This is a genomic window from Roseovarius arcticus, from assembly GCF_006125015.1.
Lineage (GTDB): Bacteria > Pseudomonadota > Alphaproteobacteria > Rhodobacterales > Rhodobacteraceae > Roseovarius > Roseovarius arcticus.
In genome coordinates, this window is record NZ_SZZN01000001.1 from 3,866,391 (window position 1) to 3,924,061 (window position 57,671).

Here is a 57,671-nt window from a genome sequence, read left to right on the forward strand (position 1 = left end):
ATGTGAAAAATATGGAGTAAAAACAATGGATTTTGAATTCAGCCCCAAGGTGAAGGATCTCTGTGAACGTTTGAATGCTTTCATGGAGGAACACATCTACCCCAACCAAGACGTCTACCAGCAGCAGCTGCAAGAGATGGGCTACGGTATCGAGCATTGGCAAAACTGGGGCGCAGTTCCGATCATCGAAGAACTTAAGCCGAAGGCGCGGGAAGCCGGTTTGTGGAATCTTTTCCTGCCCGAGAGCAAACGCGGCGGCGGTCTGACCAACCTGGAATATGCCACCCTGTGCGAGATTATGGGACGCGCTCTGTGGTCGGCCGAAGTCTTTAATTGTTCGGCCCCGGATACTGGCAACATCGAAACGCTGGAACGTTTCGGAACTGACGAACAGAAAAAACTGTGGTTAGAACCGCTTCTGGCTGGTGAAATCCGTTCATGTTTCGCGATGACGGAACCGGCCGTTGCCTCTTCGGATGCGCGCAACATCGGCTCTACCATCATCCGCGATGGCGACGACTACGTGATCAACGGGCGCAAATGGTGGTCCTCAGGGTCGGGCGACTCGCGCTGCAAATTGTTCATCTTCATGGGCAAGACCGACCCCGACGGCGAAGATGCCTATCGCCAGCAATCCATGATCCTGCTGCCGCGCGAAACCCCAGGTATCACGATCAAGCGGATGCTACCTGTCTTCGGGTTTTCCGACGCGCCGCACGGGCATGGGGAAATCCTCTTTGACAACGTGCGTGTACCGGTCAGCAGCATCCTTTTGGGCGAAGGCCGCGGCTTCGAAATTGCGCAAGCCCGTCTTGGGCCCGGGCGCATCCATCATTGCATGCGCCTGATCGGTCAGGCCGAGGTTGCGTTGGAGAAGATGTGCCGCAGGTCGATGGAGCGCGAACCGTTTGGCAAACCTTTGTCCGAACAGGGTGTGACACGCGAACGCATCGCTGAATCGCGCATCCTGATTGATCAAACGCGGCTGCTGGTTCTGAACGCTGCTGACAAGATGGACAAGGTTGGCAATCGCGAAGCACGTAAGGAAATCGGGATGATCAAGGTCGCAGCGCCCAATATGGCCTGCAAGGTCATCGACTGGGCAATTCAGGCGCATGGCGGCGGCGGCGTCTCAAATGATTTCGGCCTGTCCTACGCCTACTCCCGCGCGCGGGCGATCCGCTTGGCTGATGGCCCTGACGAAGTACACCGCGATCAGATCGCGCGGCTAGAACTGCGCAAATATCGCAACTCGTAAACCCGAATTTTTTGAAGGAAACTCGACATGTTGAAACTTCCCACCGTGATCGGATTCGTCGGTCTGGGCCAGATGGGCGAGCCTATGGCAGCCTTCATCGCCAAGGGTGACACCCCATTAGTCTGTTTTGACCGCGAACCGGGCCGTGCGCCCAAAGGATCCACCGAGGCGCGCGACCTTGCCCAAGTCGTCGACCGTTCCGACACTATCTTTCTGTCGCTTCCCGACGGCAAGATCGTAAATGCTGTGGCCGCCGAGATTGCGGCGATGGACAACGTGGCCGGCAAGGTCGTCATTGACATGTCGACCATCGGCCCTGACGCTGCAAAAGAGGCCGCAGCTACCTTAACCGGGGCAGGCATGATCTTTGTTGACGCGCCAGTTAGCGGCGGGCGGCAAGGCGCGCTGAAGGCCTCCATCACGATCATCTGGGCCGGCCCGAAGGCCCAGATGAAGCGGCACCAGCACATCATCGATCTATTCTGCGCAAACAGCTTTCACGTAGGTGATCAGCCGGGGCAAGGGCAGGCGGTGAAGCTCCTGAACAACTTCCTATCGGCCACCGCGATGGCGGCCACGTCCGAGGCGGTGTTGTTCGGCATGTCCCACGGGGTCGAGATGAAGACGATCCTTGACGTGGTTAAGGTCTCTACCGGTAACAACACCGCCGTCGCCGACAAGTTTCCCAACCGCATCCTGACAGGCAGCTATGACGCGGGCTTTTTTGCGGAACTGCTGAACAAGGATGTCCGGCTTTATAGTCAGTTCGTCGAAGACGCCGGAACCTCAAACCTAATGGGCACACGCGTGGCCGAGATCTGGCAGGACGTCGAAGAAAAGCTGCCGCCACAATCGGACTTTACCCGCGTCTTTGAAGTCTTGGAAAAGAGGAGCCGGTCGTGAGTTTCGAGAGACCATACGAGGGACTGAAGGTCGTTGACCTGTCCCAAGGGTTGGCCGGTCCCTACTGCGGGATGCTGATGGCCCAACAAGGCGCCGATGTTATCAAAATTGAGCCGCAGGGCGGCGACTGGGCCCGGCTGATCGGGGGGGTCTACGGCGACCACTCAGCCTATTCAATCGTGGCCAATATGGGCAAACGTGCCATGGCGGTTAACCTCAAACGTGATCCCAGCCGCGAGATTGTGGACAAGCTTATCGCGCAGGCAGATGTCTTTATTGAAGGGTATCGCCCCGGCGTGGCCGAAAGGCTGGGATATGGCTATGAACGGCTGAGCGAAATTAATCCGGGCCTAATCTACGTTTCGGTGTCCGGTTTCGGTCAGTGCGGGCCGATGCGCGACCGTCCAGCTATGGACCCGATGCTGCAGGCGTTCAGCGGGTTCGTGTCTGAAAATACTGGCACGGACGGGACACCGCATCACACCCCTGTCAGCTATTTCGACATGTCCACCGGGCTCTATGCCCAACAGGCCTTGGCGGCGGCGCTATATGCGCGGCGCGATCATGAAAAGGGCCGCAAGATCGAAGTTAGCCTGCTGGAAGCGGCGGCGAGCATCCAGGCCGTCCGGCTTCTTAGTGGCTTCAAGAGTGGCCCCCGCCGATCCTCAACTGCACCCTCGGGCACGTTCAAAACCAGCGACGGTTTCATCCAGATCAACATCGTGCGCGACCCCGAATTTGCAACCCTCTGCAAGCTGCTGGAACTGGATGAGCTGTGGCAGAATGAGGAATACCGCACCATCGGCGGTCGACTGCGAAATATCGAATACCTAAACGACTATCTGCGCAAGATCACTGAGGGCTGGATCGCTGCCGATCTGTCGCTCTTGCTCAGTCAGGCGGGGCTACAGAACGAAGTGGTGCAATCCTATAGCGAGCTGGTGAGCCACCCGCAGTCCGAGGCTGTCGGCGTGTTCGCATGGCTACAGCAGGCCGGCGGCGATGATCCATGGCCGGTGCCGAATATCCCCGGCATGCCGGCCTTCACAGCGGGCGACGTTCTGGCTCAGTCTCCGACGGTCGGCCAACACACCAACCAGATCATGACCGAACTTGGCTATCCAAAAGAACATATTGCCGAGCTCTATGAGCAGGGCGTCATTGCGTAATCGACCTGCGGGTCACACAAAACGGAGAAAAAAACATGGACGAAAATCTGTTCGAACTGGGCCTCAAGCAACGCAAAGCCGTCGTCGGCGCCGAGTATGTCGAAAAGAATCTGGCAGCTGCCGATGACTTCACGCTCCCTTTTCAGGAAGCGATGACCGCGTGGTGCTGGGGATTTGGCTGGGGCGACGAGACGATCGACCTAAAGACCCGGTCGATGTTGAACCTCGTGATGCTGGCGGCATTGGGCAAGATGCACGAATGGGAAATCCACTGCAACGGCGCCATCAACAACGGCGTCACCAAAGAGGAAATCCGGTCGATTATCCACATCGTCGGCATCTATTGCGGCGTGCCGCAATCGTTGGAGTGTTTCCGATCCGCTCGCAAGGTTCTTGAGGAACGCGGCCTTCTTTGAGGGGCGCGATGCGGTAGCGATAGGCAAAGGGCCAGAGCATGAAAACTCTCGACAAATTTTACATTGATGGCGCGTGGACCGCATCGCAGGGGGGGCGTGAATTCCCGATCATGAATCCCGCGACTGAGGGACAGATCGGCACAGTAATGCTGGGCACGGCCGATGATGTAAACCGCGCCGTGGTCGCCGCATCAAAGGCCTTTGTCAGCTATTCCAAAACCACCAAGGCAGAGCGGCTGGCCCTTTTGCGCGCTCTGCAACAGGTGTTGATAGCGCGCAATGACGAAATGGGCGATGCGATCAGTCAAGAGATGGGCGCGCCAATCACCTTGGCCCGTAGCGCGCAGGCTGGCTGCGGGCACCGCCACGCCGCAGCCTTCATCACGGCGCTGGAGGCGCTGGAGGAACAACAGTCACTGCCCAATGGCGATATCGTTCAAATGGATCCCATTGGGGTTTGCGGGCTGATCACGCCATGGAACTGGCCGATCAATCAGATCGCGCAAAAGGTCATGCCTGCACTGGCGGTTGGGGCGACTTGCGTGCTGAAGCCGTCCGAGCACACCCCGTTATCAGCGGCCCTCTTTTCTGAATGCGTGCATGAGGCCGGCTATCCCGCAGGCGTGTTCAATCTGGTGTTCGGAGATGGCCCGACGGTCGGGAGTGCTATGTCCCGCCACCCGGATATTGCGATGATGTCCTTTACAGGTTCGACCCGCGCAGGTGCTTTTGTGTCTTGTGACAGCTCTGAGACGGTCAAACGCGTCGCGCTGGAGCTCGGCGGAAAATCTGCAAATCTCGTCTTTGCAGACTGCGACCTTGAAGCCTGCGTTACAGCATCGGTCAGCCGGTGTTTCCTGAACACGGGACAGGGGTGTAACGCGCCAACCCGGATGCTGGTGGAACGCTCGTGCTACGACGCGGTTCTTGATCTGGCACGGTCCACGGCAGAGAGTCAGGCCATTGGCGACCCGGCCAAAGAAGGTGGTCATATCGGGCCCCTCTTTGATGAGATGCAGTACGACCGCGTGCAGAAAATGATCCAAGTCGGCATCGACGAGGGCGCACGCCTTTTGGCGGGCGGGCTGGGCAGACCGGATGGTCTGGAAACCGGCTGGTTCGTGAAACCGACCGTGTTCGCCGATGTCCACAACGACATGCGGATTGCGCGTGAGGAAATCTTTGGTCCAGTGCTGTCGATAATCCCCTTCGATACCGAAGATGAGGCCGTTCAGATCGCCAACGACTCTGTCTACGGGTTGGCCTCGTATCTGCAGACCGGCAGTGCCACCAGGGCGCGGCGCGTGGCGGCGCAGTTGCAGGCCGGTAATGTGGCGATCAATGGTCAGGGCACCAGCTATGGCTCGCCCTTTGGTGGCTACAAACAGTCCGGCAATGGCCGGGAGGGCGGTGCCTTTGGTCTGGAAGAATATCTTGAGATCAAGGTGATGCCCTCAATCGACGCGATGGAAGAATCAGGCAGGTTCACGCACCCCTGAACCGCGGCTGATAGCGAAACGCAGAAGGAAAAGTACATGCTCGATGCCTATATCTACGACGGAATTCGCAGTCCCTTTGGCCGCCACGGTGGCGTTTTGGCTGGGATTCGTCCGGACGATCTGATGGCACAGGTCATCCAGGTGCTGATGGCGCGCACGTCGTTGTCACCGGAAATGATCGAAGACGTCGTTCTGGGAAATGTCTGCCAATCGGGCGAAGATAGCCGAAACCTTGCCCGGTTTGCGGCCCTCCTAAGTGGTTTGCCGGAAACAGTGGGCGCGCAGACGGTCAACCGGCTCTGCGGGTCAAGCATGGCAGCTGCTCTTGACGTGGCGCGCGCCGTGACCGTGGGTGAGGGCGCCCTGTTCGTTGCCGGCGGCGTCGAAAGCATGACCCGCGCCCCTTTCGTGATGGGTAAATCTGACAAGGCGTGGTCCCGGAAGGCAGAAATTCACGACGCAACCGCCGGCAAACCGTTTCCCAACCCGCGTTTCACGGCGGCCTTCGGCGGCGATACCATGCCGCAGACAGCGGACAATCTGGCGGCCGATTTCAACATCTCGCGCGAAGATTGCGACATCTACGCCGCTGACAGCCAGCGCAAATACGAAGCCGCCCGTGCCGGAGGTTTCTTTCAGGGTGAGATAACGCCAATCACCATAGTGGGCCGCAAGGGCGCCGTAGACACCGCAGACTGCGACGAACATCCCCGTCCAGACAGTACCCTTGAGAAAATTGCAGGATTGCGTGCGCTTGATCCCGCAGGTGTCGTTACTGCGGCCAACGCATCGGGGGTGAATGACGGCGCAGGCGCGTTGCTAATCGGACGCGACGGGTTAGGGCCTGCGCCGCGCGGGCGCATTCTGGCGGGCGCCGTCGCAGGGGTCGCGCCACGCATCATGGGGATCGGACCTGTTTATGCGATCCCCAAGGCGCTGGAACGGGCCGGGATGACCTTAGGCCAAATGGACGTCATCGAGATTAACGAGGCGTTTGCCAGCCAAGTATTGGCCTGCTGTTCGGCGCTGGGGATTGCACACAACGACCCACGCCTGAACCCGAACGGAGGCGCCATCGCGGTTGGCCATCCTCTGGGCGCTTCTGGCGCACGGCTCATTCTGACGGCGCTGCGGCAATTGGAGGCCAGCGGCGGGCGCTATGGCTGTGTGTCGATGTGTATTGGATTTGGGCAGGGCATCGCCCTCATCATCGAACGGCTTGGATAATGCGAGAGGACGCGAAAATGAAAGATGACAATACGGACATAGTGCGCGTCGAAACTGAGGGCGAGATCGGTCTGATTTGCCTAAGCAAGCCACCGGTCAACGCTATCGGTGTCGCCCTGCGCAAAGCCGTACATGATGCCCATACGCGTTTGTTGAGCGATCCTGCGATCAACGCAATCGTGCTTTACGGGGAGGGGCGCTTTTTCTCCGCCGGGGCCGACATACGGGATTTCGGTAAGGCAGCGGTCCAGCCGACCTTGCCCGAAGTTCTTAAGGCTCTGAACGATAGCGCGAAACCTGTGATAACCGTCTTGCATGGTGTCGCGTTCGGCGGCGCGTTGGAGCTGGCCTTAGCCACGCAAGCGCGGGTCGGGATACGAGGGCTGAAAGTTGCTCTGCCCGAGGTCAAGCTGGGCCTGCTGCCGGGGGCGGGGGGATCACAACGGTTGCCGCGATTGGTCGGTCTGGCCGCTGCCATCGACATTATTTGTACCGGGCGCGAAGTCGACGATACAGAGGCGGCCGCTACTGGGATCGTCGATCGCTTGGTCGAGGGTGCGCCGCGCGAGGCCGGAATGGAGGCGGCGCGCGACGTGCTTGCAGGAGTGCTGCACGCGCGCCAAACTGATGCGCAGATGATCACGCCCGACCCGCCCGCGGTCGATGCGGCGCGAGCCAAACTATTGGCAAAGCGCCCATTGCTTGCCGCGCCTCTCAAGGCGTTAGACGCTGTCTGCGCATCGACCCTGCCCGTTGATCAGGGGCTAGCCTATGAACGAACGCTATTTATGGACCTGATGGACAGCCCGGAACGCGCCGGTTTGGTGCATGCATTCTTTGCCGAACGGGCCACTGCCAAGATCCCCGAAAGGGCCAGCGAAGCACGCGAAATTCGCTCGGTCGCCGTGATCGGTGGTGGCACCATGGGGATCGGCATAGCCACTGCTTTCCTTTTGGGGGGATTCCCCGTTCAACTGGTCGAGGGACAAAGCGACCGCGTCGCGCAGGCGCGCGCCGGCGTTGAACAAAACCTTGAAGGCGCGTTGAGACGTGGCAAGTTATCCGGGGCAACCCATGCCGCCGCGTTGAAAAACCTCACATGCACCGACGCGCTGGAAGAGGTGGCGTCGGCTGATCTGATCGTCGAGGCGATTTTTGAGGACATGAACGCCAAGACCGATCTGTTCAAGAAACTAGACGCGATCTGCAAACCCGGTGCGATGCTGGCGACGAATACATCCTATCTGGACGTGAACGCGATTGCTGCGGCTACATCGCGCGCTAATGATGTGATCGGGCTGCACTTCTTTTCGCCTGCGCATATTATGCGCCTGGTCGAGGTGGTTGTCGCCGACAGCACCGCGCCGGAATGGGTTACGACGGCCTTTGCCCTTGCGCGCAAAATCGGCAAGGTTCCGGTGCGCGCGGGGGTCTGTGACGGGTTCATCGGCAATCGCATTCTGACGCAATACCGCAAGGCGAGCGAATATCTGCTGCTGGACGGTGCGGATTTTGACCAGATTGACGCGGCGCTTGAAAGCTTTGGCTTTGCTATGGGCCCGTTTTCCGTGTCCGATCTGGCCGGGCTGGACATCGCCCGGATGACCCGGCAGCGCAAGGCGGCGACGCGGCCACCCGAAGAACGCTACTCCCGCATCTCCGATTTGATCTGCGATCAAGGCTGGTTTGGGCGCAAGACGGGCAAGGGGTACTACCTTTATGATGGGTCCAACGCACCATCCGTTAATCCGGGCGCTACGGAAATTGCCGAGGCTGAGCGGCGCGTCCTCGGGAAAGACCCGGAGCAATTTAGCGACGAAGAGATCGTCGCGCGCTGCTTGACCGCTATGATCGCAGAAGGAGCCCGAGCGCTGCAAGAAGGCATTGCCCTGCGCCCGGCCGATATCGATGCGGTCGAATTATTCGGGTACGGATTTCCCCGTCACCGTGGCGGCCCGATGCATATGGCCGACCAGATCGGCATCGACACGCTGATATGCCGGATCGAAACCTATGCCGCAGAAGACGCCCATTTCTGGCAGGTTCCACAGCTCTTGCGGGACATGCAGAAAAACGGCCAAAGCTTTGCGGATATGAATGCGTAGAGCGCCTAAAAACCCACGAAAGGTATTGAACCAATGACCGAAAACGCAGGCCCAGCCCTGATTGACGTCAGCGCGGCTCTCAGCTTTGACGAAGCGACGTTGCAGACTTATCTTGCCTCTCATCTGTCCGGCTTCTCGGGCGATTTGCGTGTACAACAGTTCAACGCAGGCCAAAGCAACCCGACCTATCAACTGATCGCAGGGGGGCGAAAATACGTGCTGCGCAAGAAGCCACCGGGAACATTACTGCCGTCGGCCCACGCGGTGGATCGCGAATTTCGCGTTATGGATGCGCTGCGTGACACGCCGGTTCCGGTGCCACTGATGCTCCATCTGTGCATGGATCGATCTGTCATCGGCACAGAATTCTATGTTATGGAAATGGTTGAGGGCCGTGTGTTTCATGATCCCAGCCTGCCCGGGATGTCGCCGGACGAACGGCGTGCGTTCTATGACAACCTGATCCGTGCGTTGGCAGCTTTGCATGCCGTCGATCCAGATGCCGCAGGCTTGGGCGATTTTGGCCGTCCAAAGGGGTATCTCAGCCGCCAGATTGCCCGCTGGAGCAAACAATACGCCGCCACTGAAACCGAAACGATCACGGCAATGGACAACCTGATGGAGTGGCTCCCTGAAAACCTGCCGGATGACGATTCCTGCGCCATTGTTCACGGAGATTTCCGGCCCGGCAATGCCATCGTAAGCAACCAGTCACCCGATGTTGTCGCGCTGCTGGACTGGGAGCTTTGCACCCTTGGACACCCATTGGCGGACCTGGGATATGTCTGCGCAAACTACCACGCAGACAGCCTGCCCACCGGCCAGTTCAAAGGGCTGGATTTCAAGGCGCTTGGAATTCCTACTGAGCAGGAGTTTCTTGATCTTTATTGCAAGTACTCTGGCCGTGACAGCATCGACAACCATCTATTCTTTGTCGCGTTCTCGTTTTTCCGCAGCGCCGCCATCATCCAAGGCGTTTACAAGCGCGGCCTTGACGGAAATGCGTCGTCGCAAAAGGCGCTGAAACTTGGTCATATGGCCCGGATCCGTGCCGAGTCCGCGTGGCGGATTGTCGAAGAAAATTTCTAATTAGGCGATGGCCGCACAGTGATCTTCGCAGACTATCTCTGCCAAGAAATTGTGATGGTCATAACTCACCCTCTATTCAAGATTATGCTTAAGAAGCATCATCGGTTGGCCAAGGGCATCCAAACGCAGCCAAAAACATATTCCAGATATCAAAATCTATGCGGTCTTCAAAAGATCATTTCTGGTCGACTATACGGCATTGCCAAGATGTTTACGTCAAATTGTGAAGGTCTTGCAAAGGCGGTCTCATGCCGCCATTTCGGCGATGTAGTCAGCCCCGAGGTTGAAAGCATCGGTGCGGGCGTGGCGGTATAAAACATCGTAAGTCGATACCAGCGCGGCCGGAAGATCAAATTGATCTGGTCATGCGCAGATAGAACCCTCTGAGCCTGCCGGTGGGATTTAAATCGCCCAAATATCTTCTCCCGTTTACGGGTCGGCCGATGCGATACTTCGATCGCGATGTTGAGGCCTTTGTGCGCGCGGTGGCCAGCGTCCCGGGCCAGTGTCTTGGTCGGCTTGATATAGCTGCGGAGCTTGTCTGTGATTGCTACGCGCGGGTCGCCAAATTGGGATATAAGCTGCTGTAGGAAACGTCGCGCGGCTTTCGCGTTTCGCTGTAGCTGAACGAGAATGTCAAAAAAGCCGCCATTTGCGTCGACCGCGCGCCACAACCAATGTGTCACGCCACGACTCGTAATCAGTCGGCAGTGGACGATCTCGCTGGATGCAATCTGCGAACTGCTGTCCAAAGCAATTGACCCAAAGCCGGATCGCTTCCCGGCTGACAATTATGCCCCGCGCAGCCAACAGGTCTTCAACATCAGCCGTGCTTAGGGCTAACCGATGGTACGCCCAGACAGCGTACGCAATGACTTCACGAGGATAACGAAAGCCTTTCAGGCGCGGCATAGTGGTAGGCATGTGCATGGAGATGGCATAACTTCATCAAAGCCAGTCAACAACTTGGCACCACCGCGAGGATGCTTAGTCGAGCGCAATCGGACTCACCGTCCAATGCGAGCTTCCGCAAGTTTTGCGAAACAGTGTCCAAATCAAGCTCTCCCGCAATCAACACTAATTTTTCAATATCTTCAAAGGCTTGAGCTTTTCTCACTCAGGCCTTTTTGGCGTCTGCCCCCCGAGCTGAGGGTAAACAACGCCGCCAGGGCGCCTTCGAAATAAATGCCCAGCTTGCCGCCCGTCGGGGAGGGCTGGAGCACTATTCAATCAATCAGGCCGCGCAACGCTTCCTTTGAGGTGCCCCTAGATTTGCAGACGGTTTGCTTGGTAAGTTTGGAACCAAGGAGAGACAGATATGAGTATGGGAATTCGGTTTACGGATGAGTTTAAGCAGGACGCCGTAGCGCTGGATGTTGAGCGTGGATATGCGGTCAGCGAAGTGGCTGAGCCACTGGGGCTTAGCACCAAGTCGCTGTACACGTGGAAGGCGCAGTTTGCGAAGTCGCCACAGGTCAGATCAGAGGTCGCGGAAGAAGCGGCAGAGATCAGGCGGTTGAAGCGTGAGTCGGCACGGGTCACTGAGGACGGACAATCCTAAACAAGGCGACCGCATACTTCGCGCGCGAGTCTTAGTGAGGTATGCGTCTATTGAGGCTCACCGCACTGAGTTTTCGGTGCGGTCAATGTGCCGCGTGCTGATGGTTCATTTCAGCGGCTTCTACGCATGGCTTAAAGAACCGTTAAGCCCGCGTGCGCTTGAAGATGTGAGGCAGACTGATCTAATGCCATAGGGCATGGGCCGATAGCGGGGAAATATATGGATACCGCAAATTGCATGACGATCTGCGCGATGCAGGTGAGATCTTTTCTGAGAACCGTGTTGCGCGTTTAGCCAGTTTAAGTTTAGCGGGCATAACGGCGCAGATTGGCTACAAACGCCGGCCTGCAGTTAAGTTATCCGGCTGACGCTTTGAGGTGAAAATAAAATAGCATATGACCGCCATATCATAGCATTGACCGTGGCGAGTAACACTGCAAGCGAGCCAAGATCCTTGGCTGCGTCTGAAAGGCGGATGTCGCTCCAGCGAAATGCGGTCAACAATGGATTCGATGGCGGTATTCAGCACCTCGACCAACCAAGCCCAAGTTCCAGGTACTCAAAACGATAGCGGTCTTTAGGTGGTTGCCTGAGATGAGCATGACCGAAACAGGCGCGATTGACGTCAGAAAAAGCTCCAGCCTAAAGGCAGCCTAGTTTTTGCAGGCGTATCGAAACCCTGCCCTGGCAGGCGAGCTTCGCAAGATACAGGCGTCGAAACTTGTTTTGTTCTTTTGGTGGTTCTCAACTGCCATCACTACCTACTGACGCAATCGAGGCTTCATTTGCGACGCGTGCCTGTACGCGGGAATAGTTTATAAATTTCACGATCTGCTCTGCCTCTTCTTCTGTGTAACCAGTGCCGCTGAGTTCAGTTTTATCCCCGTTCAGAGTGATAACGCCCACACGGTCGTCAGAGAAGATACTGAATTGGTTTCTTTGATCGCCTCGGCGTTGAATGATGTAGTCTGCCAACACAGGCTCGTTGCCAAAAACAGCGCCACGCACGGCACTCGTACATATCTCTCCTCGTCCAAGACCTATGAAACTGTTAGCTATGTCCACCTGACTATACGGCGCAGTGACCGTCTTGGATTCGGGAGCCAAGGTATTGCTGACAACAATCGCTGGCACCTGCGTATAGGCCTTTTCAAATCCGAATAATTCGACTTCTTCGCTCACGAGTGGACGCATGGCGCGGTGGTCTCCGATAACAACAAGGTGGCCTGTTTCAAAGAACCCACGCTCATCTAGAGAAGCATGAAGAGACGCAATCTGTTGGTCGACGTATCGGATTACCTGTTCTTCAGAGCGCTCGCCCGTTTCGGGGTGGATGAATGGGTGATGGCTCGAAACGGATTTCACGAAGATCAATTTTTCTTGAGCACTCTCATCAACTACTTGAATAATGCGCTCTACCAGTGCGGCATCAGGTGCGGCATTAAAAGCAAATCGGGGCCATTCGTCATAGATTGAAGCCTCACTGCCCTCAACTTGGCCGAAGCCGATCGAATTCATCCAGTCACCGGTAGAGGAGAATGCGAGATCTGAGGTCGTCAGAAAATAGGTTTCATATCCACGTTCCACCAACACGCTGACAAGAGATGGTTCAACGTGCCAGTAGCCCGTAAATTTAGTGCTGCCCCCGCTTGTCAGCGTGTTTGGCGGATAGATGGGGAAATTAGCCGTGAGAAGAGACAGTTCTCCATCCTCGGTTGTAAAGCCATTTGCAAATAGATTGACCAAAGCCAAGTTGCGCCGTGCGAGTCGGTCAAGTTCCGGCGTCCAGTTGTTTAGCCCGCTGAAAAAGTTCGAGTGATAGGAAGAAAGCGATTCCACCATATAAAATATAATTGGCCCCGCGATGGTCGGCACACTTCTACACGATTGTTCGAAGGGGTTGGACAACGTAGCTTCAAAATTGGCGCTGTAAGGTCTCAATTCTAGGCTTGCGGTATAGTTGTGCGAAAACAGGTTTTGATAAAATCGATAATGAACATACCCTGTATCGCGTGTCTGCCATGCCGCTGCACTGGTTTCGCCCAAGAGCAAAACACACGCGCTGGCTGGTGCCAAGCCAACCTTACTTTGGCGCAGAAGGTGCCAGACTAAGTATTTTATCCCGACAATACCCAGAATGGCAAAGGCAAGAGCGAGCAGAAATTTGAAACCGAGGTCGGTGATATATTTCAGAGCGTAGCTGCCGTATTTCATCGTATCGGCAAAATTCAACCGTGCCGCGAACTGCTCGAACAGCAACACATCCAATATAAGGAAGAGCTGCAGCGATGCAGCCGTGCAAAAGCATACAATCGCCACAGGTTTCCACTGTACCGACACGACGGCGATCAAAAGAGCGAGGATAAGAGCGAGAATGACAAAATCGTTGCGCAATACCTCGACCATGCCTTGCCATTCGGTGCCAAGCAAATCGCGAAGGCGCAGCTCGATATTGTAGCCTCTATACAGGGTTGGTATGAATGCGTAGGCTAGAATAACAGTGACCTTAAGCACACTAACTCTCCACTATTTTGCGACTGCGATATTAAAAAAGCCTAACATCTGATTCCAATAGTTAAAAGGTCGTCCGGCGGCCGAAAAAAGGCCGGATTTTTGTTGTCCGCCATGCCGCAGTGCAACGAAAAACCCTGTTTCGAAGTAACTTTAGCGTCTGCTTCCAATGCCGCGGCATGGCCGGTTCGCGACCGCAGCGAACTTCCTCTTTCCGCCCTTCATGTCGGATGCTGCGTTGCGGCAATGTGATCGAACTGCGTCTGTGTCGTTGTGGAAATATATTCCGATTTCAGTTCCATCTGGCCGGAAGAGACTAAAACCGAAGTTACTAATTGGATTTCAAATAAGTCATCCTAAAGCAGCATCTTTCAATCTGAACACCAAGATGGCGCAGCCACCAGCTACAGAGAATACCGGCCCAGAGAGAACCAATTTACACGATTCCTAGCATGGGCGGTGCTTAAACAAATCTGCGTAACCTTCGAATATAACGAAGAAAATTCTCCTCAATCGGAAAGGGAAAACAGTTTCTTGAGGGTAAGTGGCGGAGGGAACGCGGTCCGCGCCTAACCTTCTATACCACTTATTTTTTTTATTTTTCTATGATGAACTACCGGTTCGAATTCCACCTGATCTAAACGCGACTGAAATCCACACCGCATACTTTCATCCACCCTCTTTTTCGTGATCACGCGCTCGCCACATATCTTAGCGCTCGCCTTTGACGTTTACGAAAACCCGATCGACTTGTCATTGCCATTGGTATCTGACGTGCATGTGCTCTGCACTTCAGCATTAAACTTCGGAAGCGAATGTCGGAGCAAACAACCTGCACCCTCATCAATGCGTAATCGCCCATCATCTCGACAACCGCTACCCCTCTGGCAGCAGGGTCCGCTCCTCAGCCGCCAATGCCTGAAACGTCCAGTAGTGCTCCCCAACTGGCGGACATGCTGCCAAGGGACCCGTTTGAAAACCCGCCGTCGCGCAGGCAGTCCACCAGCTCATTCTTATCACGAGGACTTCGAGCCGCCGCCTGTAACATCCAGCGCTGAACTTTGATGGTCTTATCTCTAGCTTCAAGGCGCTTAGCGATCCGCCCGTGCGCTCACAGGCGCGGTGGATCAACAGCAGGAACATCAGGATAGCGAGGGCGGTGGCAACCACCACGCCGCCCACAGCCCTGCCTGTCACTCCAACCTCGGCGAATAGCCTCCGAACACTCCACACGTGCCACTGCCTACCTCTTCGGGTAGCAAAATTCGGTTTACGGGCGTGTTTAAGCAGACGATCATCTAAGCGCTAATGAAACGGAACAGCATGTCAAAGCGCGAATTCCCTCGGACTTTTGTCATCACGTTCTCAGCGCGACTGCAACATCCTGAAACGAATTGATAACCCGCGATTCTGCGCGTTCCCTGAGAAATGCCAGAAAATATCGGGTCCGAATGTCGGCAACTATGATAGGGATGGCTCTTAAATTCTGGTGTGGTACAAACTCAAAATCTGCCACAAACCCAATTCCTAATCCTTGCTCTACCGCCTTCCAAATGCCTTCTCGACTGCTTAGATCAAGAATAGGCATTACTGTGATGTTGGCGCCGGTCAGTGCCGTTTCAATCGCCATGCGTGTGGTCGATCCCCGTTCCCGCTGGATAACCCTTTGCCTTGCAATTCTGCGATGAAAATACTGTCACGTTCGTAAAATGGATGGTCGGCATTAACGAACACCACAACGGCATGCGTGCTGTAGGGAATCGTTGTGACGCGGGCGTCCGTGGCGACCTCTGCGATCAGTGCGACGTCGACCTCGTAGGCTAGTAAACGCTCGAAGCTGCGCTTTGAGTTGCCAAATTGTACGGTGATGTCGATATTTGGGTATTCCAGTTTATAAGCGACGATGATGTCAGTGGCATGGAGCGGCCCGATGGCAGCTATACGCAGCGATCCTGAATGTAATCCCTTGAACGAGTTCAGCAAATCGGAGGCTTCTTCCTCGATCTGAAAGAGGTGTGGAATGCCCCCACTGAAGTGGTCCACCTTTTGGGATAGAATTATCCCGTTTTCAGGAGGACGACGAGATGGCTGGCAAACGAGAGAAGCCCGAAGATATTGTGCTGAAGCTACGGCAAGTTGAAGTGCTGCAAGGGCAAGGGCGGTCGACGGCGGAAGCGGTGCGTCAGATCGGTGTGACGGTTCAGACTTATTATCGATGGCGCAAAGAATATGGCGGCATGAACCGCAATCAGCTCAAGCGGCTTAAAGAGCTGGAAACAGAGAATACTCGGCTCAGGCGTGCGGTGTCGGATCTGACACTGGACAAGATGATCTTGACTGAGGCCGCACGGGGAAACTTCTAAGCCCTTCCCGCCGCCGTCGGTGCATTGATCATGTGCGGCAGACCCTTGGCGTATCTGAGCGCCGGGTCTGCCGCACACTCGGGCAGCATCGTTCGACACAGCGCAAGGAACCTTGCGGCTTGCCGGACGAAGCGCGGCTAACCGAGGACATCATTGCACTGACGGAAGAGTTCGGACGCTATGCGCTGCCCGGCAGGCGATGCTCGCATCGCCGAGAGGGGGTACCGCATGATCACCGGGATGTTGAACAACAGCGGATGGCATGTGAATCACAAGCGCGTAGAGCGAATTTGGCGGCGCGAAGGGCTGAAAGTTCCACAAAACAACCCAAGAAGGGGCGGCTCTGGCTGAACGACGGATCTTGCGTGAGGCTGCGGCCTGAGCGCCCAAACCACGTTTGGTCGTATGACTTCGTCCAAGATCGCACACACGATGGGCGGGTCTACCGCACACTGAATATCATCGATGAGTTCACGAAGGAGGCGCTTGTGATCAGGGTTAAACGTAAGCTCAATTCAACAGACGTGGTCGACGCCTTGACCGATCTGTTTATCCTGAGAGGGCCGCCAGAATATATCAGATCGGATAATGGCGCGGAATTTATCGCAAAAAAAGTGCGTGCCTGGATCGGGGCAGTTGGCGCGAAAACCGCTTTCATCGCGCCAGGCTCACCATGGGAAAACGGATACTGCGAGAGCTTCAACTCCCGCTTCCGCGACGAGCTGCTGAACGGGGAGGTCTTCTTCACGTTGCGCGAGGCTCAGATCCTGATCGAAAGATGGCGCCGGCACTACAACACAGTCAGGCCACACAGCGCCTTGGATTATCGTCCACCGGCACCAAAAAGCATCGTACCGATAGACCAGAGACCGACCATGCATTAACATTTAAACTGGACCACCCGATGGGGGCACACCATAGAATTAATAAATTTGATTGATACCGGAGAGCGTTTCATGCTCGCTTGAAATTAGCTGACCTGCGATCCGGAGAGCACCGATGTGGACCTATAATAATCCCGTGAACATCAAATTTGGTTCCGGCGCGTTCGATCAGTTGCACTCACTTATCGCAGGCCGTCGGTATGCCTTAGTAACCTATTCCGAGCCACCATTCGTAGCGCTGACGGTTAGGCTAACCGCTGCAGTTGGTGCGCCAGTTCTGACGATTAATGATATTGCCCCCAACCCAGACTACTCCTTGTTGACAGACCAGTGCGCCCGGTTCGCAACTCTTTCTAAAGCACCAAAAGTGATCGTCGCGCTGGGTGGGGGCTCGGTCATAGATTCTGCCAAAGTCGTTGCCATCGCAGAGGGGGATTTTGCACGCGTTCGCGCCTATCTTGAGACAAAAAAAGGTGGCGATGCCCTCACCTTCATTCCGATCATCGCAATTCCGACCACCGCTGGGACCGGTAGCGAAGTTACCAGTTGGGCTACTGTGTGGGACGAGGCGAATAAGCACAAACATTCGCTGGCGCACCCAAACCGCCGCCGCGCAGTAAGGGGCCAGCCCATGACCAAGATCGAGCAACGCCACGAGGGAATGCGCATCGTTGGCGAAATTGTCTTTATCGATGATGTCATCGAGGTGCTCTACCCCTACACCGATAAGGTCGTGGGCACCGTCCCGGCGGGCAAGGCCGAACACGCGCGCCGCGCGTTCGAGATCGCCGAAGCCGACGCCCGTGATGCGCTGATCCGCCCCGATCCGCTCTGATGGCCTGAATGTTCGCCTCCGCATTGACGGTCTGACCGGGCTGGCGCGCCAAATGAGGACTAATCTCGGGGCAGCGGCATGACCCGCGCGAAGGCAGTACCCGACACCGTGACCGGGCACATCCCATTTCGCTTCGTGAAGCGCCGCGGGCGCAAGGAAATGCAACTGCCGGATGGAGTCTCCGACCAGCGCAAGATGGACGACACGCTCATTAAGGCGTTGGCGCGGGCGTTTCGGTGGAAGCGAATGCTGGAGTCGGCGGAGTTCACAGGAAAAAACAAAATGAGATCATCGCTGTGTTCGCAAGGAGTTAACGGTAACCTTCGCCGCCGCAGTTTCTGCATCGCATCGTTATGCGCCCATAACATGAACTGCACTGAGCGTGTCTCGGAGTTCCGTTTTTGTCGCGTCCCAATACGATCTCACCCTTGGCGCCGCAAAACTCACAAGGGATTTGGCCAGTTGCGTGACAACGGTTGCAACGTTGCCTCACCGACTTCTTTGGTTCTTGAGAAGGATGCTTCCACATACTGCCTATGGCCCTCAACAAAAGAAACACGCATTAAGACACCATATTTACGAGCTGTTGTCACGCCTTATGAAACGCGAAAAACCGTGCAGTTGGACGGCGAACGGCGAACGGAAACACAACAACCAATTGGGCTTTGGGGCTGCAGCTGCCGCGTTGAAGCAATGCAAGTAAAGTGAATACGCCAAAAGCTCACTCATGGCCCAAAGCTGACCTTAGTTGGATACACGTCGAATGAGCAGTCCCACCCCGAAACGGACCTTAATTCTCATTCGCATTGCTGAGTGTTTTGAGAAACTTTAGGCAGAGACCGGTATTCCGTTGCACATTCGAAATAATCAAAAATAATTCCCCGAGACGGTCATTTTTCATAACAGGTGGTCCTTACTTACTCCGGTATCCACACGTCCCGCCACAGCTAATGTTCCTTGGCGCGGATTGAGATCACAACTGCATCGAGGAGCCATCTGTCATTCGGCCGTGGACGATCTTGCCGGATGCAATCTGCGAAATGCAGTTCAAAGCGATTAACCCACAATCGGACCGCTTCCGGGCTGACAACTATGTACCGTTCGGCTCACAAATCCTGAATAACTGGCAACTTGAGAAGCTCGCTTGTTTGACTCGGTGTCGCGACTGGCCGGCCCATTGCCTTAGCAAGTCCTGCAACGTGATAAATAAGATCGGCATTCGTGGGTTGCCCAAGTTCAGGATAGAGGTAGTCCCCCAAGCCAATCGAAACATGTCCACCCATTTCGATCGCAATGGCGGCCGGGGCGGTCAGATTTCCGATCTTGTTACATACTGACCATTCCACGGCCCTTCGCGGCAAGAAATCCTGATGCGCAAGAAGCCCGCACGCCGTCCCTGGATGGCCACCCAACATGCCATGATCCGTCAACTCGAAGAGTAAGAAAGGGACATCATCACCCTCGTGCATCTCGGCCAAAGCATCGAAGAGGCGCGTGAAGGCGATTGGCCAACTAATGAATTGCGGTCGGACACCCAAGGTTCGGAACGTAGCGATGAACTCCAGGAGAGTCTCGACCGAGTTGGCATATACGTTGTCTTGAGTTACGAAGCCTTCAGTGGCTCCCGCAAACCTATCGATGTTAGTTGAGCCGGTATCGACCGGCACGAAATCGGGCCTCAAACCCATATCGACAAGCCTGGAAATATGTTTGGTTCGCTGCACGGCGTCGCCTTGGACACTGACCTGACCGAGCGTAGGATTTACCAAAACATCAGATTGAGCGCGGATCAGACGAATGGTCTCGGCATAAAGGGCGATGTCATGTGCGGGCGCACCATCCAAGCCGCGCACATGAAAATGCACGATGGCGGCTCCAGCCTCTCGCGCGCGCGTGGCTGCAGCGGCAATTTCAGCAGGAGGTAGGGCACATTTGAATTGTCCCCACGCATCATATATTCGTTCACTCGCGCCTCAATAATCAGAGGCTTGGTCGAGATCGGATTGCCGCTCATCATGTTATGTAATCTCCGTTCTTATGATGCCAAGCCTTGCATGATTGGAACAGGGTCGGATTTGACCTCGAACCGGTGGTGTCAGATGGATGCGACCTCGTCTCAGTTTTTCAGTATCGGCAATCTGTTATGCTGCAAAAAGGTCGCGCCACTCGGCAAGAGCGGCGTCACGGTTCAGCTTGAAATTCGCCCGGCTGTAGAAGCTGCGCTCTTGGTTGAAATGGTTGCAGACAGAGGTCTGAACGGCAGCAAACATCGGGCCAAATCTGTTCCAACAGAACCGCACCGTTTCGTGGCTGATATCGATGCCGCGTTCGTCGAGGAGGTCCTCCACATTTCTAAGCGAAAGCGGAAAACGGACATATGTCATCACCGCGCGGCGGATGATGTCAGGGCTGGTTTTGAAGGGCCGAAATGGGGAGTGGTTTGTCATCCAGAATGGCTACGAAACCGCCTTGCCCGCTTCAAGACGGTTTCATCTGACAAAGCCCCCCAGATACATCACCAAACGGGGCCTAAATTTCAGCCGTTCACATCCACCACAACCCTGCCTTTTACTTGGCCTTTTAGGATGTCGCGGCCCAGCGCTGGCAGATCGCTCAATGTGGCGGATTGCACAATCGCCTCCAGCTTCTCCATCGGCAGATCGCTGGCGATCCGCTTCCACGCCTCGACGCGCCGTGCATAGGGTTGCATGACCGAGTCGATGCCCAAAAGGTTCACGCCCCGCAGGATAAACGGTGTGATCAGCGCCCCCTCGATCGGCGCGCCTCCGGCAAGCCCTATGGCCGCAACAGACGCGCCATACTTCATCTGCTTCAGCACGCGGCCCAGCATCGCCCCGGCCACCGCGTCGATGCAGCCAGACCACTGCTCTGCCTCCAGCGGCTTCTTGGTCACCTCGCTCAAATCCTCGCGCGGCACGATCTGGGTCGCACCCAGCCCCTTCAGGTAATCGCTGGTTTCAGGCCGCCCTGTGACAGCGGCCACCTTGTAGCCCAACTGCGCAAGGATCGCGACCGCCACGCTGCCCACACCGCCCGCCGCGCCCGTGACCAGAACAGGGTCCGCGCCCGGCTTTAGCCCCGCATCCTCCAGCGCCATGATCGCCAGCATCGCGGTAATTCCGGCCGTGCCCACCGCCATCGCCTGCCGCGTATCCAGACCGTCCGGCAGTGGCACCAGCCAGTCCGCCTTGACCCGCGCCTTTTGCGCATAGCCGCCCCAATGCGCCTCGCCCACGCGCCAGCCGGTCAGAACCACCTTGTCGCCCGGCTTGTAGCGCGCGTCATCCGATGCCTCGACCGTCCCGGCAAAGTCGATGCCCGGAACATGCGGATACTTACGCACCAACCCCGCGCCCGGCCCAATGCAGAGGCCGTCCTTGTAGTTCAGGCCGGAATATTCGACCGCGACCGTCACGTCGCCATTCGGCAGATCGCTCTCGGAAATCTGGGTGACTGCGGCGCTTGTCTTGCCGCTGCCCTCGTCTTTGGTCACGATCAGTGCGTTGAATGACATGTTGCGTCTCCCTTTAGATTGCTGTCAGAGCGCCGTCTGATCATGCGTGCACACCATCGCCGGCGGCGACGATACTATCGCGAAGTACATCTACGAATGTATCGATCTGCTCCGCGCTCAGGATGAGGGGCGGCGACATTACGGCCATCCCACCAAGCGGGCGCACGATCAGCCCACGCTTTTGCGCCTCGCGCGCGACGCGTTTTCCGATATCTGTCTCGTTGCTGAACATTTCCTTCGTTTCTTTGTCTTTGACGAACTCCATTCCGATCATGAAATGGCTGCCACGCACCTCTCCAACAATATCCAGATCGCCCAGCTCCTTTAACTTACGCTCAAAGCGTTTGCCCTCAATCTTCACATGGTCGAAGATGTTTTCCTCTTCCAGAATGCGGATGTTTGCGAGTGCTGCCGCAGCGCAGGCAGGGTGGCCCGAATAAGTCATGCCGTGCAGGAACATGTTATTCTCGCCCGAGATAACGTCATAAATCTCGTCCGAGATAATCGTCGCGGCCATCGGCTGATACCCCGAGGTCATACCTTTGGCGGTGGTGATGATGTCAGGCTGCACGCCAAAGACGTCCTTTGACGCAAACATATGGCCAAGTCGCCCAAAGGCCGTCACCACCTCGTCCGAAATATACTTAATGTCGTTCTCACGGCAGATTTCGGCAGTTGCCTTCTGATAACCTTCGGGCGGGACGATCACGCCGCCCGCGCCCATGATCGGCTCGGCAATGAAGCACGCAATGTTTTCTGCCCCGATGCGCTGGATGCTGCTGCGCATATCATCCAACAGATGGTCGAGGAATTCGGCCTCAGTCATCTCACCGCCCTCGCGGTAGAAACTGGGCGAGGCCATGTGATGCACGAGATCATCGGCGCTATTCCAGTTCTCGCGAAAGCCCGGTGTCGTCATCGCAATCGCCATGTGGGTCGAGCCGTGATAGGCACCGATACGCGACAGGATCATCTTTTTTTCCGGCTGGCCCAGTCGATTGTAATAGTGATGAAGGATACGGATGGCGGTGTCGTTCGCGACCGACCCAGAATTTGAGAAGTAGACACGGTTCAGGCTGCCCGGCGCTAGCGATGCAATCTTTGCGGCCAGTTGCGCAGCCGCAGGGTGGCTGAGATTGTAGAACGTCGAATAGAAGTCCAGTTCGCGCAATTGGTCCGCAATGGCGTCAATGATTTCGTCCCGACCATGACCGACATTGACGCACCATAGCCCGCCGATACCGTCCATCAGCTCGCGGCCTTCGTGGTCGTAGACATAAGCGCCCTTGGCCCGGTTAATGAAGGTCTTGCCGCCATCCTGTTTCAGCGCGTGCAAATCCGCAAAGGAATGGATCAGATGCGCGTCCATTGCGTGCAGATCGTCGAGTGTTGCCGTTTTGGTCATTGGGTCATCTCCTCAATCACGGGGGGTGTTGTGCATGCGTCCGGGCGGATCCTGATGGCCACCCGGACAAAGGCGCAGTTCACTTCTTAACGTTGGTCCAAATCTGGTCGTAGACCGCTTGCGTTTCGGCATCGCAGACCTTGACGAAAACGCCATTTCCGTCCTCAGGCGCGTTCATCTCTGGCTGAGTGCGCAGGCTGTCTTCCATCTCATCCTTGGCGCCTTTGACGCCGGCGTCGTAGCGGGCGTAGTTGCTGACGGCGGCGATGTTCTCGGGCACAAGGAGGAAGTCTAGGAACTTGAGTGCATTTGCGCGGTTCGGTGCGTCCTTAAGCAGCACGCCGTTATCCATCCAGACGATGTATCCTTCCTTGGGGAAGGCATATTCAATGTTCGCCCCTTCCATCCGGGCGCGCGCGCCAAACCCATTCCAGATCATGCTGGCGGCGACATCTCCGGACACAAGAATGTCTTTGGTTGTGTCCGAGTTCATTGAAACCCAGTCACCCTTGGCTTCCTGCAGCAGGGCATTCAGCGATTTCAACTGGTCGCGATCCTGCGTGCATTGCGGGATGTCCAGATAGATCGATGCTAGTGCAAGGACGTCGTTCTGCGCGTCCAGCATGTTGATCTTGCCCTTCAACTCATCAGGCGCGTCGAACAAAATAGCGAGCGAGTTTATATCGCCCTGATAGACGTCACGATTGACGGTGAAGCTGGTCGTACCCCACTGATAGGGAATCGAGTGCTTGCGCCCCGGATCAAATTCGACGTTGAGCCATTGATCCTGAATGTTGTCGAAGTTCGACAGCTCATCAGACGAAAACTCGCCCACAAGGTCCTGATTGGACATGATCTCGACCATGTAGTCGCCCGGGAACGCGATGTCGTATTCACCGATTGCCCCAGCCTTGAGCGAGGCGAGCAGCGCCTCGTTGGAGTCGTAGGTGTCCATCACGACATCGATGCCTGTCTCGGCGGTAAACTTATCCAGCAAATCCTGCGGGATGTATTCGAACCAATGGTAGAGAACGACCTTCTCCTGCGCGGCGACTGAGGTGCCCAGCCCGGCGGCGATGGCCGCGGCGATCAATGTGCTGATATGCAGTTTCATTTTCTTACTCCCTGTTGATTATTTGGTGTTGTCGAATTTTGCTGCGATGAACGATAGCGAGACGATGACCATCGACAGCGCCAGCAGCATCGTCGAAATTGCCATGATGTCCGGCTTGATCCCCTGCTTGACCGCGCCAAAGATGGCCGTCGGCAAGGTCTCGATACCCGCGCCCTTCACAAACTGTGTGATGAGGAAGTCGTCCATCGAGATGATGAACGCCAACAGGAAGCCCGACACGACCCCCGGCAACATCAGCGGCAACAGGATCCTGCGGAACGCCTGAAAGCGCGAGGCGTAGAGATCCATCGCTGCCATCTCGTAACTTTCGTCGACGCCCTGCATCCGCGCGGCGATCGGCATGTAGGCGAAGGGGATGCAGAACGCGATATGCGCGATCAGGATGGTCATGTAGCCGCGTGTAAAGCCGATCGAGTTAAAGAAGATCAGCGTCGCGACGGCAGTCACAATTTCGGGCACCATCAGCGGCAGCGTGACCAGCCCTAGCGACAGGCGGCGGGTGCGATACTCGCCACTGCGAATGACGGCCATCGCGGCCGAGAACGAGATCACCGTGGCCGTCGTCGCCGCAATCAGCGCAATGCTTACCGAATTCCAGGCAGCCGCCTTGAGCTTGTCCGAGTTCGGTCCTGTGAACACCTCACCATACCAATGCAGGCTGAAGCCGTCCCACCGGGTGATCGAAACGGACGAGTTGAACGAATAGATCGCAACGATGATCAGCGGTGCATAGAGCACAACAAGGCAAATGATCGTGATGGGGAGAAAGCCGGGATAGCGGCGCACGTCGGTTTTGGAGCCCCTCATGACTTCACCTCCGCCTTGTTGTTTTTGGTTTGGCGGCGCGCGACTACGATCAGCACCAGCAGAACCATGCTGAGCAGGATCATCGACGCTGCCGCACCGAAGGGCCAATTGCCTGCTTGCCCCTTGAACTGGTCCTCAATAAGCGAGCCGATCATGTAATTGCGCGCCCCTCCCAGAAGGTCCGGCGCCAGAAACGATCCCAGCGAGGGGATGAAAACGAGGATACAGCCCGCGATCACACCCGGGCGCACGGCAGGCAGAATTATCCGGCGCAGCGTGGTCCATCGGCTGGCATAAAGATCGGCTGCCGCCTCTGACAGACGGTGATCATATTGCTCGATCGCCGCATAGATCGGCAGCACCATGAACGGCAGGTAGCTGTAGAAAAGACCTAGTTGTACGGCGATGTTGGTGTTCACGATCTTGAGCGGATCGTCGATCACACCGGTCCAGAGCAGGAATGCGTTAAGTGGTCCCTCGTCGCGCAGAAGGAACTTCATCGAAACGGTCCGGATCAGCAGATTGACCCAATATGGGATCGTGATCAGGAACACCCAAGTTGCGCGGACATGAGGCGCCCGCGTGGCAATGTAATACGCGGTGGGAAATCCGATCAGCAGGCTGATGATCATCGCAATGCTGGCTTGCAGGATCGAGCGGCCATAGATGCCGATATAGGTCCATTCTATGCTGGCTGGCTCGTCTCCGAAAAGACCACGGTTGAAGAAGAATTGGTCGTAGGCCTCCAGCGAGAAACTCCATTCGACGCCGCCGCGGAATTCCTTGGTCAGGAAGGAGTAGACCAACATGATGCAGAGCGGCGCGACTACCACTACGGTCAATACCAGCCATGACGGCAGGAGCAGCCAGCGCCGCGCGCTACGATAGACGTCGGCCTTGACGCCGCCGCCCGGTGCCGCACCGCCCGCCATCAGTCAGCCAACAGACGCGTACCGCCTGCCTCCAGATGCACTTGGACGGGGGCGCCGGGCTGAAAAACAGATTTTAGCCCGAGGCCGGAATTAGGTGTCATCACCCGTATGATCGGACCGTTTTCCAGCTGCACGGAGCACTCGAAATTCGAGCCAGAATAGACCGTGTCGCGCATTGTCGCCTTTAGGCCGCCATCGGATGAAGCGCCCGCTGTCAACGATATCCGCTCGGGGCGGACCGAAATATGCGCCTTTGCGCCTTTCGCCGCTCCCTTGATGGCCGGACAATCTACCATGTGCCCGCCCTCAAGGCGGCATCGGGCGGTTTTGCCATTCACCTCTTCGACGGTAGCGGACAGAAGGTTCGTCTCACCAATGAAATCGGCGACGAACCGATTGAGCGGCTGTTCATAAATCTCGCGAGGGGTGCCAAGCTGCTGAAGCTCGCCCGCCGACATCACGGCGATACGGTCAGACATTGTCAGCGCCTCGTCCTGATCGTGGGTAACAAAGATAAAGGTCACGCCGGTCTGCTGCTGCAAATCCTTCAGCTCGGCACGCATGGCTTGCCGCAGTTTAAGGTCCAGCGCCGAAAGAGGCTCATCAAGTAGCAGCACCTTCGGCTCAGGTGCCAATGCGCGGGCCAGTGCCACACGTTGTTGCTGGCCGCCTGACAATTGCGATGGCTTGCGCGCGGCAAACTGGCTTAGATGAACCAGCTCCAGCATCTCGCCGGCTTTGGTGCGGGCGGCGGATTTCGACATGCCTCGCATCTCTAGACCGAACATAATGTTCTGCAGGATCGTCATGTGCGGAAAGAGCGCATAGTTCTGAAACACCGTATTGACCGGTCGTTTATGCGCTGGCAGCGATTTAATCTCTTCGCCGTAGAGCAGGATTTCGCCCTCGGTAACGCTCTCGAATCCCGCGATCATGCGTAGGAGGGTCGTCTTGCCGCAGCCCGAGGGGCCAAGCAGCGTAAAAAATTCGTTATGTCTGATGGTGAGCGAGATTTTCTGCAGCGCGGTGAAATTGCCGTAGCGTTTAACGACATCTCGCGCATGGACGGCGCCTAATTCGGCGGCATCATTGCGCGTTCTGGCTGTTGCCTGACCGATCATTCTCTTGCTCCCTTCTCCATGCCTTTGCGGCATGTCGGCACGACCAGCGCCGACACGCGGTTTTTCACTCGTCCGTCAACGCGCCATACCTTTTGTCGCGATAATCCAGCGCCTTTCGCAGGCCCTCGCTGCGCACCAGTTCGACAAACTGGGTTTTTTCTGGTGCCTCGGCGGCATTCAGCGTGGCAGCGAGATCGAGGTTAACGTTGACGGCGTTACGCAGCCCCATCGCCTCGTAGGCGCGGTTCAGCGCGGTCTTGGTCAGCCGCAGCGTTACCAGCGGCGTCAGTGCGATCTTTGACGCCAGTTTCTGCACTGTTTCGTCCAGATCCTCAGGCGCGACGACCTTGTTGATCATCCCGATGCGTTCGGCCTCGACCGCATCAATTGTGTCGCCGGTCAGTAGCAGTTCCATCGTCTTTTTCTGGCCCACGATGAACGGCATAAGCAACGTGACCGGACCCGACCCAAAGCGTATTTCAGGCTCGCCAAACTTGGCGCGATCGGTTGCCACGATCATGTCGCAGGCCATTGCCAACTCGCAGGCACCGGCCAGACACCAGCCATCTACGGCGCCAATCACGGGCTTCTTGCAGCCCCAGACAGCCATGCTTAGACCGACATTGTTGGTTAATGCGGCGTGCCAATCCTCGGGGCGAGAAATACCCATCTCGACCTCTTGGGCGATGTCGTAGCCGACCGAGAAATTGCCATTCGCGCCAGTCAGAACGATCACCCGGACATCATCGTCACGCTCAAATGCCTCGACTGCCTCGCGCGCGGCGCCCACGACTTCGCCTGAAAGTGCGTTGATCTTTTTCGGGCGGTTCAGTGTAATCCAGCCGATATTGTCCCTGATCTCGGATTTAACTTCGCTCATCATGCCGCCTCCGCCCTGCGCGTGACGCGTCCGCCTACCGGCACGCCATGGGCCACGGTCATCGCGTTGGGGCTGAATTGCACAGCTGCCTGCTCGATCTCGGCCAGAAGAGCATCGTCAGCGTCGGCATCCACCTCGATATGATAATCGAGGCCCTTCATCTTGACCTCGGCATCGTCGCGAATGTTCATGAAACCGGCCAGATCCAGACTGCCGGTCATCGTCACCTTGAGCGAACGTAGCGCGACCTTCTTGACGGATGTGTTCACCACAAAGCCCACCATGATGCAGGCACCTACACCGGACATCAGATATTCCTGCGGCGTCGGTCCAGTAGACTCGCCCAATAGCTGCGGCGGCTCGTCCACCACCCACGTAAAGTTACGTTCAATCCGTTCGCCGCCAAGGTGCATAGGCAGGGTATTGACCGTGGCGCGCACGCCCTTGTCCCAAGTCAGGCTAACGCCATACTCCGCAATACCCTTGGCTGGGTCCGCCTCAATGGCATCACGCGCCTCAAAGAGGCCCTCGACGTTTACATCATTCAGCATTTTAGTCTCCTTTTTGGTTGTGATTATTGGCCGCTAGGCGGGCCATGTCGCGCAGCGCGGTCTTTTGCACTTTGCCAGTTCCTGAATAGGGAAAACTCTCGACGAACTCGTATCGTTTGGGCCGCTTGAAACCCGGCAACCGCTCGCGGCACCAATCATCAAGCGTGGCTGCGTCCAGCGCGCCACAGGCAGCCTTTAGGCGAACAAAGGCGCATGGCACCTCGCCCCATTTGTCATCAGGCATTGGCACGACGGCGGCCTCCTCGATCATGTCGTGGTGTGCGAGGACCCTCTCAACCTCGACGGATGAAATGTTTTCGCCGCCGGAAATGATGATGTCCTTCGCTCGGTCCAAAATCTCCAGATAGCCGTCCGGATGGAGCACGCCCAAATCGCCCGTGTGCAGCCAGCCGTCCCGAAACGCGGCATCGGTCGCGACAGGATCGTTGAAATACCCGCTCATCACCGTGTTTGAACGGATGCAGACCTCGCCGATGCTCGCTCCGTCATGGGGCAGGATCGCGCCAGTCTTTTGGTCCTGCAGGCACACTTCTTCGACGGCCAGTTGCGGGACACCCTGACGGCTGAGATGCGCCACGCGCGCATCAACACCTTGCGTCTCGAAGTCTTCGGTAGGAGCCGAGTAGATCGAATTGCTTAGCGTTTCCGTCATTCCATAAAGCTGCGTGATGTTGAAGCCGAGCTGCCCCATCCGCGTGATCCACGGCCTGCTAGGCGGCGCGCCGCCTGTCGCCACCTCGACGATGCGCGTCAGGTTTCGCCCGCTCGACGCCGGATCGGCTAGCAGCATTCCCAGAACCGTCGGCGCGCAGGCAAGATGCGTGACGCCTTCCGTCTCGATGGTGTCAAGAATACGCGCCGCGTCCACCTTGCGCTGCAATATGTGCGTGCCCGCCCGCGCAGTAATGGCCCACGACATGCACCATCCGTTGCAGTGAAACAGCGGCACAACCCACAGGAAGACCGGCCAGGTTGGAATATTCCAAAGCAACGCGATACCCAAAGAATTAAGATACGCCGCGCGGTGCGAATGCAGCACACCCTTGGGTGCGCCGGACGTGCCGGAGGTATAATTCAGAACCAATGGATCCGTCTCTGCCAGTGGCCGCGCCGGATGCGATGCAGGGACGGCGCTGGCAAGCGCCTCTTCGTAATCCAAACCCGTCGCGCCAGTTGTGACGCCGGCGGCTTTGTCGGCGGCGTGGATCATCGGGCAATGATGCCCGGCAGCCAGCAGCGCCGCATGCGCCATGTCTGCGTATTCAACATCAGCGATCACGACGGCGGGCCGGGCCGCGCAAAAGATAAACTCCAGATGAGAGGCATCCTGCCGCGTGTTAATTGCGTTCAGCACCGCCCCCAGCATCGGCACTGCAAAATGCGCCTCAAGCATTGCAGGAACATTAGGCGCAATGATCGAAACCGTATCGCCCGCCTTTACCCCCAGCCCTTCTAGCACCGTTGCCAGTCGGCTGCATCGCTCGGCAAAAGCGCGATAGGTCGTACGCCGGCCGCCGTAAACCCAAGCAATGCGTTCGGGATAAGTGCGCGCGGCAAACCTGAGGAAGGATAGCGGCGACAGCGGCACGAAATTGGCGTCGACGGAGGGGGAGGTCATCATCATGTGCTGCTTCTCGGCCAGACGCCAAGCGCGCGAACGACGGTATGACATTTCAGCGCTAACACAAACCGGACCCCCTTTGCCGCTATGCCATTACTGTAAATCTCTCTCTTTTTAATATGCAATATCGTTTTTATGTAGTAAAAACCGATAACACATTTTACTTACTTCATCGGATTTATAATGCCTCAAACTTACAACGTGGACACACCTGACAGGCTGCTCGATTCCGCCGAAAAACTGTTTAGCAAGAAGGGTTACGGCGCGGTCACGCTTTCGGCGCTTGCAAAGGATGCTGGCGCGAACGTTGGCCAGATAGTCTATCACTTCACCACCAAAGAGGCTCTGTTTCACGCTTGCATCCTGCGGCGATCCAACGTGCTGTCACGCGAGCGGCACAGCTTATTGACGAACTACACCCGCCTCGTCGGCCCCGAGAACGTCGCGATTGAGCCGTTGATTCGCGCCTATGTCGATCCATTCTTTGATAAGGTAAGGGGGGGCGACGAGGGCTGGCACAACTATACCCTCCTGCTGGCAAGGGTCGTTTGGCGCGAGAATTCAGCCAATACTTTGGCCGCTGGTTTTAACGAGGTGGCGATCGAATTCCTCAAGAGCTTTCGGATGGCACTGCCGGGCCTCACACAGGACGGCGCGGTGCGCGGATTCCAGTTTCTGCTGGCGACGCTTTACAGTTCGGTCTCAGACGACAGACGCATTGAGCTGTTGACTGACGGCACCTCGCGCGCTGGTGATTATGACGCGTACTACCGTTTCCTGATCCCGTTTATCGCCGCAGGGTTCGAGCGCATTGCGCAATGATGCGCTTGCCCGACGGCGCACGCGGTCAAAACGACTGTAAGGTGCCCTACTACGGCGACACCATGATCAGGTATTGCCAAATTGTGTGTCGGCAAAGGCTGGATCAATTCGCCATTTCAACGGTGTATTCGACCCAGAGGATGAACGCGTCGTTTCGGGCGGGGCGAAATGAGGTTGCGTTGAGTTGGTAGCGGCGGGGAAGGAAGATCAGGTTGATCTGGTGCTGCGCAGACAGAAATCTCTGGGCCTGCCGGTGAGACTTGAACCGGCCGAATATCTTCTCCCGCTCGCGGGCCGGCCTGTGCGACACTTCGATCGCGTTGTTGAAGCCTTCGCGGGTGCGGTGATCAGCGTCGGGAGCTAGTGTTTTAACCGGCTTGATGTAGCTGCGAAGTGGCCTCACGGTTGGCTGATAGTAATGAGCTTGAGCTCAAGGTTAAACTCAGCGAGTTGTCATGTGAGATCTGGCCGATAATGTATCCCATTCGATCAGCATAACCTGTTGGACATCATGAGTATGTCTTTGAAGTCGGCGGCAATGAGGCAATTTACGGTCGATGAATTATATCATCTTTGCGTTCTGGATCCTCTTCAATATACCAATGATGTTATTTATCTCCGTTTCTCCGCCACGCGTATCGGTGTTCGGAACAGCCCGAAGATCTCGCACAAGTCCCGCTCAAACATCCGGTCCCCGCCCTTCTTGTTTCCTTCGATGATATCATCCCGCAACCGTTACTTCACTTCGCACAATCGCAAGAAAGGCGACCGCACCGCAGCCCAAGGGACATTGTCTGGGCAAGCCAGCCTGCCAGTATAGTCAACACCAGAAAGCCCCAGTCATGAATTCCTTTGCCGCAACGCCCGCCCTTCAGACTGTCGTCGATCTTGCCCTGAACCATGAGACTAAGTGGCCCCGAAGTATGTTCTACCCTGGCGGCGCGTATGTGGGGAATGTCGAGTGGGCCGAGAGCGGTCCCTGGACCGAGATCGTAGGCCCCGTCGCAGAGCGCGGCGGACCCGCAGGCGTCATCCTGCACGGCAGCGAGCGGATAGCCGAATGGGGCGACACCAACCGCACCGACATGACGTTTTCCATTGCGAAAAGCTATCTTTCCGTTCTTGCCGGACTGGCCGTGAAGGATGGTTTGATTGCTGATCTGGACGTGCCGGTCGGTGATACGGTGAAGGGGCCGCATTTCTCAAGCCCCCATAATTCCACAATTACGTGGCGACACATGCTTCAAATGAACAGTGAGTGGCGGGGCGAGATCTTTGGCAAGGACGATCAGGTCGATCACTATCGCCAGATAGGCGTGGGCGCCGATAACAGTCGCAAGGGCCAGCTGCGGAACGTTGGCGCGCCGGGCAGCTATTACGAATATAATGACGTGCGCGTGAATGCCCTGGCCTTTGCCCTGTTGTGCCGGTTCGGCAAGCCATTGCCCGAGGTTCTGCGCGAGCGGATCATGGACCCCATCGGTGCCTCGAAGGGCTGGACCTGGGAAGGCTATTCGACCTCATGGGTCGACATCGATGGCCAGCGGGTCCAGTCGGTCACCGGTGGAGGGCACTGGGGCGGGGGGCTGTTCATCAGTGCCAACGATCATGCAAAATTTGGTCTGTTCATTAAACAGAACGGTGCATGGGGCGGCGCCCAGATCCTGCCGGAAAACTGGATGCAGATATCGCGCGAGCCGACACCAACGCTAGACAGGTACGGATTCCTTTGGTGGCTAAACAGGGGGCAGGATGCAAACCCCAAACTGCCGTCGACATCGTTCAGCGCTCTGGGGGCGGGAGGGCATTGCCTATGGATTAGCCCCGATGACGATATCGTGGCAGTCATGAGGTGGCTCGACCCCGCCCATGCCCAAGAATTCCTTGAGGCCCTGATGCGCGCGATCCGATGAAAAAACGTGGGCAAAACGCGCGCAATCTCGCCGATCAAAATATGACGGTAGGCGGCCAATTTTGGCGTTTAACGTTATGATGAGCCATTTGCGTATCCGGCGATGACATTGGCAACGTTCCGGCCCAAAGCCTCCATTGCATAGCCGCCTTCCATGATGAATTGCGTTGACAGACCTGCCTTAGCGATCATGCGGCCTATTGCGACGTAATCTTCGCTTTGCAATTCGAACCCGCCGACGGGATCACCTGCGAAACTGTCGACCCCGAGCGAGACTACCAGAGTGTCTGGCGCGTAGGCTTGGATCCGGGCCAACGCGACTTCTAGTGCCGGGCCCCAAACGCTGAAGTCAGTGCCGCGCGGCATCGGAAGGTTTAGGTTATAGCCCTTGCCCGCATCTGTGCCGACTTCGGTCGCATATCCCATCAGGAATGGATATTCGTCTTCTGGGCGGCAGTGCAGAGAGGCATAAAACACGTCAGCACGGTCATAGAATATGGCCTGCGTACCATTCCCATGATGATAGTCGATGTCCAATATGGCGACGCGCTGGGCCCCGGCATTCAGATGTGCCTGTGCCGCGATCGCTGCGTTGTTAAGGTAGCAATATCCCCCTGCCATATCCCGCGACGCATGATGCCCCGGCGGGCGGCACAGCGAAAATACCGCGCGCTCACCTTGTTGCATCAGGTCGACGCCTGTCAGAGCGGCGTCCTTGGCCGAATTGATAGCTCGCCACGTCCCTTTTACGAAAGGCACGCAGACATCAAAGGTGTAACAGCTAAGCATCGAATGCACCGACTGATTGGGCACCTGATCCATCCCGCGCATCCCAAAGGTATAGGCGGTCGCAAAACCGCCGGGGCCAAACTCGGCCTCCCATAGGGGGTAGCATCGCTCCAGAAAGCTGACGAAGGCGGGGTCATGGACCTGATGCACGGTTTCGAACCCATGCGGTTCGGGCGGTACAATGTCTGCAAAACCCGCGTCTGCCAGCGCCGCCATGATCATATCCATACGCTCGGGGCTTTCGGACATGGGGATCATCTGATCGTATCGCATTTCCTTGGCGCCAGCGTGGTCGCGATGATCGTTTGAATAGATCAGCTTCATGGTTGTCCCTTTGTAACGTGGAGGTGGTAATTGTGTTGCCACGCCTGACAAAACCGGTCGGCGGTAATGGCGATGATCGCCATCCCAATCCCTGCAACGAAACCCTGACCAAAGTTGCCAGCTGACAGCCCGACATACACTTCTTGGCCCAGTCCCGTGGTCCCAACCAGGGCCGCGATGACCAGCATGGCGATGCCGTACATTATGGATTGGTTCAGCCCGAGCATGATGTTCGGCAGCGCCAAGGGCATTTTGACCAGAAACAACATCTGAGCGCGGGATGTACCAAGGCTTGACGCTGCCTCGACGACTGTTTCTGAAACATGCCGCAACCCGTGCTCGGTATAGCGAAACGCGGGGACATAGGCATATCCGATTATGGCAAGCAGCGCTGCAAACTCCCCGATCTTAAAGATCATCACAACTGGGATTAGCAGGACGAATGGGGGAAGCGTCTGCATGGTGTCGTTGATAGGGCGCATAAAATGCGAGAACCCGTTGTACTGGGCAGCCAAAGTGCCCAGTGACGCGCCAATGATAAATGACAGGCTGACTGCAATCGCGCACAGATAGACCGACAGCATCGCTTTATCCCAACTACCCGAGAAGAGTAGAAACAGCACGCCAAGCGCCGTACCGACCGCAAGCTTTCGCCCCCCCAATCGATAGGCAAACCAGGTCAGGATCGACAGGACCGCGATCCACGGCATATCTGTCAGGCCGATGTAGAAAACCAGCCCCGCCAGCACAGCCGTCACAGCCAAACCAGTATGGCCTTTGCGCCATGCGCTCAATGATGCCAAGACGACGAGCGCCGCATAACTGGCCACATGCCAAGCCGTCGGGGTAAAGCCCCAAGTGTATGGCCCCACGGTTTTGTCCAACCCGATCTTAAGCGGAAGCATCACGAAAAACAGGCAGGCTGTCTTGATCGCCTCCACCGCCGGTTTGGACGCGATGACAAACCGTTCAATCACTTGGTTAAGTGGCGCAGCAAAATCAAAGTGCCATGCATCAGGCCATTGCCCCAAAACCGGCACAGCGTCTCGCAATCCCACCAGCAGCCCGGCCACCACCAGCAGCGAGATGGGGAAAATATATCGTTGCAGCAGGGGTTTTCTGACCATCGCGCTGCCCTGCCTTTCGGCCAACCCAAAGGTGATGCGGTCTAGAATCATCGCCATCAGTGCAATGACAATGCCCGCGATCAAGCTTTCGCCAAACTGCGCTTTGCGCATTGTTGACAGAACTTCCCAACCGATGTCGGCTGTGCCGCCAATGATGGAGGCAATGATGACCATCGATAGCGACGCCATAGTGGTCTGGTTGACCCCGATTAGGATCTGTTTCAGCGCCGAGGGAAATCGCACGCGCCAGAATAACTGAGCGCCTGTGGCGCCGGACATAAGTCCAGATTCTACTATTTCCAACGGCACGCCGCGCAGCCCCAACATCGTGTTGCGCACCATTGGGGGAAATGAAAACAAGATTGAAGCCACCAAACCGACAACCGGACCAAAGCCGAACAGCAGCAGAATTGGCAGCAAGTAAGCGAACGCGGGAATGGTTTGCGAGATATCCAAAAGAGGCATGATCAGCCGCTTTGCCCGGTCTGACGTGTCCCCGAGAACTCCCAATAAGAACCCGACTAACACGGCAAGCGGGACAGAGATAAACACCAGTGCAAACGAATTCATGGCCTCGTCCCACAAATCAACCCCCAGCACATAAAGCAGGCTTATCCCGGTAAACCCGGCCAGCCACGCACCGCCCGCGCGGAACGCGATCATGACCAGAATAGCTATAAATGCGCTCCACGGTAGCCAATGTAACAGGGCCCGCATCCAGCCCATCGGATAGCCCAGCAAGAGTGTTATGGCTTTGAAAAACGGCTCAGTATTGGCGACCAGCCAGTTCATTATCGCGTTAAGCAGCCCGCCAATAGGCAGTTGCAGGGCGCTAGGAAATTTAGCGACCCAATCTATGTGACCCATCGCCAAGACGCATAGTGCGGACAGCAAGATGACCGCAGGCCAGCCGAACCGCGATCCCAAGGTTTGACCCGTTCGTTGCGCCATTGCGTTGTTTGCCATGCTAGACGCCGTGCCCGTCGCGAGCCTCATCGACCGAGGCTAGCGTCTGAATCAATGAAACCGGGGTGATCACGCCCAATGCGTGCCCATCTGGGCCATCGACAACCACGCCGGACGGGTTTTGGGCCAGTTCGGACAGTACCGATTCCACAATCATTGATGCAGGCACATGCGCCATGCTGGCGATGTCACCTGTCGCGGGAACCACGCAGGCCCCTGCTCGCAATACGCGGATGCGGGGTACTTCGGAAGTAAACTGCGCGACGTAGTCGTCCACGGGATGTAGGATAAGATCCTCGGGCGTGCCTTCCTGGACGATTTTGCCATCGCGCATGATTGCCATACGGTCCGCGATACGCAGCGCCTCCAGAAAATCATGCGTGATAAAAACGATGGATTTGTGCAGCACCTTCTGGATGCGTAAAAACTCATCCTGCATCTGCCTGCGGATCAACGGGTCAAGCGCCGAGAAAGGCTCGTCCAGGAACCACACCTCCGGCTCTACCGCCAGCGAACGGGCGATCCCGACGCGTTGCTGTTGCCCGCCGGATAACTGGGCGGGAAATGCATCTTCGCGGCCGTCAAGATCGACCAGCGAGATGACACGGTGGGCGCGTTCGCGCTGGTCGCGGAGCGACAATCCCTGCAACTTCAGAGGGAAGGCGACGTTTTCGAGAACCGTCAGGTGGGGCAGCAGGCCGAAGTTCTGAAAAACCATGCCCATCTTGTGACGGCGAATGTCGATCAATTCCTTGTCGCTTTTGGTCAGCAGATTGTCGCTGTCCAAGAGCACCTCGCCATGATTTGCGTCAACCAGCCGTGACAGGCAACGAACAACGGTGGATTTTCCAGACCCCGACAGACCCATGATGACAAAGATTTCGCCCTCATGTACATCAAAACTGACATCGATGGCTGCCGGAATGTGATCCTCGGCGCGCATCCGGGATGCCAAGGCGTCGACGTCTATTTTATAGCCGACGTCATCGAAATAATACCCTGGCTTTGTGCCGTAGACTTTCCACAGATTGCGGCAAGATAATTTCACCGGCCGTTGCGTATCTGCTGTGTTGGTTGCCGACTCTGCCATTCGCGATCCCATCAGGCCAAAAGGCCCGGCGCTGAGCGCCGGACGTCTCATTTTGCGTTTTTCAATTGATCCAGGTTGACCAGCGTTCCTCGTTATCTGTGACCCATTCCTGAACCACATCTTCCAAAGAGCGCCCGGCTTGGTCGACCTCAAAGATCATCGCGTTTTGTTCGTCATTGGTCAGGGTAAACTGCTCGGCGAATTTTGCTGCGTTAGGCCATTTTTGTGCCATCGACTTGGACGCAATCTTATTGACTGAGGCTTGGGAAAAACCGCAAGCGGTTTCGCGGTCTTGATCTTCTTCGATGCATTCTTCGTCCGTGGGGTTCCACTCGACCCAGTTCATGTCGACTTCCGCAAACACCCAATGTGGCTGCCAGAACATCATCAAAATCGGCTCTTTCGACGCCAGCGCGCTTTTTAGTTCGGCGACCATCGCGCCCTCGGACCCGCCGGGGATTGCGTTAAACGGCAGGCCGATTTCGTCGACGACGGATTTCGACCGGGTGCCCCAGTCAGCAGGATATGCAATCAAGCGGCCATTTGGAAAACTCTCGGCCGTGCCAAACGCCTGTGCGCAATCAAACAGCGCCTGATAGCTGGGCAGTCCCGGGCATTTCTCGGTCATGTAGTCGGGATAAATCCAGCCCTCGCGCGGCTCAAGCCCAAGCTCGCCCATGTCGACTATCGCCCCTGACGTGAGGCCGTTGGTATAGGCGTCGGTGATCGAATTGTCCCAGACTTCGGGATTGAAGTGTATTTCGCCCTGCTCAAGCGCGGTGAACTGAGGAAGGCCGCCCGCCGTTACCAACTCTACGTTATAGCCCATTTTCTCAAGCAAGACCGCCGCGATATTTGCCGACAGGTGCTGCCCGGTCCATTCGTTGATGGCGATCTTGATCGGGTCCGGCGACTCGGCCTCAGCCATTGCGCCGGTCGCGCTCACGCCTGCCAGCGTCATGGCAAGCGCCGCAGCGGTATATTTCAAAGACAGTTTCATTGATTTCTCCCTTGGTTTTATTGTTGCGCCGCATTTTTAAGAAGGGCCATGCGCAAACCGGCCCGGTCGGTGGCATAGTCACGCGTAATATGCTCGGATCGTTGGCTGGTCGCCCAGTCCTGCGCCGCCAGCAACGGCGCGTCTTGCGCCGGAGGCAGGCTGCGCCCCCGGATCAGGTCCGACGCGCGCTCGGCGACCATAAGGGTTGGCGCATTCAGATCGCCCGCGGTTGCCTGCGGCATGACCGAACTGTCCACCAGACGAAGGCCGTCCACCCCCTTAACCTTCATTGTGTTGGGATCTACCACAGCGGCATCATCAAGTCCCATGCGGCAAGTGCCACAAGGGTGATATGCGCTCTCGACCTTGTCGGCGATAAACTGGTCGATACATTCGTCGCTCAGGCAGTCGCCGCCGGGTGCAAGCTCGCGACCCCGGTAGGCATCAAACGCAGGCTGCGCAAAAATCTCGCGTGTTAGCCGGACGCAGGCTCGCATTTCCAGCCAATCGTCACCGTGCGTCATGTAGTTGAAGCAGACGCGCGGTAGCTCGCGGGGATCTGAACTGCGCAGGCGCACCCAACCACGGCTCTTGGACCGTTTCGTGCCGACATGCACCTGAAAGCCGTGCCCTTTGGCTAAGGCCTTGCCGTCGTACGAAATAGCCAAAGGTAGAAAATGATACTGAATGTCGGGATACACAATGCCCGCACGGCTGCGAATATGACCGCCGCTTTCAAAATGGTTTGTCGCGCCCAGCCCGCCCTTGGTCAGCAGCCAGCGCGCCCCGATCTTCGTCTTTCCCAATATGCTCATATGGGGAAAGAGTGACACAGGCTGCGTGCATTCTTGCTGCAGATAAATCTCAAGGTGATCCATGAGATTCTCACCCACTTCGGGCCGGTCAACCAGAACCTCGATCTGCTGCGCCTTCAACTCGGCTGCGGGGCCAATGCCTGATCGTTTGAGGATGACAGGCGACATGATCGAGCCGGCGCTGAGTATGATTTCGCGCCCTGCGTGAGCAATCTGTGCGACGCCTTCATGTGTAAACGCCACACCCGTGGCCCGCCCGTTTTCAAACAAGATGCGATCGACCATTGCGTGCGAAATGATCCGCAAATTGCCACGCATAACCGCTGGATAAAGATAACCCACCGCTGCACTGCACCGCTTGCCGCCGCCGACCGACATCTCCATCGGCCCCACACCTTCGTGCTGGCGTTCATTCATATTGGGGCTGGAGGCATAACCGGCCTGCGTGCCGGCCTCGACGAATGCCCCGTATAGCGGGTTCTGTTCGGCCCCGCGCGTGACTGAAATCGGCCCGTCGGTACCACGCAAGGGGCCTCCGCCGTTCACATTCTCGAGCCGTTGGAAATAGGGCAGCACATTCGCCCAGTGCCATCCTTCAGCACCAAGAGCCGACCACAGTTCGTAGTCCATCGGGTTGCCGCGGACATAACACATACCATTAATCGACGACGACCCACCGAGCCCCTTGCCGCGCGGCAGGTTCATGATACGCCCCTGCAATCCCGGTTCGGGCTCGGTACTCATGCCCCAGTTGAATCGGCTGCTGTTCATCGGGATCGACAGCGCCGTGGGCATTTGAACATACAGAGATTTGTCACTGCCGCCTGCTTCTAGCACCAGAATGCGCGCTTCGGGGTCTTCGCCCAAACGATTGGCCAATACGCAGCCCGCTGATCCTGCACCAATGATGACATAGTCATAGCTGCCCAGATCCGTTGAGATTTTGTTAGAAGCAGAACGAGACATAGGAGTTCCAGTGTTGGTGTTGGATCAGTCGATCATCACGTAGTATTTCAACATCGGCTCGGTTTGCTTCCAGTGGCCGCGGAAGCCTTTTGGAACGAGAAACGCATCCCCCTTTTTGTAGGTTTCGCTGAACTCATCGTTCTCTAAGGTTACCGACCCTTCCAGCACGTACATAAATTCAGTGCAGGGATAATCTTCGTAAAACTCGGAATATGCCGTTGAACGCCAGATGCCTGCGCGGATGCCGGATTTTTCATTTTTGAAATAGGCATGATCCAATCCCATTGGCTGGCCCTTAGTCAATTCTGCGGTTTCCAACGCAATATCTGCCGCATCTTTCCATCCGTCAGGACCGCTCATTGAGAATTTTACGGGGTTGCTCATTTGGGGTCCTCTTTCAATGCATCTGCCACACGGCCATGTGCGCAATCCTAAGGACAAAGCATCACGCCTCGAAATTAATAAGTTTACCACAATGTAACCTGAGGTTACCATCTGCACATGGCCCCCTCCCTTTCCCTTACAGCCTTGCGCGCGTTTGACCTCGTTGCGCGGTTAGGTACATTCACCGAAGCCGCGCGGGCCCTCAATGTGACGCGCCCTGCAATCAGCAAGCAGATCAAATGCTTGGAGGCGATGGTCGGATGCCAATTGGTCATTCGAACCCGCCCGAAAGTCACGCTTTCCGAACGCGGGAGCGAGTTGGCGGCGGGATTACGGCAGGGTTTCGATACTATCTCGGCCAGCGTGCAAAGGACGATCGAACATTCTAGTCAGCCGAACACTGTTCGACTGTTAGTTGAGCGGGATTTCGCGTCATCATGGTTGGCAGAGCGGATTGGTGGCTTTTTGCTGAACCACCCGGGCACCTCCGTCGAGGTCAACGCCGAGCGTAATGGGCAGCTGCACCCGGACGAAGATTTCAGCTTTCGGATTTTTTATGGCCCAAAGGGGCGCTACAAAACGGATACACTCGTCGAAGAGTTTTTGTGCGACTGGATCGATATTCCGGTCTGCACGCCAGAATATGAATCAGCGCATATACTTGAATATGGCCGCTATCACGACGCGCATTTTTTGCTCGACAAAAACTACAACCCTTGGTCAGCATGGTTCGAAAATACGGACCTTGAGGATCCGGGCGATCAAGCAACCTATTCAAGCTTCAATGAAACATCTTTGTGCCTTTCCGCCGCTTTGGCAGGATCGGGGATAACGATCGGAGATAGCTTCCTGTGCCTTGATGCCATTGATAGTGGCCGCCTTGTTGCTCCATTTAAAACTGGGCTGCACAGTGTCGAGCGGTATTCAATCTGCTATCCTATCGGTCGAAAATTGTCGTTATCTGAAAGAAATTTTCTCAAATGGTTGTCCCAAACGATTATGGAATATGAACAGAACGTCGTTCAGGTCCTGGCGAGGATTGGCATAAGGGTGATCTCATCGGAGATAAAGCAAGCAGTTTAACCGAGGGCGGGCTGCAATGCCCTCTGTGAAGTCCTTTATCTGTTCAGCCCCCCGCATCCGGTGGATCGGTTTGAAGATGAATAGATCAGTCTCTGAAGTGCAGATCTTGCAGGTGTATTCGTAGGGCGTCAGACCGCTGGCGTCTTCAGTCTGCGGGCGAAATTGTAGGCTGGCATGAAGTCTGCGAGATAGGTGCGCAGCAAATCATGATTGTCGTAGCGATACCATTTGGCGGAAGTGTCTTAATCGTGCGGTTTATCCGTTCGACTTGGCGATTGGTCCAGGGATGGTCAGGCTTCGTCAGTCGGTGTTTTACCCATTGGCATCGCAAATGATGTCGAAGCGCTCGGGCCGGGGAATAGGCCGTATTCCGGTTGCGCGGCTGCCCTGAGAATTGGATGCCATAGCGCACCGAGAAGAAGTGCTTCTGGTAGGCTGTGCACACCGCTGAGGAAAAGCCGGCACTCTAAAGGATGGTTCGTAACGCATAGCTAATGTTTATCTTTTTCGGCTTCTGGAGCTCGATTTGGCCACTGTTGGGCAAATCTTTCAGAAGTTTGCATTGGACGACGAGGCCAACTGCGCTTGGGCTCGACTGCCACGTCCTCATTCAAAACCACCTCATGTGTCGCGATCGAAGCCAGGGCCATCAGACATGGGAACGGGCGCTCGGCCCGAGTCATTATGCGGGCGATTGACAGCGCGACCCCACCTTTGGCCAAGGTAAGTTCCGCGACGATAAGCAAGGCCCATTCATCGTGATGCAGCACTAATGCCAAGATATCCGCAAGTGGATGGACTTCCATAATCACTGCCGCCTTGGCGGCCGGCCACCGGCGGTGGTCTATTCACTGCAAATCGTAGTCAGGCAACCCGATCAGCACGAGCAAAGAAGAGGTTAGAAAGTGCTAGATCCTGTCCAGAGAATGAAGAGTACCTCAGATCTGCTCCTGTCCGGCCGTCCTTTTCCTCTCAAACCTCCAATTTTCCCACGGGTGGCTTGATTTTGTTCACTTTATGTTCTGTATTGACGGCCAGTCAGGGAGGCAGTTCCCCCATCGAAGCACCACAGTCCCCAGCATCTTGCAAGTCGGCCACCTCTTTCATCATCCATCGCTTGAACGCCAGCAACTTAGGGTCTTTGGCACGGCTTTCGGGCCAAACAAGGGAATATCCGAATTCTAACGGGAGCCGAAAATTACAGACCAGTGCCAGTCTGCCGGTTTCCAGATCACCGCTGCATAATGACGATCGCGTCAATGCAACCCCTTGCCCCGCTAACGCCGCCAGAACAACACTGTCGCTTTGCTTGTAAACGCGAAAGTCGAGTTTCATCTTATCGAGCTTCAGCAGTTCCATGGCCTGTTCTGTTGCCAACCCTGTGAGGTCAAGAGAGTTTTCGTCTAACAACCGGCTCCCATCAATGATGAGGGGATGTTTATACAGATTTTCGCGAATGTCCCCAACCGCCTTTGCTACATCGGCGGACGCGACCAGGCAAAGTGAATCCTGCATGATCAACTCATCATGAAGTCCAAGCTCTTTCTTGGCAGCAAGCCGTATGGCGGCATCAATCCCATCGCGATCGAAATCAACCTTTGTTCCCGATGTATGGACATGCAGTGCAATGTCGGGGTGCTTTTCCTGAAATCTCGACAACCGCGGAATGAGCCATCGGGAAGCAAATGATGCTAGGGTCGAAACTGCCAGAACACCCCCTGTTTCCGTATCGGTGATCCGATCAGTTGATTTCTTAATCATGCTCAGCGCGACATTCGTGCTCTTGGCCAAGTCCTGACCTGAAACTGACAATGCCAAGCCTCCCTTCTCTCTTAGAAATAGTTTCACCCCCAGCTCGTCCTCCAGCCGTCGTATCTGTTGGCTGACAGCAGCCTGCGTTACATTGAGTTCACTGGCCGCGACCGTGAAACTAAGGTGTCGCGCAGCCGCTTCAAACATCCGTAACCCGTTGAGAGAATGGTTCTGCATCTAAATAATATCTCCTTATGTGAGTATAACAATGCATGGTTTGAATTCAACATGGCAAGGATATATCCGTTAGTCAGGACAGATTGCGTAAGGAAATGTTATGACTAGCACCTCAAACCCAAAGTTAACCGCATCCATTGCCTCGAAGCATTCTAAATACGGCCTTACATCTCTGCTCGCACAATGGTGGCGAAACCATCACTCCCGTAAGGCGCTGGGTGATATGGAAAAGCACCACCTGCACGATATTGGTGTTGATCCGGCTGAAGCAGAGGCCGAGAGGCGCAAGCCGTTTTGGCGCTAACCGGAGGGATCAGAATGAAACTCTATTATTCGCCGGGGGCATGTTCGTTCGCTGTTCACATTATGCTTGAAGAACTTGGTGTGCCCTATCAGAAGGAATTGGTACTGACAGGCGACGGCTCAACCAGAACGGACCGGCATCTCGCCATCAACCCGAAAGGGCAAGTTCCGGTTTTGGATTTGGGGACAGAGGCTCTCACCGAGGTGCCCGCGATCATGCTTCATCTGATGCTCACCTATGGGGCCAATCTTAAATTGGATACCTCACCGCTTAGGATGGTGCGGGCTGTGGAGTGGATGAATTGGCTATCCAGCGGCGTGCATGCGGGGCCTGTTACCCAATGCTGGAACCCACACCGATTGACAGATGAGCAAAGCCATCAGTCTTCGATACAGGAAAAAGGGCAAAAGAGACTGCGAGAGGCTTATCATCTGATTGAAGGAAAATTCCCAAAAGGGGCTATGCCCTTGGTGATTTCTCGGTGGTTGATCCTTGTTTGCTTGGATATTTTCGATGGGGCAATCGGCTCGGCTTGGATATGCGAGCCAAGTTTCCGAGCTGGACAGGTCATTGCTTGAAAATGCTGGAACGCCGCGCAGTCAATGCTGTTCTTGCAGAGGAGGAACTGTCGGTTTGGGCATGATCTCTGTCCCTGTGCGGTCGGGATGAAATGCCCAAATGCATGCGGCACGATAAACTATTTCTGAGAACGCACATTCTGCGGCTTTACAAGATCCGCTACATAACCCGGTCACTTTGGGCTTAGTGGCGACAAGCGACGACGCGGCACCCATCCTGATTGTCGTGGTCGTATGATAGACGTGCGCAGCCCTTTACAGTTGTTCATTTGGTCGTCCAGTGCCGCATCGCGGCTTCCCCAAAGCCGCTATTTAGTCGGCGCGCAACATTCTATATGCTCAGGGGGTTGGCTGCGCGGGACTTAAAAGACGGTGTTCATTGCCCCAAATTTACCGTGGTTATTAGCTACTACGAGAGCTTCAACCCCAGTTTGGGGACGATGTGCTGGGGTCTTAGGTAGCAGATGCACCAAAGCATTGACGTGGTCACCGGATCAGCCATGGACCTGTCACGGTTTGATGCCGCTCCTTTGATAGCATTTACTGCAACAAAGTAGACTGACTATGGGACTGAAACGGACGGACGAATTCCGCAAAGATCGTTGCGCATCGCGCTGACCAGCGGACTGACGCGCAAGCAGGTTGCTGATGACTTGGGTGTCGGAATGTCCACGCTGAACAAGTGGATCACTTCGCATCGAGACACGGACGTGGTGTCGAAAGAGGATTTGGGGCTGGCCCAAGAGAATGACCGGCTTCGGCGCGAGGTTCGCATCCTCAAGGAGGAGCGGGACATCCTAAAAAAAGCAACGCAGTTCTTCGCGAGCCAAAAGCCGTGAGGTTTAGGTTCGTCGAAGAACACCGGGATGCTTTTCCGGCAGCGCGCCTGTGTCAGGTTATGGATGTCAGCATGCGCGGTTTGCGTGCGTTCCGCAGTCGGCCAGCCAGCCGCAGGCAGCGATCTGATATGGTGACGTTGGCGCACATCAAAGAACAATCCCGTCTCAGCCTGGGCAGCTATGGCAGGCCACGAATGACCGAAGAACTGAAAGAGATCGGTCTGAACATCGGCCATCGACGTGTTGGCCGTTTGATGCGTCAGAACGGCATATCGGTGGTGAGGACGCGGAAACATAAAGTCACAACGGACAGCAATCACAAGTTCAACATTGGGCCCAACCTGCTGGATCGCGACTTTGCGGCTGAGCGCCCGAACCAGAAATGGGCTGGTGACATCAGTTACGTTTGGACCCGTGAAGGTTGGCTGTATTTGGCTGTGATCTTGGATCTGCATTCCAGACGGGTCATCGGCTGGGCCGTCAACAACCGCATGAAGCGGGATCTGGCGATCAGGGCGCTGAAAATGGCCATCGCGTTCCGTTCACCATCCAAAGGCTGCATCCACCACACGGACAGAGGCAGCCAATATTGTTCGCATGACTATCAGAAAGTCCTTCGCCAGCACGGCTTCAAGGTATCAATGAGCGGCAAAGGAAATTGCTATGACAACGCCGCCGTTGAGACGTGCTTCAAAACCATCAAGGCTGAGCTGATCTGGCGGCGGTCATGGGAAACGAGGCGGCAGGCTGAAATGGCCATCATCGAATACATAAACGGGTTCTATAATCCGCGACGCCGCCATTCAGCACTGGGTTGGAAAAGCCCAGTCGCTTTCGAACGGAAGGTGGCTTAAACGAGCACCGGGAGCGGCACGAAAGCGGGACAGTTCCACGTTCGGCGTCAAGACAGTCAGGAAGTTAAATCGAGGTAATCTATGTTTATTTGGGATCTACGCGGTGCTTTTGGCTGGCGCATGATTTTGCTTTTCCATGCACTAGTTTTTTTCAGTGGTTTTGGATTGTACTTGCTGGAAAGCTTAGCGCTCGAGCTACTGGTGTGCGTTTCGATGCTGGCCGCACACATTTATTTCGTTCGGTACATCAGGGCGCATAGGCACAAACTGGAATTTTCGAAACCTAATCAAGAAGCGGCTATTTTTCCTGCAACTAAAGAACAGCGAAGAATTATTCTCATAATTCACGCTCTTTTTTTCTCGCTGCCATTCCCGCTGATGTTGGTCAATTTCGTGATTGATCGGCAATTTCCGGGCGGTTTGCTGCTCGGCATGATGCTCATCTACTACATCGGCAGTTTGGGTTTTGTCGGTCTTATCAATTTGTACTTGCACAGTAAGAGGGGGAATGATGCATGACAGATCAATCAACTAACTCTGGTGGTGTTTTTGGAGACCTCGCGAACCTGGTAGAAGGTGTGATAGGCGCTGGTTGGCCGCACTCGTAGGATTTATCGGGGTGCTGGTAGTCGTTCGCCCTGGCAGCGCGACGTTCCAACTGGTCGCATTGTTCCCAGTGGGCACGGCACTTTTCTACGCCCTGCTGATGATTGGGTCGCGCTGGGTGGACCCGCGCGAAAGCCCTTGGACGGTCATGCTGTATCTGGTCGGTGCCGGTGCATTGATAAACGGCTTCCTTAGCCCGTTTTACTGGGTCCCGATTCGGCCCGACGACATCTGGATGTTCCTCGGGATTGCCGTCTTTGGCACGGCGGGAATGACGATGATAACGCAAGCCTTCCGCTTCACCTCGGCATCAGTCGTCGCGCATTATGAATATACGGGGGTAATCCCCCCTAAAATTAGTGGTGTTCAAAAGTAGCATTTTCTCGGCAAGGTATCTGAGGAGATTTACGATGAAGAACGGACGATACAGCGACGCGCAGATCATGGCCGTGTTGAAGCAGGCGGAGGGCGGTGTGCCGGTCTCTGAGCTTTGCCGTGAGCATGGCATGAGCAGCGCCAGTTTCTATAAGTGGCGCGCCAAGTTTGGCGGCATGGATGCGTCTTTGATGTCTGAGATGAAGGATATGGCGGAGGAGAACCGCCGTCTGAAGCGCATGTATGCTGAGATGAGCATGCAAAATGATCTGCTGAAGGAAGCCCTTGGAAAAAAGCGTTAAGGCCGTCTCTGCGACGAGAGATGGCCATGAATGCGGTCGCACGACACGGCGTAAGCATCGCGTCGGCGTGCCGGGCGTTCCAGATCAGCGAGACCTGCTACAGATACAGCCCTGTTATGAGCGATGAGAATGAAGAGATCGCCGATTGGCTGGAACGTCTGACAGCAAACAAGCGCAACTGGGGCTTCGGCCTGTGCTTCCTGTATCTGCGCAACGTCCAGGGTTACGGCTGGAACCACAAGCGGGTTTACCGGATCTACTGCGCAATGGAGCTAAACCTGCGTATCAAGCCGAAGAAACGCTTGAAGCGGGACAAGCCGGAGCCCCTGGCGGTGCCTGATAAGCCCAATGAGACATGGTCCATGGATTTCATGGCGGATCAGCTGGCAGACGGGCGCTCGATTAGGACATTAAACGTGCTGGATGACTTTAACCGCGAGGGTCTATGCATCGAAGTGGACTTTTCGCTGCCCGCAGGGAGAGTTGTCAGAAGCTTAAACCAGATCATTGAATGGCGCGGACAACCGCAGACAATTCGCGTCGATAATGGCCCAGAATATATCAGTGGTAAGCTGATGGAATGGGCCGAGAAACGCAATGTTCGGCTGGAATATATCCAGCCGGGCAAGCCACAACAGAACGCTTACATCGAACGCTACAATCGTACCGTTCGCGGTGAATGGCTGGGGCAATACATCCTTGAAACCATCGAGGAGGCACAGGACCAAGCAACTGAATGGCTCTGGACTTACAACAACGAGCGACCCAACATGGGAATCGGCGGCATGACACCTGCCATGAAACTAAAGACAGCCGCCTGAATTCTACGGCTGGACCCCATTAAAAATGGGGGGATTACCAGGGTCTCTTATGGGCCATACTGCTGGGATGGCTCATCGGGCGAGATGTGCCTGATTTGGCGACCTTCGTCGGCGCGGGCATCATCGTAGTAAGCGGGCTTTATATAATATTTCGTGAGCGGCAGTTGAAATGACCTCGAAAAATTAACGAGTCAGCAAATTCGAAGATCTCGTTGAAATGACTCCGATCTCTCTGCGTGGAATTCGACACACCATGCGTCAGGTAGCATCAATCACCGAGCGGTCGATTGCAATTACCTGAAAAGCAGTCATCGCGCTGGCGGAGTTTGCGGTGTGCTTTTTTTCCGTAACGCGGCAACCATAGGGACGAAATGCTGCAAGTTGCACGAAGGTCTGCTTTGCAGAAGCTGGGGCGCAGCAGATTCAACTACGAGGAATGTCGGCTTTGGGCCGTTCATATTGGTCGAGATACTGTAAAGTCGAGGTGTCGTAAATATGAGCGACAGCGCAAATATCCAATGAAACTAAACAGCGTGGACATAGTGGGCAACCACGCAAGTTGGCCTGATATGTCTGTCTGGTTTACTGTCGTGCGTTCGCATTTGTAGGATCGTACAGGCTATCATGTACAACTGTAGCTTCGCGCATTTCATTGTGGATTAGAACCTGAAGCTGCGTGCCATGGGCGGATACCTCAGGAGACACTAGTCCCATCGCGATGTCGTGGCCAAAATGATAAGAGAACCCGCCTGACGTCACGCGGCCTACCACGGTACCGTTTACATAGATGCCTTCATCAGCAATCACGGTCGTCTCGCCTGACGGAAGTTTCAACGTGACAAGCACGCGTTTTGCGCCTTGGTCTGCCTGCGTAGCCAAGGCATCGCGGCCCGTGAAATTGCCTTTGTTTAGCTTTACAAACCGGTTCAGCCCCGCCTCCAACGGTGTGATATCCTGCGTCAGTTCGCGGTGCATTGCGCGATAGGATTTCTCGAGCCGCATGGATTCAAGCGCCTTGAGGCCAAAGGGCACAAGCCCGTGAGGCGCGCCTGCCTTCAAAAGAACATCCACCAGATGGCGGTTGTAGGCGCGAGGATGATGCAATTCCCAGCCCAATTCACCAGTGTAGCTCACGCGCAAAAGCTGGACGTCTCTGGCATAGCCGACCTCACCCAGCTGCGCAGATAACCAGGGAAAGGCGTCGTTCGACAGATCGCTGTCCGTTAACGGTTGCAGAATCTTGCGGGATTTGGGGCCTGCAATGGCGATGACTCCTATCAGCTCGGATACATTTTCGAGCGTGACGCTGCCATCCTTCGGCAATTGGCGCGACAGCTGATCGAAGTTATAGACCTCGCCGTTGGGTGTGCTGACCAGATAGAAGTCGTCTTCGCCGTGACGCGCGATGGTGTATTCGGCGTCAATGCCGCCTCTGTCATTGCAGGCCACGCTTAGCGCCAACCGCCCAACTTTGGGCAAACTGTTAGCCATGATGCCGTTCAGCCATTTTTTCGCGCCAGGTCCACGGACCCAGAACTTGGCCATGGGCGACATTTCTATCAGTCCAGCCGCGGACCGCGTCGCGCGCACTTCTTGTTCGACATAGGTCATGTGCTTGGTCTTGCGGAAGCTATACTCGGGCACCGCCAGTTCAGGGGATGGCGCGAACCAACTGGGAAATTCGCAACCATTCAACGTGGTCCAGACAGCGCCTTTGGCCGTCAAAAGGTCATAGGATCCGACCGTCTTGAGAGGACGCGCACCGGGATAGTCTTCCCCCGGTATATGGGCATGCATGTGTCGCCCCCAGACTTCACGCACCTTGTCCGCCGTCCAACGCTTGGTGACGTAGTTACCAAAGCGGCGCGGATCGAGCGAAGCCATCTCTATCCCCGGATCGCCCTCCAAGATCCAACGGCTCAGCCGTTCACCCATGGTGCCGCCCCAAAGAATGCCACCCGGAACTCCCTCTGCCAGCCACAAATCATCATGGCCTGGGGCGGGGCCACATAGGGGCAATTCATCAGGCGTCATCTGGAAAGGGCCACGGGTATTGGACTTGATTCCAACCTCGCCCAACACGGGTACCCGTGCCAACGCCTGCTCCCACTGACCTTCGACGGCGTCAAAATCTTCGGGCAAAAGATCGGCACCAAAATCCTTTGGCACGCCGTCCACGGCAAAAAGTTTGAGGTCCTTTTCGAATTCATAGGGACCAAATTGAAGCGCGCCCACATCTTCGCGAAGGTAAGCGCCGTAATCTTCGTCCCGCAGGATCGGCAATTCCGCTTGCCCATCCGCCTTTCGCTGTTGCAGTTGCGGGACAGTTTCGGTTGTCCAATACTGGTGAACAATCGGAATGCACGGCAAATCCAGACCGACCCGTTTGGCGTTTTCCCGCGCGTAGTTGCCGGTTGCAAAAACCAGATGATCGCAGGTTATTTCGCCGTTTGACGTCGCAACCGTCCAGCCGCCGCTTTGGCGTTTGGTGTAAGACCGCGCTTCGGTATTCTGGTAGACTTTCGCACCCTTCTTGCGGGCCAGACGTATCATCCCCTGGGTGATATCGGCCGGATTGATATAGCCATCTTCGGGGTGCAGAATCCCGCCATAGATATTTTCGCTAGGGGACAGAAATGGGTGCTTTTCCTGAACCTCTTCCGGCGTCAATAACTGCGCAGGAACACCCGCGGCCTCTGCGATGCCAATGTAGCTTTGGAATTCATCCCAACGCTCTTGCGTGTTCGCTACACGCAACTGCCCGACCTTGCGCAGCCCGCAAGAAGTCCCCAGCTTTCGCTCCACCTCGCCATAGATGCGAATGGTCTCCATCGTCATCTGGCTGATGACGTGAGAGCGTACAAAAGTGACCAAGAGCCCGGCCGCATGCCAGGTTGATCCGGCTGTAAGTTGGCTGCGTTCGATCAGGACAGCATCTGAGCAGCCATGTTCTGTCAGGCCATACAAAATAGAAGCCCCGACGCACCCGCCTCCGACAACAACGACTTTTGCATGATCTTGCATGATATTTCCCACGATATAGTTCTCTATTTAACTATAGAAACCTAAGCTGACGCTATGGGTGAACCGGATCTACGGCGATCATACATTGCCGCATAACGAAGTCCATTAGATGGTCACATCATTGATGTTCTCGGGGCATGCGCGAGGCATTTGGCTGCTTCGCCAAACGGCACTGCGTGGACTCGAGCATGTCAGCGCGATTGCAACCTACTTGATCTAAGCGAACTTTTTAGGCCAGAGAGGTTTTCAATACAATCAGCCCGACTGGTCGATTGCTGCGCGGAGCACGAACGGCCGATTTTCTAGACCTTGACCAAAAACGCGGCACGGATAGCCTCTTTCATTGCGTCCTGCGGTCCAGCCTTCTGGGATCCACTTGCCCCCATCACCAGCTTCGAGGCAGGCGTATTTCCGAAGCCAAGATTCTTTCCCGCAACCGACAGGCCAGAATGCAATGACGAGCGGCCCAGCAGACCGATTGCGATGCCTGCTTCGACAGCTGCGATTACGCCTGAGACGCTTTGGCTGGAGTAGGCAATGCGATATGGTTTTCCTCGTGCCTCAAGAGACGCGATAGCCGCATCGCGCCACCAGCAGGCATGATCGAATAAGGCCACTGGCAGGCTTTCATCGGCTGAGAAATCTCGATGCGCTGATGACATCCAACACGTTGGGTCCTCGACCAGCACTTCTTCATGGCGCGACGGACGTTCCACCTCATAGATCGCGAGATCGAGTAATCCCTTGTCCAACGCATCTGGAAAGCACGTGCTCAAAGCGCAGGTCACATCCAATTCGACCTTCGGATGGTGACGGGTGAAAGCCGCGATGATCCCCGCGAGCTTCGCACGGCCGTGATCATCAGGAACACCCAAGCGCAGCTTGCCCGTGACAGCATCTTGAGAAATATTGCGCAGCACGGCGTCGAGGCGTGCAGTCACATCTTGTGCTACCGGGAGCAGCCGGCGTCCCGTGTCGCTCAAGGTGACACCGCGACCGTGCCGTTCGAAAACAGGCTGACCAAGGATGGCTTCAAGGCGCTTGATCTGAAGACTGGTAGCGGATTGCGACCGGTAGATGCGCACCGCGCCGTCTGTAACGCTTCCCGCTTCAGCCACGGCAACAAACGTGCGCAGTAAATCGCTGTCAAGATTTTCCATCTGTTTTTCCAATACCAGAAATTCAATCTATTCGTTTCACATATGCTTAACGACCGGCTATTTTTCAAGGTCAGAGGAGTATCCGATGTCCAATCAAACAGTTGCCCGCCGACAAGCAAACAAGAAAACGATTGTGTGGGGCCTATGCCTTTTCCTGTTGGTAGGCATTGTTCTGGCTTGGCCAGTACACGCTGCGAATGCCGCCATGTTCGTCGTGTGGGGTCTGGTTGCCGTCGCCCCTATCGTTATTCCGGGCATTCTTCTTGCGGCATGGATCATCGCCAGTGGAGCAGATACGCACATTGCTGGCGCGTTCGAGGGCAGGACGCTGCAAACGGTAGTGGTTGCGTCGCTAATTGGGGCCATTACACCGGTCTGCGGCGTCACCGTGTTGCCATTGATGGCTGGGCTGTTGGCTGCGGGCTTGCCGCTGGCTCCGATCATGGCTTTCTGGTTGTCATCCCCGATCACAGACCCAGCGATGCTCGCGACAACAGCCGCGACTCTTGGTCTGAGCTTTGCGATTGGCAAAACGCTCGCGGCGTTCGGATTGGGCCTCTTCGGTGGCGCGGTGACCGGACTGTTCGCCAAGACGCCGTGGGCACTGAACGCGCTGCGCGACACCGGTTTGGCACGCCAAATGAGCGCCGCGCGTTGTCGAGCGGCCCTGACCTTCGACCCATGGGTCTGGAGGACCAAGGCTCGTCGGCGGTCATTTGGCACCCAATTTTGGGCAACGGCGCGGCTCATCCTGATTTGCCTAATTCCCGCATTCGCTGCCGAATATGCTTTGAACGCTGCTCTGACCCCTGGGGCGCTTGCGACATATGTTGGCGAAGATCAATGGTGGGCCATACCCGCCGCCGTCTTTGTCGGCGCACCGGCTTATATCGACGGTTATGGCGCACTCCCACTAACGCGCGGGCTGATTGACAACGGCATGTCCGAGGGCGCTGCCATGGCCTTTCTGGTTTCGGGTGGTGTGGTCAGTATTTGGGGGGCTATGGCCATCGCGCCGATTCTTAAACTGAAGCCCTTTTTGCTGTATCTTACCTTGGCTGTTCTGGGCTCGTTGGCAGCGGGGTATATATTTGAGTGGGTAGTTTAGAGGGCAGCGCCATTCAAGAACGGCCATTGGCGCACCCCAGCGAATGGTAAAAGAGTCTCGCGCTGGCGCCATTGATACATGGAGGATGCTGCGTCAGTCATGAACGGCAGTAATGCGAAAGCTGCAGGGCAGCATCAAAATAACCGGAGAACGGCCGGAAAGCGCCGAGATTGGTCCTTTGAATGAACGGATTGCGTAGATCGCCCGGAATGCTCAGGTCATCAGTCTTCGGCGCAGCTTATCGTCGGGCGTAGCGCACATATCGGACTTGCCGAAGCGATACCGATTGTGCGCTATACGGCGATATATCCATTCGTGGAGCCCTCGCGGGAGAACGCGTAACAGGCTGGCGAGCCTTGCTGCACCGCCCAAGCGCTCGCCAATCCGGATGATCGCTTCCATACCGGACCATGCTTGCCCGTCTTCGATAAAGAGCCAAGTCTCAGGGTCCACGGGGTCCAGTCCGTAATGACGCACGAGAGCATCGCCGGTTTTCGACTGGACGGGGCAGAGACGGAACGTCCCAGCTTTATCCAGTTTCGCGATTGTGCGCGCACCCCAGGAGCAAAGTGCGCAGTCGCCGTCCATGACCGCTATTTGACCACTATCGTCGAAGGCAGGAACGGCTGGATCCGATCGATACGAATAGGCTGTTCTCTCTGCAAGTGCTGCCATTCTACTCTCCACAGTTCTTTGGACCCAGCATGCGTCGCTTCATAAGAAGCGACAACAGTGGGCGAGCGTGATCCGCAAATGGCAGTTTGGCGATACAAACTATAATGGCAGCGTCGTCCGCGTTGCGTGAATTCATCCGTCTCCCAATTTTTGGGGTTGCGACGAATGTCTCCTATGGAGGGCTGCACTGCGGCATCGAAATCCTATGCTGCAGGTCGGTAACGGGCCGTTGATGTCGGTCAGGCGGGCGGAGCATTCAGGATGCATTCCGCGTCTCCTCTGGTCGGCTTCGAGATCAAAGCGCACACGTGAATTAAGACAAACTTCTAATTCACCAAATCTCGAAGTGTAGCGGTCGTGAACCAGCCCCAGTCGATAGTCGATAGCCCCTCATTAGGTTAGTGTTCGCGAATGGCGTCTATATGGCTGGTGCATTCCGCCAGCCATTTGTATTTCTCTTGGTCTGAAATTCAAGACTCCTGCGACGAGAAGACCGAGGCGACGATATAGCAATCGCAGGAGTTTCGCGTCTTGCCCTCGTCCAGCGCGCGCTGGCCTCATCAGCAAAGCCCCAAGCTGAACGCATCTGTTTGATGCTTTGAGTACCTTTGCCGCGGGTGGTCGCGCCGCAACTATCTTGTATCCACGCTGCAGTGGCATACTTGTTTGCCCACTCCGCCGCGCAATGCTGCATTGCAACGGCTTCGGCCTCTCCGCGCGACGAATAGTCCACGAGCGGCCAAATTTGTTACGTTTCAAACTGTAAGCGATGGAACCGAACTGCTCTGCCGCGACTGGTGCAGACAAAAGCGCAAGCGCCGTCGCCGTAATCGTCTACGCCTTATTTAGTCTCCCGTTTCTCTATCTAAGCTTACCGATCGTAAACCTTCGATTCTTAAATACTGACGTCGATTATCGTGCTGGGCAATTTAGAATGGCTGGGCAGTCGCATGCCTGGTGTGCGAACAAGTTGCGCATCGGCTGCGTACGCACCTATGAACATTTTAGGTCTTTTCTTAATTCTTTCGGTCGTTCTTGACGTCTACAGAAACGTATGGGTCTTTATGCAATTGGGCATACCAGAAACCTTTGAAATTCGCTAAAGGCCCAAGTTAAAAGCTAACTGAGCTTCATATATTGAGCGAAATTTTCGATAGCACTAAAATTGTCAACTTTGGCAAGTCTTCGCAAAATTTCCAAAGGAATATGGGCGCTTGGGTTTGTGTCCTTGTTTAAGGATATTTCGTCGAAACTGATACACGCTCTGCTGCCGGTCTATCTTGTCACTGTTATGGGCGTGTCTATGGTCACGGTGGGCATTATCGAAGGCATCGCGGAAGCCACGGCCTCCATCGTTAAGATTTTCTCAGGTGCAATTTCCGACTGGCTTGGGAAGCGCAAGCTGCTGGCGGTCATTGGATATGGCCTTGCAGCTTTCACAAAGCCGATCTTCCCTTTGGCGGGATCCGTCAGTTGGTTGGTAGCTGCGCGTTCTATCGACCGAATCGGCAAAGGCATCCGCGGCACGCCGCGAGATGCACTTGTGGCCGACCTTGCGCCTGCTCATCTGCGTGGAGCCAGTTTTGGACTACGGCAGTCTCTTGATACTGTTGGGGCCTTTCTCGGTCCACTGCTCGCTATTGCTCTGATGTGGATGACTACTAATAACTTTTCAGCTGTTTTCTGGGTCGCCGTCATTCCGGCCTTTCTGGCTCTTGGTCTGCTGGTGTTTTTCGTCCATGAGCCAGAGCGAAGTGTGGCCATGCGCAAAGTTCCTTTTCCCCTGAGCTTACCTGAACTCAAGCGCCTCGGTTCGAGCTACTGGCTGGTTGTCGCGGTCGCGACAATATTCTCGCTCGCGCGCTTCAGCGAGGCGTTTCATTCTAAGGGCTCAAAGCACAGGTTTGCCTCTGGTTCTCATCCCAATGGTTCTGGTGGCTTTCGGCGTGGCCCTATGGGGGTTGCACATGCGATTAACGCAAGGGCTGCTTGCAACACTTGTGGCGGACACCGCACCGCCGGAACTGCGAGGAACAGCCTATGGGATGTTCAACCTTACAGGGGGGCTTGCACTGCTGGCCGCAAGTATCCTTGCTGCCGCACTTTGGGATGGCTTCGGGCCACAGGCGACTTTCTTCGCCCGAGCGAGTCTCACGGCGATTGCCTTGGCAGGGCTAGGTCTCGTACGTTTGCGGCTCCCCGAACTGGGAGCGTCTCACAAAGCTTAATCTTTAAATAAACGCAAACATTGTTCGCTCGTGACTAAGCGGTAAAAACTCGTACGTGTCTGACACCACCCTCGCGGCATCTACTGACGACAGCGCGCGGAACTCTCGGGCCATTGTTCTTTCGACTGAGGGGACGCATCGCGATTTAGGGAGTGTGTATTTGACCTTCTGGTCGGGGAGCGCATGATGCAAAAAACCCCTCAGATGAAGTAGTCGCGCAGACCGTCCTTCCTGCTTCGCCACAATTTGCCTCAAACTTGCCTAACATTGAGTGGAATACCGCCGCAGATGCTCTGTAGCCATTCTGGAAAGACCCCCGCATCTTTTCCAAAGAACCTTGGGGTCAATCAGCACAAGACCGCTGAATGTGATGAGGTAATGCAGGCCATAGTGTCGGCGGGCAGGAGTAACAGAAATGCCGACATATACTGTAGGCTTGTACAACACGAACCCGGCATCGGTGTTCTCCACGGGGATAGGGTCGACCTTCAGCTGGACAGGCTCGTCCGATACGGCGGGCACGGCCACCATCACCGATAACGAACCCAACAATCAGGGCTGGACACTCGACGATGACAACAATGGCGGCGAATCCGCCACGGCCAATGTCACCATCGGCGGCAATACCTCGACTGGCTCCAACGTCGATGCCGAACTGGTTTGGACGATCCGCGATACCGTCACTGGCAAGGTTTTCGAAGTTGTCCAGCTAGATGTCGAAAACGGTGCAGCTTCGGGCTTTTACACGCTTTCTGAAACTCCTCTTATCGCGGGGCGCAGCTACGAGGTTGTGGCGTATAATACCAACCCCAATGTGGCTGCCGGCAATCCGGTCTTCAATTTTACCAACTATGTCGAAGCTGACGATATCGTCAACGGCACCACAGGTGATGACACGATCACCACTTCCTTTACTGATCACGATGATGATGTCGTTGGTAACGGCGCTGATGTCGTCGCGGCCGGCGATGGCAATGACAGCGTTGTCGCGGGCGGCGGCAGCGACACGATCACGGGCGGCGGCGGTAGCGACACCATCGACGGTGGCAACGGTGCCGATACCATCTATGGCGGCGATAACGGTACCCTCCCCGACAGCGCCGAGATCCTGAATTGGGAGGCGGTCGGCAATGATGGTGCCGATCTCACCGCAGGCTTCAGCCAGATCACCGGCGAGATGGAAGTCTCGGTCAGCTTTGCGAATGACGGGAACAACAACCCGACATTCAATGTCGAATCCGGACTGAACATGTATGTCGCCTCGGGCGAGACGTTCAACACAACGTCCAGCCTAGATCTGTATGCAAATGGCGACGGCGCGACGTCGACTACGACAATCGATTTTGCCGCCAAATCGGGCAGCGCCTATAGTGACTCGGTTGGAGGCGTCTCTTTTCGCATCAACGACGTGGATTGGGGGGCCGGAAACCACAGGGATATTCTGACCATCAACGCGTTTGATGCCAATGGCGATCCCGTGACGGTCACACTTACCCCCGGCGGCGGGCAGACTGTATCGGGCAACACTGTTACCTCTGATGATACAAGCACCTCGGAAACCAACCTGAACGGATCGGTTCTGGTCGAAATCGCCGGACCGCTGTCACAGATCGAAATTACCTATTCAAACGGCTTGGGCGGCACCCAAGGGATCTATGTCAGCGATATCCATTTCAATGCGGTCGCCCCAGAAGATGGCGAT

At 55.9% G+C, this 57,671-nt stretch carries 47 protein-coding genes and 6 pseudogenes (1 of these 53 only partly in view); 26 read left to right on the top strand and 27 right to left on the bottom strand.

What is annotated here, in order from left to right; genetic code table 11:
* The first annotated feature begins 25 nt into the window (after positions 1-25).
* Genes MK6180000_RS18510 through MK6180000_RS18545 form a run of 8 tightly spaced genes read left to right on the top strand, consistent with a single transcriptional unit; the run spans position 26 to position 9,666 of the window.
* Positions 26-1,258 (top strand): acyl-CoA dehydrogenase family protein, encoded by a 1,233-nt coding sequence (locus MK6180000_RS18510; protein ID WP_138936080.1) that lies wholly within the window; start codon positions 26-28, stop codon positions 1,256-1,258.
* A gap of 27 nt (positions 1,259-1,285) precedes the next feature.
* Positions 1,286-2,161, top strand: coding sequence for an NAD(P)-dependent oxidoreductase (locus MK6180000_RS18515; RefSeq protein ID WP_138936081.1), 876 nt, complete (start codon positions 1,286-1,288; stop codon positions 2,159-2,161).
* Complete coding sequence (locus MK6180000_RS18520) at positions 2,158-3,330, top strand: CaiB/BaiF CoA transferase family protein (RefSeq protein ID WP_138936082.1); 1,173 nt, start codon at positions 2,158-2,160, stop codon at positions 3,328-3,330. The genes MK6180000_RS18515 and MK6180000_RS18520 overlap by 4 nt, the downstream gene beginning before the upstream one ends.
* 35 nt (positions 3,331-3,365) lie before the next feature.
* Positions 3,366-3,746 (top strand): carboxymuconolactone decarboxylase family protein, encoded by a 381-nt coding sequence (locus MK6180000_RS18525; protein ID WP_138936083.1) that lies wholly within the window; start codon positions 3,366-3,368, stop codon positions 3,744-3,746.
* A gap of 38 nt (positions 3,747-3,784) precedes the next feature.
* A complete protein-coding gene (locus tag MK6180000_RS18530; protein ID WP_138936084.1) occupies positions 3,785-5,245 on the top strand; it encodes an aldehyde dehydrogenase family protein in 1,461 nt (486 codons plus the stop codon).
* A gap of 36 nt (positions 5,246-5,281) precedes the next feature.
* The gene (locus MK6180000_RS18535) at positions 5,282-6,472 is read left to right on the top strand and encodes an acetyl-CoA C-acyltransferase (protein WP_138936085.1); all 1,191 of its coding nucleotides are present in this window, start codon (positions 5,282-5,284) and stop codon (positions 6,470-6,472) included.
* A 17-nt stretch (positions 6,473-6,489) separates the two neighbouring features.
* A complete protein-coding gene (locus MK6180000_RS18540; protein ID WP_138936086.1) occupies positions 6,490-8,577 on the top strand; it encodes a 3-hydroxyacyl-CoA dehydrogenase NAD-binding domain-containing protein in 2,088 nt (695 codons plus the stop codon).
* Between the two features lie 33 nt (positions 8,578-8,610).
* Positions 8,611-9,666 (top strand): phosphotransferase, encoded by a 1,056-nt coding sequence (locus MK6180000_RS18545; protein WP_138936087.1) that lies wholly within the window; start codon positions 8,611-8,613, stop codon positions 9,664-9,666.
* A gap of 246 nt (positions 9,667-9,912) precedes the next feature.
* Here the strand turns inward: MK6180000_RS18545 and MK6180000_RS18550 are convergent.
* Positions 9,913-10,596, bottom strand: a pseudogene (locus MK6180000_RS18550) (IS6 family transposase).
* 388 nt (positions 10,597-10,984) lie between these two features.
* Here MK6180000_RS18550 and MK6180000_RS18555 point away from each other — a divergent pair.
* Together MK6180000_RS18555 and MK6180000_RS21055 are read left to right on the top strand one after the other, a co-directional pair.
* The gene (locus tag MK6180000_RS18555) at positions 10,985-11,227 is read left to right on the top strand and encodes a transposase (protein ID WP_138936088.1); all 243 of its coding nucleotides are present in this window, start codon (positions 10,985-10,987) and stop codon (positions 11,225-11,227) included.
* Between the two features lie 203 nt (positions 11,228-11,430).
* Positions 11,431-11,595 (top strand): annotated as a pseudogene (locus MK6180000_RS21055) (IS3 family transposase); the annotation flags it as partial.
* Here MK6180000_RS21055 and MK6180000_RS21060 read toward each other — a convergent pair.
* The 3 genes and pseudogenes from MK6180000_RS21060 to MK6180000_RS21065 all read right to left on the bottom strand — a co-directional run bounded on the left by MK6180000_RS21060 (position 11,559) and on the right by MK6180000_RS21065 (position 15,781).
* Entirely contained in the window at positions 11,559-11,765 is a 207-nt protein-coding gene (locus MK6180000_RS21060; RefSeq protein WP_212751927.1) for a diacylglycerol kinase, read from the bottom strand. The pseudogene MK6180000_RS21055 and the gene MK6180000_RS21060 overlap by 37 nt on opposite strands.
* A gap of 206 nt (positions 11,766-11,971) precedes the next feature.
* Entirely contained in the window at positions 11,972-13,741 is a 1,770-nt protein-coding gene (locus tag MK6180000_RS18570) for an LTA synthase family protein (protein ID WP_138936089.1), read from the bottom strand.
* Positions 13,742-15,095: 1,354 nt separating this feature from the next.
* Positions 15,096-15,781 (bottom strand): annotated as a pseudogene (locus tag MK6180000_RS21065) (LysR substrate-binding domain-containing protein).
* A 41-nt stretch (positions 15,782-15,822) separates the two neighbouring features.
* Between MK6180000_RS21065 and MK6180000_RS21070 the strand changes: the two are divergent.
* From MK6180000_RS21070 to MK6180000_RS21075, 4 genes are all read left to right on the top strand, one after another.
* Positions 15,823-16,101, top strand: a complete 279-nt coding sequence (locus tag MK6180000_RS21070; protein ID WP_425466852.1) for a transposase — start codon at positions 15,823-15,825, stop codon at positions 16,099-16,101.
* Between the two features lie 32 nt (positions 16,102-16,133).
* Complete coding sequence (locus tag MK6180000_RS18590; RefSeq protein ID WP_425466853.1) at positions 16,134-16,985, top strand: IS3 family transposase; 852 nt, start codon at positions 16,134-16,136, stop codon at positions 16,983-16,985.
* Between the two features lie 115 nt (positions 16,986-17,100).
* A complete protein-coding gene (locus MK6180000_RS18595) occupies positions 17,101-17,820 on the top strand; it encodes an iron-containing alcohol dehydrogenase (protein WP_212751928.1) in 720 nt (239 codons plus the stop codon).
* A gap of 78 nt (positions 17,821-17,898) precedes the next feature.
* Positions 17,899-18,528 carry a hypothetical protein gene (locus tag MK6180000_RS21075; protein WP_425466854.1) on the top strand — a complete coding sequence of 210 codons (630 nt, stop codon included), beginning with the start codon at positions 17,899-17,901 and terminating at the stop codon, positions 18,526-18,528.
* 398 nt (positions 18,529-18,926) lie between these two features.
* Here MK6180000_RS21075 and MK6180000_RS18610 read toward each other — a convergent pair whose 3' ends face one another.
* From MK6180000_RS18610 to MK6180000_RS18660, 11 genes and pseudogenes are all read right to left on the bottom strand, one after another.
* On the bottom strand, positions 18,927-19,685 hold the full coding sequence (locus MK6180000_RS18610; RefSeq protein ID WP_425466855.1) for a beta-keto acid cleavage family enzyme: 759 nt from the start codon (positions 19,683-19,685) through the stop codon (positions 18,927-18,929).
* Positions 19,686-20,078: 393 nt separating this feature from the next.
* Positions 20,079-20,267 (bottom strand): annotated as a pseudogene (locus tag MK6180000_RS20775) (IS6 family transposase); the annotation flags it as partial.
* Between the two features lie 89 nt (positions 20,268-20,356).
* Positions 20,357-21,355, bottom strand: a complete 999-nt coding sequence (locus tag MK6180000_RS18620; RefSeq protein WP_138936093.1) for an MDR family oxidoreductase — start codon at positions 21,353-21,355, stop codon at positions 20,357-20,359.
* 40 nt (positions 21,356-21,395) lie between these two features.
* Positions 21,396-22,760 (bottom strand): aminotransferase class III-fold pyridoxal phosphate-dependent enzyme, encoded by a 1,365-nt coding sequence (locus tag MK6180000_RS18625; protein ID WP_138936094.1) that lies wholly within the window; start codon positions 22,758-22,760, stop codon positions 21,396-21,398.
* Positions 22,761-22,839: 79 nt separating this feature from the next.
* Positions 22,840-23,874 carry an extracellular solute-binding protein gene (locus tag MK6180000_RS18630; protein ID WP_138936095.1) on the bottom strand — a complete coding sequence of 345 codons (1,035 nt, stop codon included), beginning with the start codon at positions 23,872-23,874 and terminating at the stop codon, positions 22,840-22,842.
* 18 nt (positions 23,875-23,892) lie between these two features.
* Positions 23,893-24,702, bottom strand: coding sequence for an ABC transporter permease (locus MK6180000_RS18635; protein WP_138936096.1), 810 nt, complete (start codon positions 24,700-24,702; stop codon positions 23,893-23,895).
* The gene (locus MK6180000_RS18640) at positions 24,699-25,634 is read right to left on the bottom strand and encodes an ABC transporter permease (RefSeq protein WP_138936097.1); all 936 of its coding nucleotides are present in this window, start codon (positions 25,632-25,634) and stop codon (positions 24,699-24,701) included. The genes MK6180000_RS18635 and MK6180000_RS18640 overlap by 4 nt, the downstream gene beginning before the upstream one ends.
* Entirely contained in the window at positions 25,634-26,755 is a 1,122-nt protein-coding gene (locus MK6180000_RS18645; protein WP_138936098.1) for an ABC transporter ATP-binding protein, read from the bottom strand. Before MK6180000_RS18645 ends, MK6180000_RS18640 begins: the two co-directional genes overlap by 1 nt.
* A gap of 64 nt (positions 26,756-26,819) precedes the next feature.
* Positions 26,820-27,635: an enoyl-CoA hydratase/isomerase family protein gene (locus tag MK6180000_RS18650; RefSeq protein WP_138936583.1), complete on the bottom strand. Its 816-nt coding sequence runs from the start codon at positions 27,633-27,635 to the stop codon at positions 26,820-26,822.
* Positions 27,635-28,186, bottom strand: coding sequence for an OsmC family protein (locus tag MK6180000_RS18655; protein ID WP_138936099.1), 552 nt, complete (start codon positions 28,184-28,186; stop codon positions 27,635-27,637). Before MK6180000_RS18655 ends, MK6180000_RS18650 begins: the two co-directional genes overlap by 1 nt.
* A gap of 1 nt (position 28,187) precedes the next feature.
* Positions 28,188-29,831 (bottom strand): AMP-binding protein, encoded by a 1,644-nt coding sequence (locus MK6180000_RS18660; RefSeq protein WP_171054691.1) that lies wholly within the window; start codon positions 29,829-29,831, stop codon positions 28,188-28,190.
* Positions 29,832-30,011: 180 nt separating this feature from the next.
* Here MK6180000_RS18660 and MK6180000_RS18665 point away from each other — a divergent pair, with 180 nt between their 5' ends.
* Entirely contained in the window at positions 30,012-30,650 is a 639-nt protein-coding gene (locus MK6180000_RS18665) for a TetR/AcrR family transcriptional regulator (RefSeq protein WP_138936101.1), read from the top strand.
* A gap of 103 nt (positions 30,651-30,753) precedes the next feature.
* On the opposite strand, the pseudogene MK6180000_RS18670 reads toward MK6180000_RS18665, so the two are convergent.
* Positions 30,754-31,074 (bottom strand): annotated as a pseudogene (locus tag MK6180000_RS18670) (IS6 family transposase); the annotation flags it as partial.
* A gap of 418 nt (positions 31,075-31,492) precedes the next feature.
* On the opposite strand from MK6180000_RS18670, the gene MK6180000_RS18680 reads away from it, so the two are divergent.
* Complete coding sequence (locus tag MK6180000_RS18680; protein ID WP_138936103.1) at positions 31,493-32,563, top strand: serine hydrolase domain-containing protein; 1,071 nt, start codon at positions 31,493-31,495, stop codon at positions 32,561-32,563.
* A 74-nt stretch (positions 32,564-32,637) separates the two neighbouring features.
* Here MK6180000_RS18680 and MK6180000_RS18685 read toward each other — a convergent pair whose 3' ends face one another.
* The 6 genes from MK6180000_RS18685 to MK6180000_RS18710 all read right to left on the bottom strand — a co-directional run bounded on the left by MK6180000_RS18685 (position 32,638) and on the right by MK6180000_RS18710 (position 40,023).
* Positions 32,638-33,675 (bottom strand): histone deacetylase family protein, encoded by a 1,038-nt coding sequence (locus MK6180000_RS18685; RefSeq protein WP_138936104.1) that lies wholly within the window; start codon positions 33,673-33,675, stop codon positions 32,638-32,640.
* On the bottom strand, positions 33,672-35,768 hold the full coding sequence (locus MK6180000_RS18690; protein ID WP_212751929.1) for an ABC transporter permease: 2,097 nt from the start codon (positions 35,766-35,768) through the stop codon (positions 33,672-33,674). Before MK6180000_RS18690 ends, MK6180000_RS18685 begins: the two co-directional genes overlap by 4 nt.
* Before the next feature lies 1 nt (position 35,769).
* The gene (locus MK6180000_RS18695) at positions 35,770-36,858 is read right to left on the bottom strand and encodes a quaternary amine ABC transporter ATP-binding protein (RefSeq protein WP_138936105.1); all 1,089 of its coding nucleotides are present in this window, start codon (positions 36,856-36,858) and stop codon (positions 35,770-35,772) included.
* A gap of 61 nt (positions 36,859-36,919) precedes the next feature.
* Positions 36,920-37,858, bottom strand: coding sequence for an ABC transporter substrate-binding protein (locus MK6180000_RS18700; RefSeq protein WP_138936106.1), 939 nt, complete (start codon positions 37,856-37,858; stop codon positions 36,920-36,922).
* A 17-nt stretch (positions 37,859-37,875) separates the two neighbouring features.
* A complete protein-coding gene (betA, locus tag MK6180000_RS18705; protein WP_138936107.1) occupies positions 37,876-39,639 on the bottom strand; it encodes a choline dehydrogenase in 1,764 nt (587 codons plus the stop codon).
* A gap of 24 nt (positions 39,640-39,663) precedes the next feature.
* Positions 39,664-40,023 (bottom strand): cupin domain-containing protein, encoded by a 360-nt coding sequence (locus tag MK6180000_RS18710; RefSeq protein WP_138936108.1) that lies wholly within the window; start codon positions 40,021-40,023, stop codon positions 39,664-39,666.
* 117 nt (positions 40,024-40,140) lie between these two features.
* Between MK6180000_RS18710 and MK6180000_RS18715 the strand changes: the two genes are divergently transcribed.
* Positions 40,141-41,106 (top strand): LysR family transcriptional regulator, encoded by a 966-nt coding sequence (locus tag MK6180000_RS18715; RefSeq protein WP_138936109.1) that lies wholly within the window; start codon positions 40,141-40,143, stop codon positions 41,104-41,106.
* 491 nt (positions 41,107-41,597) lie between these two features.
* Here the strand turns inward: MK6180000_RS18715 and MK6180000_RS18725 are convergent, their stop codons facing one another.
* Together MK6180000_RS18725 and MK6180000_RS18730 are read right to left on the bottom strand one after the other, a co-directional pair.
* Positions 41,598-41,912: a hypothetical protein gene (locus tag MK6180000_RS18725; protein WP_138936110.1), complete on the bottom strand. Its 315-nt coding sequence runs from the start codon at positions 41,910-41,912 to the stop codon at positions 41,598-41,600.
* A 232-nt stretch (positions 41,913-42,144) separates the two neighbouring features.
* Positions 42,145-43,095: a LysR substrate-binding domain-containing protein gene (locus tag MK6180000_RS18730; RefSeq protein ID WP_138936111.1), complete on the bottom strand. Its 951-nt coding sequence runs from the start codon at positions 43,093-43,095 to the stop codon at positions 42,145-42,147.
* A gap of 100 nt (positions 43,096-43,195) precedes the next feature.
* Here MK6180000_RS18730 and MK6180000_RS18735 point away from each other — a divergent pair, with 100 nt between their 5' ends.
* The 6 genes and pseudogenes from MK6180000_RS18735 to MK6180000_RS18760 all read left to right on the top strand — a co-directional run bounded on the left by MK6180000_RS18735 (position 43,196) and on the right by MK6180000_RS18760 (position 47,774).
* Positions 43,196-43,399: a DUF1127 domain-containing protein gene (locus tag MK6180000_RS18735; protein WP_138936112.1), complete on the top strand. Its 204-nt coding sequence runs from the start codon at positions 43,196-43,198 to the stop codon at positions 43,397-43,399.
* Positions 43,400-43,413: 14 nt separating this feature from the next.
* On the top strand, positions 43,414-43,977 hold the full coding sequence (locus MK6180000_RS18740) for a glutathione S-transferase (RefSeq protein WP_138936113.1): 564 nt from the start codon (positions 43,414-43,416) through the stop codon (positions 43,975-43,977).
* 564 nt (positions 43,978-44,541) lie between these two features.
* Positions 44,542-45,670: pseudogene (locus MK6180000_RS18745) on the top strand (IS3 family transposase).
* Positions 45,671-45,751: 81 nt separating this feature from the next.
* Positions 45,752-46,189, top strand: coding sequence for a hypothetical protein (locus tag MK6180000_RS18750; RefSeq protein ID WP_138936114.1), 438 nt, complete (start codon positions 45,752-45,754; stop codon positions 46,187-46,189).
* A 100-nt stretch (positions 46,190-46,289) separates the two neighbouring features.
* Positions 46,290-46,652 (top strand): hypothetical protein, encoded by a 363-nt coding sequence (locus tag MK6180000_RS18755; RefSeq protein ID WP_212751930.1) that lies wholly within the window; start codon positions 46,290-46,292, stop codon positions 46,650-46,652.
* Between the two features lie 34 nt (positions 46,653-46,686).
* Positions 46,687-47,774, top strand: a protein-coding gene (locus MK6180000_RS18760) for an IS3-like element ISSusp2 family transposase (RefSeq protein WP_138936116.1) whose coding sequence is annotated in 2 segments (ribosomal slippage) — positions 46,687-46,948 and positions 46,948-47,774 — 1,089 coding nt in all. Because the reading frame shifts where the segments join, the coding sequence is not laid out codon by codon here.
* Positions 47,775-48,356: 582 nt separating this feature from the next.
* Here the strand turns inward: MK6180000_RS18760 and MK6180000_RS18770 are convergent.
* Both MK6180000_RS18770 and MK6180000_RS18775 read right to left on the bottom strand, forming a co-directional pair.
* Positions 48,357-50,798, bottom strand: coding sequence for a GcvT family protein (locus MK6180000_RS18770; protein ID WP_138936117.1), 2,442 nt, complete (start codon positions 50,796-50,798; stop codon positions 48,357-48,359).
* A 302-nt stretch (positions 50,799-51,100) separates the two neighbouring features.
* Positions 51,101-51,958 (bottom strand): LysR substrate-binding domain-containing protein, encoded by an 858-nt coding sequence (locus tag MK6180000_RS18775; RefSeq protein ID WP_138936118.1) that lies wholly within the window; start codon positions 51,956-51,958, stop codon positions 51,101-51,103.
* An 85-nt stretch (positions 51,959-52,043) separates the two neighbouring features.
* On the opposite strand from MK6180000_RS18775, the gene MK6180000_RS18780 reads away from it, so the two are divergent.
* Positions 52,044-53,066, top strand: coding sequence for a permease (locus tag MK6180000_RS18780; protein WP_138936119.1), 1,023 nt, complete (start codon positions 52,044-52,046; stop codon positions 53,064-53,066).
* Positions 53,067-53,279: 213 nt separating this feature from the next.
* Here MK6180000_RS18780 and MK6180000_RS18785 read toward each other — a convergent pair whose 3' ends face one another.
* Positions 53,280-53,741 (bottom strand): thiol-disulfide oxidoreductase DCC family protein, encoded by a 462-nt coding sequence (locus MK6180000_RS18785; protein ID WP_138936120.1) that lies wholly within the window; start codon positions 53,739-53,741, stop codon positions 53,280-53,282.
* A gap of 1,165 nt (positions 53,742-54,906) precedes the next feature.
* On the opposite strand from MK6180000_RS18785, the gene MK6180000_RS18790 reads away from it, so the two are divergent.
* Both MK6180000_RS18790 and MK6180000_RS18795 read left to right on the top strand, forming a co-directional pair.
* Positions 54,907-55,980, top strand: coding sequence for an MFS transporter (locus MK6180000_RS18790; RefSeq protein WP_246040574.1), 1,074 nt, complete (start codon positions 54,907-54,909; stop codon positions 55,978-55,980).
* 404 nt (positions 55,981-56,384) lie between these two features.
* Positions 56,385-57,671: the 5' portion of a Hint domain-containing protein gene (locus MK6180000_RS18795; protein WP_138936121.1), read on the top strand. It continues 1,023 nt past the right edge of the window; 1,287 of the gene's 2,310 nt are visible here — the first part of the coding sequence; its start codon is at positions 56,385-56,387; the stop codon falls past the right edge of the window.

Coding starts and splice junctions, on each gene's coding strand:
- MK6180000_RS18510 (WP_138936080.1), top strand. CDS start 26: ATGGATTTTGAATTCAGCCCCAAGGTGAAGGATCTCTGTGAACGTTTG.
- MK6180000_RS18515 (WP_138936081.1), top strand. CDS start 1,286: ATGTTGAAACTTCCCACCGTGATCGGATTCGTCGGTCTGGGCCAGATG.
- MK6180000_RS18525 (WP_138936083.1), top strand. CDS start 3,366: ATGGACGAAAATCTGTTCGAACTGGGCCTCAAGCAACGCAAAGCCGTC.
- MK6180000_RS18530 (WP_138936084.1), top strand. CDS start 3,785: ATGAAAACTCTCGACAAATTTTACATTGATGGCGCGTGGACCGCATCG.
- MK6180000_RS18535 (WP_138936085.1), top strand. CDS start 5,282: ATGCTCGATGCCTATATCTACGACGGAATTCGCAGTCCCTTTGGCCGC.
- MK6180000_RS18540 (WP_138936086.1), top strand. CDS start 6,490: ATGAAAGATGACAATACGGACATAGTGCGCGTCGAAACTGAGGGCGAG.
- MK6180000_RS18545 (WP_138936087.1), top strand. CDS start 8,611: ATGACCGAAAACGCAGGCCCAGCCCTGATTGACGTCAGCGCGGCTCTC.
- MK6180000_RS18555 (WP_138936088.1), top strand. CDS start 10,985: ATGAGTATGGGAATTCGGTTTACGGATGAGTTTAAGCAGGACGCCGTA.
- MK6180000_RS21070 (WP_425466852.1), top strand. CDS start 15,823: ATGGCTGGCAAACGAGAGAAGCCCGAAGATATTGTGCTGAAGCTACGG.
- MK6180000_RS18595 (WP_212751928.1), top strand. CDS start 17,101: ATGTGGACCTATAATAATCCCGTGAACATCAAATTTGGTTCCGGCGCG.
- MK6180000_RS21075 (WP_425466854.1), top strand. CDS start 17,899: ATGACCCGCGCGAAGGCAGTACCCGACACCGTGACCGGGCACATCCCA.
- MK6180000_RS18620 (WP_138936093.1), bottom strand. CDS start 21,355: ATGTCATTCAACGCACTGATCGTGACCAAAGACGAGGGCAGCGGCAAG.
- MK6180000_RS18625 (WP_138936094.1), bottom strand. CDS start 22,760: ATGACCAAAACGGCAACACTCGACGATCTGCACGCAATGGACGCGCAT.
- MK6180000_RS18630 (WP_138936095.1), bottom strand. CDS start 23,874: ATGAAACTGCATATCAGCACATTGATCGCCGCGGCCATCGCCGCCGGG.
- MK6180000_RS18635 (WP_138936096.1), bottom strand. CDS start 24,702: ATGAGGGGCTCCAAAACCGACGTGCGCCGCTATCCCGGCTTTCTCCCC.
- MK6180000_RS18640 (WP_138936097.1), bottom strand. CDS start 25,634: ATGGCGGGCGGTGCGGCACCGGGCGGCGGCGTCAAGGCCGACGTCTAT.
- MK6180000_RS18645 (WP_138936098.1), bottom strand. CDS start 26,755: ATGATCGGTCAGGCAACAGCCAGAACGCGCAATGATGCCGCCGAATTA.
- MK6180000_RS18650 (WP_138936583.1), bottom strand. CDS start 27,635: ATGAGCGAAGTTAAATCCGAGATCAGGGACAATATCGGCTGGATTACA.
- MK6180000_RS18655 (WP_138936099.1), bottom strand. CDS start 28,186: ATGCTGAATGATGTAAACGTCGAGGGCCTCTTTGAGGCGCGTGATGCC.
- MK6180000_RS18660 (WP_171054691.1), bottom strand. CDS start 29,831: ATGATGATGACCTCCCCCTCCGTCGACGCCAATTTCGTGCCGCTGTCG.
- MK6180000_RS18665 (WP_138936101.1), top strand. CDS start 30,012: ATGCCTCAAACTTACAACGTGGACACACCTGACAGGCTGCTCGATTCC.
- MK6180000_RS18680 (WP_138936103.1), top strand. CDS start 31,493: ATGAATTCCTTTGCCGCAACGCCCGCCCTTCAGACTGTCGTCGATCTT.
- MK6180000_RS18685 (WP_138936104.1), bottom strand. CDS start 33,675: ATGAAGCTGATCTATTCAAACGATCATCGCGACCACGCTGGCGCCAAG.
- MK6180000_RS18690 (WP_212751929.1), bottom strand. CDS start 35,768: ATGGCAAACAACGCAATGGCGCAACGAACGGGTCAAACCTTGGGATCG.
- MK6180000_RS18695 (WP_138936105.1), bottom strand. CDS start 36,858: ATGGCAGAGTCGGCAACCAACACAGCAGATACGCAACGGCCGGTGAAA.
- MK6180000_RS18700 (WP_138936106.1), bottom strand. CDS start 37,858: ATGAAACTGTCTTTGAAATATACCGCTGCGGCGCTTGCCATGACGCTG.
- betA (WP_138936107.1), bottom strand. CDS start 39,639: ATGTCTCGTTCTGCTTCTAACAAAATCTCAACGGATCTGGGCAGCTAT.
- MK6180000_RS18710 (WP_138936108.1), bottom strand. CDS start 40,023: ATGAGCAACCCCGTAAAATTCTCAATGAGCGGTCCTGACGGATGGAAA.
- MK6180000_RS18715 (WP_138936109.1), top strand. CDS start 40,141: ATGGCCCCCTCCCTTTCCCTTACAGCCTTGCGCGCGTTTGACCTCGTT.
- MK6180000_RS18725 (WP_138936110.1), bottom strand. CDS start 41,912: ATGGAAGTCCATCCACTTGCGGATATCTTGGCATTAGTGCTGCATCAC.
- MK6180000_RS18730 (WP_138936111.1), bottom strand. CDS start 43,095: ATGCAGAACCATTCTCTCAACGGGTTACGGATGTTTGAAGCGGCTGCG.
- MK6180000_RS18735 (WP_138936112.1), top strand. CDS start 43,196: ATGACTAGCACCTCAAACCCAAAGTTAACCGCATCCATTGCCTCGAAG.
- MK6180000_RS18740 (WP_138936113.1), top strand. CDS start 43,414: ATGAAACTCTATTATTCGCCGGGGGCATGTTCGTTCGCTGTTCACATT.
- MK6180000_RS18750 (WP_138936114.1), top strand. CDS start 45,752: ATGTTTATTTGGGATCTACGCGGTGCTTTTGGCTGGCGCATGATTTTG.
- MK6180000_RS18770 (WP_138936117.1), bottom strand. CDS start 50,798: ATGCAAGATCATGCAAAAGTCGTTGTTGTCGGAGGCGGGTGCGTCGGG.
- MK6180000_RS18775 (WP_138936118.1), bottom strand. CDS start 51,958: ATGGAAAATCTTGACAGCGATTTACTGCGCACGTTTGTTGCCGTGGCT.
- MK6180000_RS18780 (WP_138936119.1), top strand. CDS start 52,044: ATGTCCAATCAAACAGTTGCCCGCCGACAAGCAAACAAGAAAACGATT.
- MK6180000_RS18785 (WP_138936120.1), bottom strand. CDS start 53,741: ATGGCAGCACTTGCAGAGAGAACAGCCTATTCGTATCGATCGGATCCA.